Genomic DNA, 57,671 nt, shown 5'->3' with positions numbered 1-57,671 from the left:
CAAACAGGTATGGGGTTATTTCAACATACCCGAGTAAATCAGTCAAGTATAAAACCTACTAAAACACTCAGGTATATGAGTGCGCTGTGAACCAATACCCTTTCATCTTGGTGGGGTATTTAACCTTTTTCTGCCCTAAGATTCAATGCCAAAGCGGCAATTAATCGGCACACTAAAGCCGATATCGAGATCTATCGCACTATAAGAGTCAGGAAAACCGAATGCACATCCCTAACGCTCACAATATAGGCACACTGCACTGTCTATGCTGCGGCAAAAAAATACGAAACTTGAGGTTGAGGACTTGAGGTTGAGGGCACCCGCAGAGTCATTCCGTTTGGGTGCAGTCACTAAAGCTCAAACAAGGACAAATTAGATCCCCGGATCAAACTCATCGTGGGTATTCTGACGCTTCACTGCGGCGGCTTTTTCGGCATCATTAAACTCGCCCACATCCAATTCCGGCAGTTTTTCGGTACACACATCACCGCCTAAACGTTGAATAGCTTGACATAAATCCTGCACTTTCGAGTCCATCAAATGCATATGATCCAGCATTTGCCCAATGGCATTAGCCACGGGATCGGGATTATCGGGCGAAACAGCGTAGGCATCGAAACCGTATTTTTCCGCCATCGCACTGCGGCGTTCGGACTTTTCCTTTGACTGGGGTGACGGCGTTGCTACCACGCGGCCTGGAATACCAACCACGGTAGTGTCCTTAGGCACATCTTTGACCACCACAGAATTTGACCCCACACGGGCGCCATCGTGCATCGTAATAGGACCGAGGATTTTTGCCCCCGCGCCGACCACCACATTATTGGCTAAGGTCGGGTGACGTTTACCCGCCTGCCAGGTGGTTCCACCGAGTGTCACGCCGTGGTAAAGGGTGCAATCATCGCCAATTTCAGCGGTTTCACCAATCACCACTCCCATACCGTGGTCAATGAAGAATCTATGTCCTATGGTCGCCCCGGGATGGATCTCAACCCCAGTCAACCAACGGGAAAACGTCGATAGACAACGGGCACTTAAACGCCAATCACGCTTCCATAACTTATGGCTTATCCGGTGCAGCCAAATGGCATGCATCCCCGGATAGTTAATTAAGATCTCAAAGGCGCTGCGCGCCGCGGGATCACGGTGATATATAGATTCAATATCTTCTTTTAGCCTAGCTATCACACCCATCACTCAATCCTTCGCACTGATTATTGTTTGCCAGTTATAGTTTGCCAGATAAGCACTGGGCTATTTTTGTTTATTGCCGACCACTTTGTCGATGGAGGTCAATATTCCCCGAAGAATATTCATCTCCTGACTCTCAATCCGCGCGCGACTGAATAATCGACGCAGTTTTGTCATTACTTGTCCCGGGTGATTTTTAATAATAAAACCCGTCGATAACAGCGTACTTTCGAGGTGGACGAAGAAACGCTCTTGATCCGCAGCTAAGGGATATTCTGTAGGCTCAGCTATGGTTTCTGTCTGCGTTAAATGGGCAACCCGAGTCTCGTAACAGATAATTTGCACCGCTTGCGCAAGGTTAAGTGAGCTGTACTCTGGGTTTGCGGGAATCGCAACATGATAAGTACATTGCTGCAGTTCTTCATTGCTTAAGCCGTGATTCTCGCGGCCGAACACTATGGCAACGGGGCCGCTTAGGCTTTCGCTGACCAGTTTCTGCCCTGCCTCTCGCGGGTCAAGCATGGGCCAATCTAAGGTTCTGCTGCGCGCACTGGTGGCAATCACCAAGCTGCAATCGGCGATAGCTTCGGCGAGAGAATCAACTTTGACTAAGTGTTTCAAAATGTCCGAGGCACCGGCGGCTAATGCAATGGATTGACCATCAACCTCACAGCGAGGTTCGGCAAGGTACAGGGTTGATAAACCCATAGTCTTCATCGCTCTGGCGGTGGAACCTATATTGCCGGGGTGCGATGTCCCCACTAAAACCACACGAATATTACTTAGCATGAAACAACTTAATTTAATTCATAAAACACTGGGGGCGAATATTATCACAGGCGTGGGCGAATGCTTATATGAAAATCGGTATTTGATATAACAATCAAATCGAGTATAATGCCGCCCGCTATTTTAACGTTCTTTAACATCCAGGGGATTGCAATGCATCCGATGCTGACGATTGCTGTTCGCGCTGCCCGCGCGGCCGGCCAAACTATTATGCGCGCCTACACTGAACTAGACCGAGTTGAAGTCAGTGCCAAAGGTATCAATGATTTTGTTACCAGTGTAGACAAGGAAGCAGAAGCGGCTATTACGTACCAAATTCGTAAATCTTATCCAGATCATACGATTGTGGGTGAAGAGAAAGGTGAAAACCGCGGTGAAAACAAAGACTATATTTGGATAGTCGATCCTCTGGATGGCACTAACAACTTTGTTAGAGGCATTCCCCACTTCTCGGTTTCCATTGCACTGCAATACAAGGGCAAGACTGAAGTTGCCGTTGTTTACGATCCAGTCCGTGAAGAACTCTTTACCGCAATCCGTGGTAAGGGTGCAAAACTCAACGATTTTAGGATCCGCGTCACTAATGTGAATGAATTAACCCCAACCATTATCGGCACGGGTTTCCCATTTAAAGCGCGCCAACACACTGAAACCTATATGGCTATTTTTGGCGAAGTCTTCGGCCAATGTGCTGACTTACGTCGCGCGGGTTCTGCCGCATTAGATTTAGCCTATGTTGCTGCTGGCCGTTTAGACGGTTTCTTCGAAATCGGTTTAAAGCCTTGGGATATCGCCGCCGGCGATCTTATCTGCCGCGAAGCGGGCGGTACTGTGACTGACTTTACTGGCAACCATAACTATTTGGTTTCAGGTAATATCGTTGCTGGCTCACCTAAAGTGACCACAGAATTAGTGAAGATCATGCGCCCATTATTAAATGAAGGTTTAAAGCGTTAATTTCATCGCCATCTTCATTTAGTCGCCAAGATTAAAAAGGCCAGTGACTTCTTTAAGAAGTCACTGGCCTTTTGTTTAGCAATCAGACTATTAGGCACTATCCCGCGAGTCACACTATCCCGCTCTAACATCTCTGCTAAAGCACACTACCTAGCTGTAAAGCACACTATCTACCCGCTAAGGCTTGTGCTGGCGCAATTTGACTGGCCTTCCACGCTGGATATAAGGTTGCAATCAAGCTCATCATAAATGCCATGGCAATTACGAGCGCCGCATCCGAGCCATGCAATTCAGAGGGAAGAAAGTCGACAAAGTACACATCAGCAGACAGTAGCTCAATACTGAATAACCGCTCAATGGCACTGGCGATATCACTTAGGTTCAGCGCCATACTGATACCAATAATGCCGCCAAGACCACAACCGAGCAGCCCGTTTAAGGCGCCCTGCACCATAAAAATGCCCATCACAGCAACACGACTTAGGCCCATGGTCATTAAAATGGCTATTTCAGAGGCTTTATCCCGCACCGCCATCACTAAGGTCGAGACGATATTAAAGCAAGCCACACCAATCACTAACACGAGAACCAAGTACATCACTGTGCGAACCAATTGAATATCTTGATATAAATGCCCTTGAGTGCGAGTCCAGTCGCTAATATACACGGACTGTTTTTGCGCATACCCCAGTTCACGCACTTTGGCTGGCGCCTCAAACACTTTATCGACACTAATACGCACGCCCGTCACGCCGCTATGCATATTTAGGATCTGCAATGCATAGCGCATTGGAATATAGGCGGTCGTTAACTCAAGCTCTCCCCCTAGGGAATAAATGCCGGACACCACAAATCTATGGCTCTTTGCCGCGCGTAGACTCCCCGCCGCATCTGGATCTGAGTCCTGCACATAGAGTGCTACTGTATCCCCCAGTTTAAGCCCTAGCTTGTTCAATAAGCTCTTGCCAAGGACGATATGATTCGCATCCTGGCCTAAGCTCTGCCAGCTTTCATCACTCATAAATTGTGACAGGGCTGAGACCTTCATTTCTTCTTCCAGCTCAATACCCACCACGGATAAGCCTTGGAACCCACCGGGCTTTTGCACTAATCCTTGCAGGCGAATAAAAGGCGCCGCGCCGCGGATCCCCTCAATCTGCTCGGCATCTTTGACGACGTTTTGCCAATCGGCAATCGGCGCGTCCACCCCAACAATATCCGCCTGCGGTACCACGCCAAGAAATCGTTGCTCTAACTCGCGCTCAAAGCCATTCATCGCCGACAATACGACGATCAATACCGCCACGCCGAGGGCAATACCTGCGGTCGAGGCGAAGGAGATAAAGCTAATAAAACTGTTTGATTGGCGGGCACGGTAAAAACGCCAACCAATGGATAGGGCTAACGGTCCTTTCATACTTGGGTTTCCGCCGCTAATTGCAGGTAACCGTTTTTCATCATCAATTGCCGGTCCATGCGCCCAGCCAGTTTGTGATCATGGGTCACTACCACAAAGGCCGTGCCGAGTTGATTGGCTAACTCGCGGATCAGTTCATACACAGCATCGCCACTGTTGGCATCTAAGTTACCCGTAGGTTCATCGGCAAGCACCAACTTAGGCTGATTGATCAAGGCCCGCGCGATCGCCACCCGTTGACGTTCACCGCCCGAGAGTTCCGCGGGAAGATGGGTCATGCGATGACCTAACCCGACCCGCTCTAACAAAACTTGCGCATCGGCGAGTGCCTGCTTACGATCTTTACCTTGAATAAAAGCAGGCATAGCCACGTTTTCCAACGCAGTAAACTCAGGTAATAAATGGTGGAACTGGTAGATAAAACCTAAATCTTGATTACGGATCTGCGCCTGACGCGCACTGCTGACGCGGTATAAATCTTCACCCAGCAGCAACACCTTACCCGATGTAGGCTCATCTAATGTGCCCATAATATGCAGTAGCGTACTCTTGCCCGAGCCCGAACTGCCGACGATCGCCAACTGTTCACCCTTAAACACCTGTAAGTCCACATTCGATAACACTTGGGTGGTCACGGCGCCGTCGTGGTAACTCTTACTGACACTCTGCACTTGCAGTAACACGTCTTGCATTTACATTCTCTCTATCAATTCTGGGAATAGGGTTTGGCGAGTTAAACCAGATTCAATTATTCGTATCGCAGCGCCGTGGCAGGTTGCACTCTAGCCGCGCGCAGCGCCGGATAGAGGGTTGCCAACAAAGTTACCGCTAAAGTGCCTATCACAATGGCCGACAATTGTACCAACTCCAGCTTTACGGGTAACACTTGCCCTGCCCCTAAAATAGAAATACCTAAGCTCGACATAATGCCATTGAGATTAAGCGTCAGTAGGATGCCGACACCTAAGCCCAGCACTAATCCTAATACGGCATTGAGCGAGCCTTGAACGACAAAGATCCCCATCACCGAGGCCGTTGTCAGGCCCTGCGTCTTAAGTACCGCCACATCGGTGGTTTTATCGACCACCATCATCACGAGTGCAGAAACAATGTTAAAAGCAGCCACGGCCACAATTAAACTCAGCATCAGTGACATCATGTTTTTTTCCATTTTCACTGCGCTAAATAAATGCCCATAGGTGTCGCGCCAATCGCTGGTCGTCGCCTTAATCCCTTGTTTAGCGAGTATATGCTGCACTTTAGGCGCTAAGGCTGGGGCAGTGAAAGAGTCGTCTAAATAGAGTCTAAGTTGATTGATCTCATCGCTCGGTTGACGCATTAGGCGTTTCGCATCCTGATAATGGATATAGGCCACGCCCGCGTCGACCTGCGAGCCCATTTCAAAGATACCCGAGACCAAAAACTTACGTTGGCTCGGTACAGGCCCAAGCGGCGAGTAAACCACACCATCGCCACTCAATAATCTAACGGTATCCCCAGGGCTCACCTTGAGCTGACGGGCAAGCTCTGCCCCTAAGATCACCTTATATTGTCCGCTCGTCAGCTCATCAAAGGCGCCAGAATAAGTATGTAGAGCAACCGCAGACAAGGTTTGCGCAAGCTCGGGAAAGATCCCAAAGACCTGCACCGCGCGAATATTCGCGGCCGATTGCACCATAGCTTGGGTCGACACACTGGGGGTCACGCCCTTCACACTTGGTAACGTCTTCAGTGCCGTCGCTTGAACAGTCCAATCGCTTAGGGGAGCCTCAGTATAAATAGTTAACTGGGGAACGGCGCCGAGAATACGCTCCTTTAGCTGCCCCTCCAGACCATTCATCACCGAACTGACCACAATGAGCGCCGCCACGCCTAAAAAAATGCCTGACACGGCAAATATCGTAATAAAAGAAGCAAAGGCATTTGCCTTTCTGGCCCGCCAATAGCGGTAACCAACGTAGAAGGGAAATCGTAGATCCATTGAAAGAGGGCTGCGTCCTGTGTGATGAACTTGCTAAATCATAAAGATGGGCACGATAATAGGGGTTTAAGTCCTATAAATAAAGAGGCAAGCCTTGTTCACTGACTCTAATCCCTATTTTAGTGTGCCTCACCCCTTCACGGCTTACCTAAGCCCTTGGCCACAAAATCAGCCTTTACCCAGTGAAATAGCATTAAGATCAATGCAATCCCTTGGAATACAACTGCTAAGTGAAGTCAAGGAGCTAGAGGCCAGTTGTCTGCTGCAACTGCGCCATTTAGATAATGAGGCTAAGGTCGTGGTGGACTTTTTAAAGTTACAATCCCGCAAAGTGGACTTAGTGTTGCAGCATGTGCTCGAGAAAGAAGTGCAAGATGGAGATAAATTGCTTGGCTGCCAATTTGGTGGCAGTGGCATAAGGCTTATCAGCCCGACCCCACTTCCCCTTGGGGAGCATTTTAAAACCACGCTCTTTATTCACGATGAATTGATCGCCATTTTATGTTTTGTAAAGGTCTTGGCAAATCATCTGGATACCACTCATCAACCCGCAGATCCCTCAGCACCCGAGCAATATTTTATTGACCTCGAATTTAGCAAGATCCTCGACGCCGATGTCGAGCAACTGGTTAAAGCCAGCCTTACCGTGCAACAAAAGCAGCTAAAACTTCGCAAATTAGCGAGGGATGGGCGCGAATAAGCACAGACTTTTCACTGGCACCTCGGCCTTTAAGTCACTACAATGTCTGCAACTTTTTGTGAATGAATCGTTTATCCCACACCCATGACTCACATTTCAGCCTTAACGCCACCCGTCGTCAAAAAGAGTACTCAAGTGCAAACCCTGTCCTGCATCGCGGGGGTTTGCCAAGCCGTGACACTGGGCAGTGTTGTTCGCCAACATAAAGGCACGACGCTTGTCGTTAGCAGTGATACGCCCAGTGCCTTGAGCCTAGAATTAGAACTCAACTATTTACTGAGCGCCGATGGCATTAAGGTACGTTTATTCCCCGATAGGGAAACCCTGCCCTACGATAGTTTTTCGCCCCATCAGGATCTGATCTCCCAGCGTTTAGAGACACTCTCACAGATCTCTCAGGCCGAACACAGTGTAGTCATAGTGCCAGTCAGCACCTTGATGATGCGATTGCCGCCCAAATCCTTTTTGAGTGCTAACGTGTTTGTGCTGAAAAAAGGCGATAAATATCAATTACAAGATGTACGACAACACTTAACCGATACTGGCTATCATTTAGTCGAGCAAGTGTACGAGCACGGTGAGTTTGCGATTCGCGGGTCAATTTTAGATATCTTTCCGACGGGCGTGAATATGCCGCTGCGTATCGAGCTGTTCGATGATGAAGTGGAAACGATTCGCCATTTCGACCCCGAAACCCAGCGCTCCTTACACCCAGTCGATGCCATTCGTTTATTGCCTGCGAAGGAATTCCCCACCGACAGCGCCGCCATCGAAGGTTTTAGACAGAGATACCGCCGCCGTTTCGAAGTGATAGTCAAAGAGCCAGAGTCCGTTTACCAATTGGTGAGTCGTAATCTGATGCCGGCGGGGATTGAAAACTATCTGCCGCTATTTTTTGATGACATTGCGACCCTGTTCGATTACCTCCCCAAGGACACCCAGCTGGTCACCTTAGGCGATATTGAAAAGTCGGCTCGCGCCCATTTGCAAGAAGTCGAACATCGCTACCAAGATAGACGCGTCGATCCACTGCGGCCATTACTGGCGCCTAAAGAACTGTATTTACTGATAGAAGAGTTATTTGCGGCCTTTAAACCCCTGCCCCGATATCAGTTTATTGCACCCAGTTTGGGAGCTAACGACGATAAGGACTCAGTGATCGATGCCCAGTTATTACCCGATATCAGTGCCAATCACAAATTAAAACAACCCCTATTGGCATTGCAGGATTACGCTCAAAGTGCCCCGCGCATCCTATTCAGTGCTGAATCCGAAGGGCGACGTGAGGCCCTGTTCGAACTCTTAGGTAAAATCCAGCTTAAACCCACGTTATTTAGCCATTTTAATGAATTTATTCAAAGCGATGCTAAATTGGGGCTCATAGTTTCGCCGCTATCACGGGGCTGTTTACTTAAGCTCGGTCCAAAGGATGCGGTCAGCATTATTTGTGAAACCGAACTTTTTGGACACCGTATCTCCCAGCAGCGCCGCCGGGAAAAACAGCGCCAGATCAGCAATGATGCCCTGATTAAAAACCTTGCCGAACTCAAAGTGGGCCAACCCATAGTGCACCTAGAGCACGGAGTGGCATTATATCAAGGGCTTATCACCTTAGATACGGGCGGTCTGGTAGCGGAATACCTGCAATTGGAATACGCAGGGGGCGATAAACTCTATGTGCCAGTCTCGAATCTGCACCTTATTAGTCGCTACAGCATGGGGGCCGATGGCGATGCGCACCTAAATAAACTCGGCAACGAGACTTGGGCCAAGGCAAAAAATAAAGCCATTGAAAAAATCCGTGATGTGGCAGCTGAGTTGCTCGACGTTTATGCCCGTCGTCAGGCTCGTCCAGGTGAAAGCTGCGCAATTGACGAAGAGGAATACGCCCAGTTTGCCCAAGGGTTCCCCTTCGAAGAGACGGTCGATCAAGAGAGTGCCATTCATGCGGTATTAGCGGATATGCAATCGCCAACCGCCATGGACAGATTAGTTTGCGGCGATGTGGGCTTTGGTAAAACCGAAGTGGCCATGCGCGCCGCCTTTGTGGCCGTCAACGCAGGTAAGCAAGTGGTTGTCCTAGTGCCGACCACACTGCTTGCCCAGCAACATTATGAAAACTTTAAGGACAGATTCGCCGACTGGCCAGTCGTCACCGAAGTCATGTCTCGTTTTCGAACGGCTAAAGAGCAAGACCAAGTGCTTAAGCAACTTGAAGAAGGCAAAGTCGATATCGTTATTGGTACGCATAAGTTACTGCAATCCCAAGTGAAATTTGAAAACTTAGGCTTACTTATCATAGATGAAGAACACAGATTCGGTGTGCGCCAAAAGGAAAAAATCAAAGCGCTGCGGGCCAATGTGGATATTTTAACCCTGACGGCAACGCCTATCCCGCGCACCTTAAATATGGCCATGTCGGGTATGCGCGATTTATCGATTATCGCCACGCCCCCCGCCAAACGCTTAGCCGTCAAAACCTTTGTGCGTGAATTCGATCTCGCCACAGTGCGCGAGGCCATACTGCGGGAAATCCTCCGCGGTGGCCAAGTGTATTATCTGCACAATAATGTTGAAAGTATTGAGAAATGTGCCCAGGACATTATCGATTTATTGCCTGAAGCACGGGTCGTCGTGGCCCACGGGCAAATGCGAGAGCGGGATCTTGAGCGGGTGATGTCGGATTTTTATCATCAAAGGTTCAACGTCTTAGTCTGTACCACTATTATCGAAACCGGTATTGATGTGCCCAGTGCCAATACCATTATTATCGAGCGTGCCGATACCTTTGGTCTGGCGCAATTGCACCAACTGCGTGGCCGTGTCGGTCGCTCGCACCATCAGGCCTATGCCTATTTAATGACGCCGCACCCTAAACGTATGACCAGTGATGCGCGTAAACGCTTAGAAGCCATTGATGCCCTCGAAGATCTTGGGGCAGGTTTTATGCTCGCCACCCAAGATTTAGAGATCCGCGGCGCCGGTGAACTCTTAGGCGATGAGCAGAGCGGCCATATCTCAAAAATTGGCTTTAGCTTATATATGGAAATGCTTGAATCTGCGGTCAAAGCTCTTAAACAAGGCAAAGAGCCGTCGCTCGCGCAAATGCTGAATCAGCAATGTGAAATTGAACTGAGGATCCCAGCGCTACTCCCAGAGGCGTATGTGGGCGATGTCAATATTCGTCTATCCTTGTATAAACGGATTGCGGGCTGCGAAACTGAGGCGGCGCTCGACGAATTAAAAGTCGAATTGATCGACCGTTTTGGCTTGTTACCCGAGGCCACTAAAAACCTGATGGAAATGACACTCTATAAACATCAGGCGACTCGCCTAGGCGCAACTAAAATTGAAGTGCATGCCACGGGGGGCAGTATCGAATTTAGCAATGACCATGTGATCGACCCAGGCTTTATTATTGGATTACTCCAAAGCCAGCCACAAATCTATCGAATGGAAGGGCCGAATAAGTTAAAGTTCAGCCTTCCCGCTGAAACGGCGAAGGATAGGCTCGCTTTAGTCAAACTCTTGCTCGAACAACTATCTCAACATCAATCGCAACATCGTCTTGGAGATGAATAGTGTTACGTCAACTCGCGGTCTCTATCGCTACACTCATTGCACTCTCACACAGCCAGCTTGCCCGTGCCGAAGCTTGGTTCGAGGTGGAAGTCTATGTGTTTGAACGCCAAAGCCAAACAACCGAGCAGTGGCCAGATGCCCCCATTGCCACCAACACCCATAGCGCCATCGACTTTATTTCTCCCCTTGTTGCCCAAGTTGTCACCCCTGTGGGCTCTGCGGCAACACCCTGCACGCTAGTGTTTGATGCCGATGCCAATAGCCACTGCGCAGAGCAACTCAATGCCGACGGCACGACTGTCGATAGCTTCAGCAGCGATGGCACATCGGCTCCTGCTGCAATAAACACAGCTGCCACCGAATACCGCTATCCATCGTCTATCCCATCTGAAATCGGTAACAACAATACCGCTAATGCTTCGTCCGGTGGTGATGCCCTATTACTCCCCAGCAGCCGAGGGAAATTTGCCAGTATCATCAGTAGTTTATCGAGGGAGCGTGGTAATCGCAGCCTATTGCATATGACATGGCAGCAACCGATGCGCAGTAAAAGTAGCGCAGTGCCTATCCGCTTATTTGCGGGTAAAGACTTCTCTGGCACCTACCATTTCGATGGCCGTAAAATTGCGGCACAAGCATTAAACGAACCCATGTTAAATGCCGATGGTACCCCAATGCCCATACCGACAGTATCACCCGTTTGGGAACTAGATGGCACGCTCAATATTTATTTAAACCATTATTTATATATCGAAACGGCCTTAAATCTGCGCAAGGAAGGCAGAAAATTAATGGCCGTTGAAAATACCGATTTGACGACGGCCGCCACTCCACAGCCTAAGGTGATGACACCTTATTTAATGGCGATTCCACTCGAGCAAAATCGCCGTGTAAAGAGTGAGGAGATCCATTACTTAGATCATCCAGAAATGGGCATGGTGATCCAAATTCGTAAGATGGCACAACCTAGCAACCCCGTTGGACAGGACGCTGGAGTGGCACAAACCGTCCAGTATTAATTATGTAAGTGTGGGATAGCCAATGGCAGTCAAGGTTGTTAACTGGCTATCCCTGTTCACATTTTCCACTGTGTATTTAGCAATAAAACGGGCTAATACAACAAGCTAATCCAATGGGCTAATACAACAAGCTAAGATTGCACAATCGAAAAGTCGAGGTAAATATCATCGGCTTTATCTTCCCCCACAGTCACTGTGAGTCCGTCGGTGCAGGGCACACTCACTTCGCACCAGGCAATCAAGTTATTCACGGCAATATCACTGCCTTGGGCTAACACTTCAACACTGCCATCGCTACAGTTGGTCACATAACCTGTCACACCTAAGGCTCTCGCCTTTGTCAGTATCGCATGCCGACATCCCACACCTTGTACTTTACCAGTCAAACGAATTAATACTCGCTTCATTTCACGCCCCTTTACACACATCTAATTATTGGATTAAGCATAGCCGCAATTATCCAAAGGCTAAGTGTTAACCTCTAGATCTGTAGAGCAAAAAACAAATAGAGATTATTTTTAGGCAAAAAAAAACAGCTAACAAGACTGCTGTTAGCTGTGTCGGGCGACATACGCAAAGGGATATCCAATTACTGGACAAAGATAGCATCAACTTTGTAGCATTTTGTTACAAAATGACAAGGGTCGCTACTTTACACAATAAATAATTATTTTCAAGAGTTTGAAAAATAAACCTATCCAGACCTAATCAATATAATGCTTTTTGCTGAGAATCAGCTTGCAACCAGCTAGATGATTCAGGACGAATCATTCGCAAGGATAAATGTGGCTTCATTTGTGAAAGTAGTGACAAGTTACTGACAAGACTCAATATCCCCATGATAACGGGCTCAAGCTCATCACCGAGTTTGGCAAGCTATTATGGCCCAGTGGGTACGTTGCAACAACTCACCGATTACAGCGAACACTTAGAAAAGCGGCGACGACATCTGCTTTACACCGAAGTGTAAATGCCGCGTTCACAGGGTCAATGATGTTCCCGACATCATAGACATTTCCCATATCCCTATGGGTCAGACGTGAAAGAGCGGCCATGTAACCAACGGTCACGGTTGCAACAATGCCAATCTTCACGACCCCTCTGGCAGTTCGTTCAGCTAAAAAACTATTGCCCCATTCCTCGTTAGCAAAGTGACATCTAGCTAACTCCAACATCAGAACATTGACCCAATTTTAGTAATGCTACAAAGTTCTGGCTTTTTCCGTTATCCAACCGCAATTACGTTAGCCAATGAGAAAATGTGGTAAGGGTGTTACTACGAATACGGGGCCAGAATGCTGTCAATCAAGGTCAACAATCTGTCTGACGTGAGAATTAAAGAATGAGAAAGCTAAAACGATATCAATCAACTACCCATCAATCTGTATAAAAAAAACGCTACCGCAAAAAAGCAAATTCCTATAGCATCATCTATATCCCTTTACACGGATGTGGCAGCTGCCAAGTCCAACAAGCGATTTATGCCCTGCAAACAGCGCAGCGCATAAATACTAAGACGTTATAAGTCAAATCATCAAATTAGGAAGTTTTAATATGGCTGAAGAGAAAAAGAAGGGATATCCAAAAATTGCTCAAGCTAACTGGTTTGGTTTGAGAGACAAGCTGAAGCAAAGAGTGCCTAATGAAATAAGTGCTTCATACGTAGCAAGTGCGATGGGAATGGCTGAAGGCTCTGCCAGGGCCAATGTTATCTCGCCCTTAAAACTACTGGGAATAATAAGTGAAGAGTCAAAGCCTACCGAGCTGGCTTACGACTGGCGAGACGACTCTAAATATCCAGAGGTCTGTGAAAAAATAATTGAATCTATATACCCTCAGGAACTACAAGATCTTTTCCACACTGCTGACGCACAACCTGCTGATGTCACATCTTGGTTTATGAGAGATGCAAAAGTCGGAGAGCCTGCTGCAAAAATGTTTGCTTCGACTTATCTAATGCTACTTCAGAAAAGTCCAGATAGTGTGAAAGAGCCAACGAAAGCCAAAGTAGCTAAACCAAAACTCGAAAAAGTAAAATCTGAAAAAAAGGCATTGCCAGAAAAGAATAATAAGGCAAACGTCGAAGAAAAATCTGAGCAGAGTTCAGCTGAGAACAATAGTTCACCTGGCTTTTCACCACGGCTACATATTGATGTTCAAGTTCATATATCACCTGAAAGCTCACCAGAGCAAATAGATAAAATTTTTGAATCTATGGCTAAACATTTGAAAGGTTTTAAGAGCTGATGTTAAACGAAAATGCGTTGCTAACTCTGTCAAAGATTAAAGCTCTTAGTGATGAGTTAAGGGCGAAAAATCCCCCCCCGGAAGATACGGGACATAGCATAGAGCAACCGATAATCTATTTGTCATTGGTAAAAGGGACTCGGGGATATATAGAAAAGCTATCACATCAGATAAATGGAACTTATGAAAATGGCTGGTATGATAGTTGTGCAGTAATGATCAGGCGCCTGATTGAAACTCTTATTATTGAATGCTTTGAATCAAAAGGTATTGCCAACAAAATACAAAATAGTGACGGCGATTTCCTATATTTAAGCGATTTGATTTCAGCAGCTTTATCAGAAAGTTCATGGAATATTGGTCGTAACGCTAAAAAATCACTTAAAGCACTTAAAGATATTGGTGATAAATCAGCCCATAGCAGAAGATTTATTGCTCAGAGGCGGGATATCGACAATGTAATGGCAGATATAAGAAATGTCGTGCAAGAGTTGATTTTTCTGGCATCTCTCAAATGACTTATAACAATAAAATTTTATCGCCAGCAAAAAACGCTGGCTGCTAAAAAAGCAGAAAAAGCAAGGACAGCCACATAAAAAGCAAGGACAGCCACATCTTTTTGTGTTTTTCAGCCCCCTCAACTAGGCTTTAAATTATCCTGATTTTGTCTGTGTGGAGTTTGTGATGACCTCGGCCAGAAGACAGTTAATTGATGCCAGTGCGACGCCTTTCTATCATGTGATAAATCGCTGTGTTCGTAGGGCTTTCTTGTGTGGTGAGGATAAACTCACGGGCCGCAGTTACGAGCATAGACGTGGCTGGATTGTGGGTAAAATCAAGGCATTATCTGCGATTTTTTGCATTGATATTTGCGCCTATGCGGTGATGAGCAACCACTATCATTTAGTGCTTAAAATTGATGTCGACAAGGCAAAATCGTTAACACAAAAAGACATTATCAGCCGCTGGTGTCAAATCACTAAAGGCCATGCCGTCGCCACTAAGTATATGAATGGTGATGCTTTAATCGACGGTGAAGTCATGTTGCTTGATGGCTTACTCGCTGAGTGGCATGAGCGTTTATCCAGCATATCTTGGTTTATGCGCTGTTTAAATGAAGAAATTGCCCGTAAGGCCAATCGTGAAGATGAGTGTAAAGGCGCTTTCTGGGAAGGTCGGTTTAAATCGCAAGCGCTGTTAGATGAGCAAGCTTTGCTGGCATGCATGATGTATGTGGATTTAAATCCAATCAGGGCAGGAATTGCTGACTCTTTGCAATCCTCTGATTTTACATCGATTCAAGAAAGAATTAGCTCGCTAGACCCGCAAGATGACGCTTTTCCCTCACTTAACACACTGGTTCAATCCGCCAATAAACGACCGCAAACAACACACCCATCCCTCGCCAAATTTGATGGTTCAACACATCTAAGTCAACAATCTGGCATTCCATTTCATTTTGCCGATTATCTGGAACTGATAGATTGGACAGGCAGAGCGATTCGCCAAGATAAAAAAGGTTATATCGATAATCAACGACCCAAACTGCTTAATGAATTAGGCATTGCGCCCGATGCTTGGCTCACTTCAGCTAAAGAATTTCGCCGTCAATACAGTGGTATAAGTGGTCGATGGGATGCGATGTGCGAGTTTAAAAAGCAGCACAACAGCGGGAAATGGTGTAAAGGCAAAGCATCAAGCCAAGCGTTACATCCTTAAGCTCTTCATGTTTTTGGTCTTAACAAAACGGCTTTTCTAAGGCATTTATAACTAAATTTTATAAAAAGTTAGTGTTAGATCTAGTCTTTAGAACCTACAGGTTACGCGTGCGCTCGAAAGGCGTGCCATGGTGATTAGCGAGACGACCGTCCGCCCCATGGACGGGGCGGTCGAGCATCCAAGGATGGACTGGCTGCGAGTCGGTGAGTGAATGCCATGACAAGCCTAAATGCGTGGATACCAGTCAACGCTAAACCTCTAAAACCCAAGTTGCCTATCCCCCGCACTGGTTACCAACAAATTTCTATCCAAAACTAACATAGTCAATTTTATAATCTAGAGCCCTCAACGTGCTCTACTTAAAAATATTCCCAATAGCCACAGTCATATTCAAAGTCGCAATGTCCGCCACATGAAGTACAAAATCCAAAACCATAAGGCGGAATAGCCGATGAGATAAACCCACTCCCCTCTTAGATATAAAGAAAGGAGTGATGTGTTTATTCCAAAATATGAATCACGCCAACTTAAACGCTTTTATTTTGGGAAGATGTGCAGCGAGTTGGGGGAATTTATGGGGCTGAACTTCATCCCATTCAATCGAATAATAGGGCTTTAACTCGCTAGCGAGTTGCTGATTATCGAACACCCCATCACTGACAGAAAAAATACACATGGCTCTTTGGGTGTTTTTAAGTCGAAATTGCGATACACATTTATTCGCAATATCGGCATATTCTTCAGGGCGGTCAATCTTGCCCTGCATATTCTCTTCAGGGTGCAAGTTGGGGTTAATTAACACTGATTTTAGGCCGTTTAAAAAGCCAATTCGCTCGGCCCAATATCCCCCGAGCCCAACGCCAACCATCAAAGGCGCTGGGTCGTCGGTATATTGCATCTGCTTAGCCACTTCCTTGAGCAGATGCTGCATATCGTGCCTAGGGTGTAGCGTGCTGTAACTTAATAAACGCACATCGGGGTCAATAAACTGCAACTGCCGCATTTTCTCATGATTACCAGGGCTAGTAGCATCAAATCCGTGAAGATAGAAAATCATATCAAGGCCTTTTAATTGTGTGAGATAACGCGGGTTGTTAACGAGTGACACCCTTTACCCTAGCAAAAGTTTACGCAAGAACCTTGCGTTGCATCAAACTTTTGCCTGTTGTGCCAAACAAATTTGCTCCGCCAACTGTTTTGCATTTTCCCAGCGGGCACTATTCTCCAGCGCCAACGCCGTTTGAGCCGCATTAGGCTTGAGCAAACTGGCGGGATATTGGGGTGCCGCCGCGGGCCAAACAAAGCCCTCTAACAGTGACATCACACCCGGATTATCATTACAGACTAAAATCATGTCACAGCCCGCATCCAATGCAGCCTGTGCACGGCCAAGGTAATCACCAGCAAATGAGGCGCCCTTCATGCCTAAATCATCGGAAAAAATCACCCCTTTAAAGCCCAGTTCCTCACGTAACACCCGTTGCAGCCAATAAGGTGAAAAACCTGCAGGATTAGGATCAATCTTAGGGTAAATAACATGGGCCGGCATGATCCCCGATAATTGTCCTTTCGCTATCAATGCCTTAAAGGGCAAAATATCTTTATTAAAGATAGCTTCGGCTTCGCGATCATCTATGGGTTGGGCGATATGTGAGTCGGCGGCAACACTACCATGGCCGGGGAAATGTTTGCCCACAGCGCCCATACCAGCCTCGGCCATCCCCTCGATAAAACGCTCTGCTAGCGCGATGACCTCAGCGGGATCCGCACTAAAGCTACGCTTACCAATCACTTGGCTTATACCATTCAGATCCAACACTGGCGCAAAACTTAAATCGATATCGCAGGCTAATAACTCAATGGCCATCAAAAAACCCAGCTCACAGGCCCAACGTTTTGCCAGTGCCATATCGCCTTTAGCGGCAGGTAAAATGTCCCCCATCGCCGGAATTAGCGTAAAACCATCCCGAAAACGTTGCACCCGGCCACCTTCATGGTCAACGGCGATCAGAATATCGGGGCGAATTTGGCGGATCTGTTGTACTAAGGAGATCAGCTGCGCGCGGCTCGAAAAATTGCGGGAAAATAGAATTAAGCCACCCACCTGTGGATGGCTAAGCATTGCAGCTTCAGCCTCACTGACATCCACCGAGAGCAAATCCAACATTAAATAACTCATACTTCTCCCTAAAAATATTCATTCATACTCAAAAAATAACCACAATAGCTAAAGTCAGTGTGTGTCACACAAATCACCAAAAAAGCGAACTATTCACTATTACAGCCCTTTTAAAACCGACAATCTTACCCTCTGGCAGGGTAAACCGATATGGCGAGTTAAGCTCAACTTATCCGAAGCCTTTCAAATCAAAAAAACTAATGTGAATTGTCACACGGTTCTATGTGATACTGATAGCAAGAGTATCACACAAGCAGATCCCGTCGAAAAGCTGCCTGCAGTTTGCCAGAGTTTACGTCAACAAGGCTAGCCTGCTTTATACCGGACGGCGAGCAATCCCGTGGGCTCAGACTAGAATAAAAAGTAAGACACAACAGGACTTCAACCATGATTAGCGTATTTGATATGTTCAAGATCGGCATTGGCCCTTCGAGTTCACATACTGTCGGCCCAATGAAAGCGGGCAAAATTTTTATGCAGCACCTCGCCGACGGCGATCTTATTTCCCAAGTGGATGAACTAAGAGCCGAACTCTTTGGCTCCCTCGGACAAACAGGTAAAGGCCACGGTACAGGTAAAGCCGTCATTTTAGGTCTGATGGGTGAAGATCCTGAAACCGTCGATACCGACAGCATAGATGGCATCCTTGAGCATGTATCTAAGAGTGAAACCCTAACACTCAGCACCGGGAAAATCGTTAAATTTACCCGTGAAGACGGCATTACCTACCACAGACGTAAAACCCTGCCAGCCCACGCCAATGCGATGACCTTATACGCCTACAGCAAGGATAAATGCATTTTCGAACGCACTTACTATTCTGTCGGCGGCGGCTTTATCTTAGATGAAGATGAAATCAGCCAGCGTAATGCATCGCCAGCCTCACAAATTGAATCGGCACCTTTTGATTTTGTGAGTGCGGCTCACTTACTGGAATTATGCGGAGAACAAGGTCTCAGCATTTCTTCTTTAATGATGGCGAACGAACTGAGTTTAGCCAGCGAAGAGGAAGTCAAAGCCAAGCTGTGGAATATTTGGCAGACCATGAAAACCTGTATCGAGCGCGGTTATCAGAAGGAAGGTATTTTACCCGGCGGCTTAAAACTGCGTCGCCGCGCCCCTGCACTGTACCGCCGCCTGAAAGCCGAAGGCCGTAACAATGTCGATCCATTAACGGCTATGGATTGGGTTGATTTATTCGCCCTGTCGGTCAACGAGCAAAATGCCGCCGGCGATCGCGTTGTCACAGCACCAACTAACGGTGCAGCCGGGATTATTCCTGCGGTTTTATGCTATTACGACACCTTCGTACAAGAAGTGGATATCGATGTCTGCGCCCGTTATTTATTAACTGCCGCCGCGATTGGTATTTTGTACAAGAAAAATGCTTCGATTTCGGGCGCCGAAGTCGGCTGCCAAGGTGAAGTGGGCGTGGCCTGCTCTATGGCCGCTGGCGCTCTGACTGAGATCATGGGCGGCACGGTTGAGCACGTTGAAAACGCGGCTGAAATCGGCATGGAACATAACTTAGGTCTAACCTGCGATCCTGTGGGCGGCCTAGTGCAAGTGCCTTGTATCGAACGTAATGCCATGGGCGCGATCAAAGCGATCAACGCCTCGCGTATGGCCCTACGCGGTGACGGTAACCATAAGGTTTCACTGGATAAAGTGATCAAAACCATGATGGACACCGGCAAAGATATGCGCAGCAAATACAAAGAAACCGCCAAAGGCGGCCTAGCGGTCAACATTGTTGAGTGTTGAGTACTTAGTACTGAGTGATGAGTGTTGAGTGTTAGTTCACTCTTGCTAACCGCTTCAATCGCACCATAAAAAATGCCGCAACTCAGTGAGTTGCGGCATTTTTATTTAGCTACTTTACGGCTGAATCGGCTATTTACGGCTTAAAGTACAAGCTATGAAACTTCAGGTGCTCTTCAATAAAGCTCGCGATAAAGTAGTAGCTGTGATCGTACCCCGGCTGCATCCGCACATCTAAGGGATAACCCTTAGCATGGGCGATATCCACCAGGGATTGTGGCATCAATTGGGTGTCTAAAAAGCTGTCGGCCTCACCTTGGTCAATCAGTACTGGCACTTCACTAATCGCGAGCTTAAGCAACTCACAGGCATCATACTGGCGCCAATGTTCACGATTTTCACCCAAATACTCGCTAAAGGCTTTAATGCCCCAAGGCGCATTACTTGGATTCGAAATCGGGCTAAAGGCCGAAATGGAGCTGTATCTGTGCGGATTACTCAGGCCAATCACCAAAGCCCCATGACCGCCCATAGAATGGCCGGATATAGCGCGCTGGGTAGTGACGGGAAAATGCGCTTCAATCAAGGTAGGTAGCTCATGGACTATGTAATCGTACATTTTGTAATGACGATTCCACGGCGCCTTAGTCGCATTGAGGTAAAAGCCCGCACCTAAGCCTAAATCGTAGGCTTTATCCGCCGCATCGGGCACATCATCACCGCGAGGACTGGTATCGGGGGCGACAATCGCCATCCCAAGTGCTGCCGCCATACGCTGGGCGCCCGCTTTCTGCATAAAGTTTTCATCGGTGCAGGTTAAACCCGAGAGCCAATACAGCACAGGCACAGGTCTATTCACCGCTTCTGGTGGCAGATAAATGGCAAAGCGCATCTCGCAATTAAGCGCCTGAGATTGATGGCGATATTGCTTATGCCAACCGCCGAAACTCTTGTTACAACTGATATTTTCTATGGTCATACAAGTCCTTTTAAGCTCAATCTGTTAGCGTTTGTCTTAACGTTTTTCTTAACGCTTGTCTTAAGCATTAGTCATGGCGCTGATCGTCTGAACCTTAGCAACACAGCAGACAGATTTGCACCTGTCTGCCCGTTAGTCACAGCAAGCTGAAGCATCAACTTAGCGTGCAAAATCGCTTATTTATCAAAATGGATCACGCTGCGGATGCTCTTACCTTGGTGCATCAACTCGAACGCTTCATTGATTTGCTCAAGTCCCATAGTATGGGTGATAAAATCGTCGAGCTTAAACTCACCCGCTAAGTAACGCTCAACAATGTGTGGCAGTTCTGAGCGCCCTTTCACGCCACCAAAGGCGGAGCCGCGCCAAACGCGGCCAGTCACCAATTGGAATGGACGGGTTGAAATCTCTTGGCCAGCACCGGCAACACCGATTATCACCGACTCGCCCCAGCCCTTATGGCAACACTCAAGCGCGCTACGCATCACGTTGACGTTGCCGATACACTCGAAGGAGTAATCCACGCCGCCGTCGGTCATCTCAACGATCACCTCTTGAATTGGCTTATCGAAATTCTTTGGATTAATACAATCGGTCGCACCGAGTTTTTTGGCTAACTCAAACTTTGACTCGTTGATATCAATCGCAATAATGCGGCTGGCTTTCGCCATCGTTGCCCCAATGACTGCCGATAAACCGATCCCGCCGAGGCCGAAAATCGCCACGGTCGCACCTTCTTCCACTTTGGCCGTGTTCATCACAGCGCCCATACCTGTGGTTACGCCGCAGCCCAGCAGACAAATTTCCTCTAATGGCGCGCTCTTATTGACTTTAGCCAATGAGATTTCAGGTAAAACGGTATATTCAGAGAAGGTCGAGCAGCCCATGTAATGGAAAATAGGCTTGCCATCGAGATAGAAACGCGTGGTGCCATCGGGCATTAAGCCTTTACCTTGGGTCGCACGAATTTTTTGGCACAGGTTCGTCTTGCCCGATAGGCAGAACTTACACTCGCCGCATTCTGGAGTATAAAGTGGGATCACATGATCGCCCACTTGCACGCTGGTCACGCCCTCGCCCACTTGCTCAACAATACCGCCGCCTTCGTGGCCTAAAATCGCCGGGAATACCCCTTCAGGATCATCACCGCTCAAGGTAAAGGCATCCGTGTGGCACACGCCCGTGGCGACAATGCGCACTAAGACTTCGCCCGCTTTAGGTAACATCACATCCACTTCTTCAATCTTAAGGGGTTGGCCCGGCCCCCAGGCAACGGCGGCCTTTGATTTAATAAACTGTGGTGCTTGATTTGACATGTTAATTCCTTCCTCTGGTATGCAGTGACTCGTATCCCCAAAAACGACTGGGGCTATGGATAAACCTGATTGTATTTATTTCCTAATGATTGATAATCTAGCATTCTTGCAATTCATTTTTACTGAGTAACAACAATGTATCTCTGGGATGGTATTTCTGAGTTTGTCGCCGTGGCCGAGACTGAAAGCTTTACCTTGGCCTCACAGCGTCTCAATATTTCTATCGCCCACGTAAGTCGCCAAATCGCGGCATTGGAAAATCGCCTCGGCACAAAGCTGTTTTACCGCACCACCCGCAAAGTCTCGCTCACCGAAGAAGGCACGATTTATTATCGCCATTGCCGCCAATTACAAACGGGGTTAGAAGAAGCCGAGCGCGCCATCTCCAACCTAAAGGACTCACCCCAAGGCTTAGTCAAGCTCACGGCGCCAGTGGCCTATGGCGAGAAATTTATCATGCCGTTACTCAATGATTTTATGGTGCAATATCCAAGTATTGAATTTAGCGTTGACCTCACCAATCGCACCTTGGACTTGATTGAAGGCGGTTATGATCTGGCTATTCGCCTCGGAAAACTCGCCGATTCAAGCCTGATGGCCAAACCGCTCAGCAGCCGCACTCACTATGTCGCCGCCTCACCAAGCTATGTAGAAAAATACGGCCAGCCCCATACCTTATCCGAACTCAGCCAGCACAATTGTTTGATCGGGAATCATAATTACTGGCGCTTTGTGGAAAATGGCCGCGAGCGTAATATTAAAGTGCGCGGCAATCTCAACTGTAATAGCGGCTACGCATTAAGGGATGCGGCGCTTAAGGGCATTGGAATAGTGCAACTACCTGATTATTATATTGAAGAAGATATTCAAGCCGGACGTTTACTCTCTTTCCTTGACAGTCACCGCGAAGCCAAAGAAGGCATTTGGGCACTCTATCCGCAAAACCGCCACCTGTCGGCCAAGGTCCGCGTGTTAGTCGATTATCTTGCCGAAAAACTCATCGAACAAAATTAAGTGATGTTTGAGCAAATTGATTGGTAGCAGGCAAAACGGCGCAAACTAACGCCAATTTTCCCGCATGGTGTAATACAACATGCCTAAGGCAAGCGCTTGATTGCCAAACCATTCATTTAACGGGATGCGGATATGGCGCATGGCGGCAAACAGGTCAAACTCACGCAGTTGTCCATCCATCGCATTGGCCATGATCTCGGCCATAATGTGCGATGTCGCTACTCCGTGCCCAGAATAGCCTTGGCAATAGAATACATTAGGCGACACTTTACCGAGCTGCGGGATGCGGTTAATCACAATTCCCGCCATTCCGGCCCAAGCAAATTCGATATCAACGCCCTTTAATTGCGGAAAGGTGCGCTCAATCGCGGGCCGCAGTTCCGCAGCCACATTTTTAGGATCGCGGCCGCTGTAGTTAGTGCCGCCGCCGAACATCAGCCGTTTATCCGCGGTCAGGCGATAGTAATCCAGTACAAAGCGGCAATCGTACACGGCTAAATCCTGCGGATTGATTTGCAAAGCGATATCATCGGGCAAAATTGCCGTGGCACAATTGCCCAAAGAGGCAGGGAACAACATGCCGCGCAGTTTTGGACGGGCGAGTTTATGGTAGGCATTCCCCGCGATCAGCACACTGTTGGCGCGCACTTTTCCCTTGGCGGTGATAACAGTCGCCACATCGCCCTCCTCAATATCGAGCACGGGCGAGTGTTCAAAGATGAGAGCCCCCAGATCTGCTGCGGCGCGAGCTTCACCTAGGCACAGATTTACTGAGTGCAAATGCATATTGCGCCGATTGACTAAGCCGCCGTGATACAAGGGTGAGCCTAAATAGGCGGGCATTTCATCGGCGGATACCAGCGTCATAAATTCACCCATGCCGCGGCACTGCGCCTCGTCATGCATCGCCCTAAGCTCCTGCATGTGCTTTGGCTGGTAAGCGGTTTGGATATGACCAAACTTTAAATCACAGTCTATGCCGTACTTGGCTACCCGATTTTTAATAATGTCGTGGCCGCGCCAACGCATATTCCACACATAATCTTCAGCCTCATGGCCGATTTGGCGGCGCAGCTGTTTTGTCATCGCAACATCGCCGGACAAACTGCCCGTCACCTGCCCACCGTTGCGTCCGGTCGCGCCCCACGCAACTTTATTGGCCTCAATAAGCGCGACTTTATAGCCCTTCTCGGATAACTCCAGCGCCGTTGCCACACCGGTAAAACCACCACCGACAATGGCTACATCGACTCGAATGTCGCCTTCAAGCGCAGGATAATCTGACTCTTGGTCAATGGTGGCATTGTAATAGGAGGCACAGCGTTCTGCGGGCATAACATTCCTTTGGCAATAATTAATGGCAATAGTGGCTTAAGTCTTGATAGTGGCAGCCGGTCAAAAACCAGTATCCGAGGATGGCAAGCGTTAATTTGTTTTATATTTTTTACACTTGTTCAATATTGCGAGTATAACTAAGTTCAAAATGCCGTCAAGCTGGGATATCGAGGCTTACCCTTTCCCCGAGCTTAGGTTAGGCTATTAGCTTAGGTTATGAGGCGATACCGACACTCTCCACTCTTCATACTCCCACTCTTAACCTGGCCAGTTGGAGTCAATAGAGATCGCTAACTTATGCGGCAACACTCGCAGCAATACACACGGCAACACTCGCAGCAACAAAAGATAGTTAGATTTTAATAAATAAACCAATAGGTTACAAAGCATACTATGTTAACACTGCCCTTTTCCCAAGCCTGTGAAAACAACAAAGCGCCCATTCTAGCCCTGTTAACACAGGCCTTTTCCCAAAGCCAACATGTGCTCGAAATTGGCAGTGGCACGGCGCAACATGCCGTCTATTTTGCGGCGAATCTGCCCCATCTGATTTGGCAAACCAGCGATCAGCCTGAGTATCTTGCGGCAATCAAAGCCAGATGCGAGCAGGAAGCCCTGTTGCCAAACCCCGCATCGAATATACGCTTACCGCTATGCCTTGATGTCACTCAGCCATGGCCAACCCATAGTCTCACGCCCGATATTGATGCGGTATTTACCGCTAATACCTTGCATATTATGAGTAAAGAGATGGTGGAAGCCTTTTTTAGCGGCCTAGGCGCCAATCTGCCGCAGCTAAACACCCTGTGCATTTATGGTCCCTTTAACTATCAAGGCCAATTTACCAGTGACAGCAATCGCCAGTTTGATGCATTTTTGAGGCAGCGTGACCCCGCAAGTGGGATCCGGGATATTGAATGGATCTGTAAGCTAGCCAATGCACATGGTTTTTCACTCAAACAGGATTTTGCCATGCCGGCCAATAATCGTTTGCTGCATTTTAGTCGCTAAGCCAAAGCGCCCTAGGGATATGCTGCGTTAAAATTCACCACTCGATCACTGTCCTATGCCACAGCCCTTGCGCTGATGGGGATAAGAAAACTAAGATGGCAACGGCTATGTTATAGGATGCAGGATAAGCGTTCACTACCCGCTCCGATTTTGCTCACTTGAGGAATCCCAATGTCTAAGATCAATCTACTTTTGCTGTGCGGCGGTGGAAGTGCGGAACACGATATTTCCCTAATGTCGGCTAATTATTTTGAAACCTCATTGGCAAAATCCGATCAGTTTTCCGTCCTACGCGTTGAGCTGGATAAATTTGGCCAGTACCGCACCGCGGCGGGTGACGATTGTGAACTCACAAATAACCGTGAGATCCGCTTTCGTGATGAAACTAAAGCCCCTTGGCCAGTGGATTATGTTATCCCTTGCATCCACGGTTATCCCGGGGAAACCGGCGATATTCAATCCTATTTTAATTTGATCCAATTGCCCTATTTTGGCTGTGAATCCGAAGCCAGCAGTAATTGTTTCAACAAAATTACCGCCAAAATGTGGTTCTCGGCCTTAGGGATCCCCAACACGCCCTATATTTTCCTCCATCAATACGATGAGGATGCCATTGCCCAAACCCAAACGGCATTAGCCCAGTGGGGTTCCATCTTCATTAAGGCCGCTTCTCAGGGGTCATCCGTTGGTTGTTACAAAGTCGACACTAGCCACAATGTCGCCGCAGTCCTTAAGGATGCCTTTGGTTACGCCCCCTATGTTGTGGTTGAAAAAACCATTAATGCAAGGGAGTTAGAAGTCGCGGTATACGAATACAAGGGTGAAATTGTGGCAACCCTGCCGGGTGAAATCATCTGCGACAGCAATACGTTTTACACCTTCGATGAAAAATACGCTAAGAACAGCAAGGCCCGCACCGACGTGGTCGCGCAAAATGTGCCTATTGAGATCAGCGATCAAATTCGTGCCTATGCCATTAAAGCCTTTACCGGCATGAAGCTGCGACACCTATCGCGCATCGATTTTTTCTTAACCGCTGACAATGAAATTTTACTAAATGAAATCAATACCTTCCCAGGTTTAACTCCGATTTCAATGTTCCCTAAAATGCTGCAAAATCACGGTCACGATTTCACTGACTATTTAAGTGTGGTGATCAACAGCCAAGTGACGCCTAAAGCCTAATACACTAAGTTGCAGATTTAAAAACGAAGCTGTGGGCTTTAAAATATAAGCTTCTGTTTTTAAAAAATAATCTACTGTTTTAAAGCATAAAGAGCGCCCTTAGGCGCTCTTTCTTTTAATAGAACAAATTCAGATGAAGGGAAAACCCTTTCTAGGCTTGCTTAGCTAGCAACTCAAAAAAAGCCGCCTTAGTCATAGGTTTATGGAAGAGATAACCTTGGATCTCTTGAATATGATTGGCGACCACAAACCTAAGCTGCGATTCATTCTCCACCCCTTCCGCCGTGACACTGAGGTTTAGCGCATGGCTCAAACGCACTATTGCCTCCACTAACGCCTCATGGCGCTCACCTTCCTCTAGTCGGTCGATAAAGCTTTTATCAATCTTAATCTGATCAATTGGAAAGTTGGCTAAATAGGATAAAGAGGAGTAGCCAGTACCAAAATCATCTAAAGCAATTTTTACGCCTCTGCCACGTAACTCATTTAATACTTTGATTAAATGCATATGTTGCTTCATCAACAGCGATTCAGTGATCTCCAGCGTAATCAACTGGTAGGGAAAATCCACTCGGCCCAAATCATCAATGATATCGGCGAAGGAGTCACAAAACTCATCCTGCAACTCATGGGACCAAAACTCAAAGGTAGAGACGTTAATGGCTAAACTGATGGGCCAGCCATGGGCCTGCATCTCTAAAATGGTTTCCATCACACTTCGGCGGACATTACGGCCAATATCCACGATTAAACCGCTATTCTCGGCGATGGGGATAAACTCATCGGGGGGGATAAATTGGCCCTCATGTTGCCAACGCAATAACACTTCGGCCCGCACAATTAAGCCAGTGCTTGCATTTACAATAGGTTGGAAATAAAGCTCGAATGCCTTTTGATCTAAGGCTTGCTTAAGCAAAGTGTGTAAATTGGCGACTCGCTCCGCATTTTGCTGCATTTGCTCGGTAAAAAAATGATAACGATTGCGCCCATTTGCCTTAGAAATATACATGGCCTGATCGGCGCAGTTTAACAATTGCTCTAAATCGAGCGCATCCTCCGGAAAACGTGCGATCCCGATACTGACAGAGCTATAAACGCCTTTGTCCTTAGATAATTCATAGCGGCGATAAACATGCTTATTAATGGTCTCAGCAAGCTGTGAAAGCTCTTTTTGGGTCACCACGCCCGGTAATAACAACGCAAACTCATCTCCCCCAAGGCGAGAAAACACTATGCTGTCATTCAAGCAAGCCTTAATTTGTTCGACAACTTGGATCAATAACATGTCGCCTTTGTCGTGCCCATAGGTATCGTTAACTTGCTTAAAATTATCTAAGTCCATCAACATAAAGCTAAAACCTGGGGTTAAACTGTCGGCGGTAATCAGCTCTTGGATTTGCCGGAATAAGGCATTCCGGTTGGCAAGCCCCGTGAGGGAGTCATTATTGGCTTGGTATTTAATCAACTGCGCCGCTTTCTTACGCTCGCTGATATCCGAAAATAGCCAAGCAAAGCCATTTTGAGTGCTGTGGGGTTCACGAAATACGGTAACGGTAAGATCGAGATGAAAATGTTCACCATTGCCCCGCAGGCCAATTAACTCGCCCTGCCACATTTTTCCTTCGCCAAGATGCTGAAACAGCATATCGACTTCATGGGGCTCTGAGGGTGAGAGGAATAAAGCGGGATTAAACTCACGGGAAACAAGTGTTTGAGGTTGGACGATTTGGCTAAATGCCCGGTTGGCATATAACACATTATTAGACGCATTGGTGATCACTAAGGCCAAAGGGAGGCGATCAAATATTTTCACGGCTAATCGCTGAAACTCCATCGAACGGCTACGTTCTATGGCAAGGCTGGCTAATCTTGCGGCCTCGGCAATTAAGGTTAAATCCTGTGGTGTCGGGGATTTAACTTCGTCATAGTACATGGCAAAGGTCCCCAGCACTTTGCCATGACTATCTTTGATAGGTTCAGACCAACAGGACTTAAGGCCCGCACTCAGTGGAATCGCTTTATACTTTTCCCAAAAGGGATGCTTAGCGATATCTTCAACAATCACCCTTTCACCCGTAAAAGCGGCGGTGCCGCAGGAGCCAACATCAGGGCCTATCTCAACCCCATGAATAGCTTGATTATAATTATCGGGTAAATGGGGAGCCGCGCCAAAGAGCAAGCGTTTGCCATCATCGCTGAGCAACAGAACAGATGCACGAGTACCAATACGCTGGGCTTCAATTTTAAGCACAAGCGCGTGGAGAATTTCACCGAGGGGAGCGCCGTTAAGCAACATAGAGAGAATGCCGCTATAACATTCGAGACTCACATCATGGTCGAGAGTGAGTGGGATCCCGTCGAGTTTCACTGAGACATTAATGCCTTCGTCCATACATCCCTTAAAAGTTTAGCGGGCAGATAAACTGTTACTAAGGTCAGCAACCTTTGTAAACTAAGGGTGAATTTTAGGCACTAAGGCGCCCCAAAGCAACCTTTTAACTCAGGGAGTACGGGCTTTAGGGCGAAGGTGATTACTCTTGAATGCGTTCCAATTTTGCTAGATAAAAACCATCAAAGCCAGTATCCGCGGGGCTAATCGTTTCATCTTCAATTAAGCGAAAGTTTGGATTCTCAGCCAAAAATGCGTCTATTTGACCACGATTTTCACAGGGGAAGATTGAACAGGTGGCATAAACCACTATCCCACCCACTTTAACCATTCGGCTGTAGCTATTGAGAATGTGTTTTTGCAGGTCCATCAGTACCGGTAAACGCTCGGCAGTATCGCGCCATTTTGCATCGGGATTACGTTTCAGCACGCCTAATCCGGAGCATGGCACATCGAGCAGAACCCGATCTGCGGTCAATTTTAACCGTTTGATGGTCTTGCTACTGGCGATAAGGCGCGTCTCGACATTGTGGGCGCCATTGCGACGGGCACGTTCTTTGAGTTTATCGAGCTTCCATTGCTCCACATCCATGGCCAGCAAACGCCCTTTGCCCTGCATTTGCGCGGCAATATGTAAGGTTTTACCGCCGGCGCCGGCGCAGGCATCGATGACTCTCATGCCCGGTTTGGCATCTAGCGCTGCCGCAACCCGCTGTGAGCCCGCATCTTGCTGCTCAAACAAACCCTCTTTAAAACTGTTGGTACGGAACAACGCCGAGTCAGAGGTAACCTCGAGCGCAGAATCCACTTCAGGTACCACCAGCGTACTCACATATTCTGCGGCAAGTTTTTGGGCTAATTCTTCACGGGTCACTTTTAGGCCGTTAACCCGTAAAAAACGCTTTGGCGCCATGCTTAAAGCCGCCCGTTCCCTTTGCCATCCATCACCTAACTGCTCATGACCCATAGTATCGAGCCACTCGGGACAACCGTCCCACAGCACAGGTTTGCCTTTAGCTTGTTCGATACGCTCGGCAAGGCGGCTACTATCCACAGGCAATGAATACTGCATTTTAGGTAAATCAAGATTGTGAAATAAATGCCAAGCGTTCAGTAATTTAGAACCGAATCGCTCCATTTCATCTGGGCTAATTTCCGCGAGGAAACAGTAAAGATTCAAGCGGCGCAGAATATCTCCGGTCACCAGGGCGATCCGCGCCTGTTCGGCGGGCACGAGTTGCAACCCAGAAAAATGCTGAGAATAAGCCCGATCTAGGGGTTTTCCTTGGCTCAACACCATAGTTAAGATACTGATCACTAATTCGTTCGAGCTGGCAGAAAGCGGAGAATTCAACATTTAAAGGTCACCGTGAATGATAAAACCGGAGGATCATAGGAGGTCAAGCCCCAATACGCAAGCATACTGGCGCCTCGTTAAGGATAAAGCCATAAAAAAAGCGATCCTATGGATCGCTTTTTAGGTCAGGCCGTTTAACTCTCTACATTTTTGAGCCTTTGGCACCGTAGAACAAAATAAAACCGTAGCAGATCACTGGCAAAATAAAGGCCAGTTGAATACCCAAATTATCGGCCAGCACACCTTGAAGTAATGGCACAACCGCGCCGCCAACAATGGCCAAACACAAAATACCGCTCCCCTGTGACGTATGGGGCCCCAAATCCCGCAGCGCGAGACTAAAGATGGTTGGGAACATAATAGAGTTAAATAAGCCAACCCCCAAAATCGCCCACATGGCCACACTGCCACTGGTGGTCATAGCAATAACGACAAGTAACGCCGCCATGAGGGCATTAAAAGCGAGCACGGTTCCCGCCGGAATTTTTTGCATCACAGCCGAGCCAATAAACCGCCCTACCATAGCGCCGCCCCAATAATAGGCAATATAATGAGCCGCTTGTTCCTCTGGCATAGCGGCAATATGCGACTCACCTAAGAAGTTAACGAGGAAACTGCCGATCGACACTTCCGCCCCGACATAAACGAAGATGCCTACGGCACCCAGTACCAGGTGCGTACTCTGCAGTGCGCTCGTCTTGCCTAAGTGAGTCTGAGTTTCCCCCAACGCACCCTCGGTATGTTCACGAATAGTGGGTAAATTTAACTTAGCAAAAATGATGGCTAAAACCGCTAACGCCGCAGAGAGCAGCAAGTAAGGTAATTTCACCACTTCCGCTTCAGCATTGGCTTGGGCTAAATCCGCCGAAACCGATGCCGCAACGGATAAAATCAATATTGACCCAAAGAATGGCGCAACCGTCGTCCCCAAAGAGTTAAATGCTTGGGTTAAATTCAAACGACTCGAGGCGGTCTCGCTGCTCCCCAGCGCATTAACATAGGGGTTCGCCGCCACTTGGAGTATGGTGATCCCAGATGCGAGCACAAATAAGGCCGCAAGGAATAAACCGTAAGTCGCCAGTGTTGCCGCGGGATAAAACAGCGCACAACCTATACTGGCAATCACTAAACCTGTGACAATTCCCTTCTGGTAACCCAGCTTTTTCACTAAATTCCCCGCGGGGATAGACACCAGAAAATAAGCACCGAAGAAGCAAAACTGGATCAACATCGCCTGGGTATAGTTCAATGAAAATACCGCTTTAAGATGCGGGATCAGGATATCGTTTAAACAGGTGATAAAACCCCACATAAAAAACAGTGAAGTCAATGACACGAGTGCGAAACGATAGTTACCGTTTCCGGCATCGCTCACGCTGCTCGTGGGGCTACTAGTGTTAATTGATGACGCCATAATAGTACTCTCTATAATGTTTTTATTATCTATGGGGATAAATCGGCACTGCTTCCCATGCCCATTGGGCGTTTGTCGTACAAGGATAGGAGGTAAAGATCCCGTATCTATACCACCCCACCCAACTTAAGTTGAAACTTTTTTACTTTAACACCGCGTAATAGCAGGCAAATGCGGCAAACTTCAACATTTCTCCGGCTAATTGCGCGGTTTTCAACCCGTGCCCCGTGAGTTCCTGTTGTATCTCAAGCCCCGCCAGACTGAGCGTGGTATCTGCCGCCATAAGGTTAAAGCAGACCAACACGCGCTGTTGTCCTAAGCTGCGCACAAAAACCAATAACGGCTCGGGTGCATCGATAAATTGAATATCCCCCTCGATAAGCACAGGCTGGGATTTACGCCACGCAAGGAAGCGACGATAACCATTGAGCGTGGAATCTGGATTGGCTTCTTGCACATCTACGGCGAATTCTCGGTGGGCTGCGGCCACGGGCAACCAAGGCGATACCTGGCTAAAGCCACCGAAATCTTCATGCTGTTGCCAAGGCATAGGAGTACGGCAACCATCTCGCCCCTTAAACATTGGCCAGAAGGTTTTGCCGAAGGGGTCCTGCAGCTCATGGTATTCTATGGGCGCTTCGGTTAATCCCAGCTCTTCACCTTGGTAGCTACACACACTGCCACGCAGGGAACTGAGCATAGCATTGAGCATTTTGACGCAATCCGAATCGGGGATACCCTGCCCCCAACGGCTCGCCACCCGTTGCACATCATGGTTGCCTATTGCCCAGCAGGGCCAACCATCGCCGATACTGGCCTCTAATGCTTCGACCGTTTGGCGAATATAGGCAGCGCTATAATCCTCGGTTAACAGCTCAAAACTGTAGGCCATATGCAAACGATCTTCGCCCTTAGTGTAGGCGGCCATTACGGCGAGCGAGTCTTCGGCGGACACTTCACCTAAGGTAACGGCACCGGGATAGCGGTTGATAAGCTTACGCAGATCTTCAATAAACTGAATAGTTTGTGGTCGGTCATTATTGTAATAATGATATTGATAGGCGTAAGGATTATCTTCACTAAAACCTCGGCCCTGACGTTTATCCTTAGGCTTGGCAGGATTATCCCTGAGCTGCTCATCGTGATAACAGAAGGTAATCGCATCTAAGCGGAAACCATCGACGCCCTTTTTAAGCCAGAACTCGACATTATCCAGCACAGCTTGGCGCACCTGCGGGTTATGGAAATTAATATCGGGTTGGCTACGCAGGAAGTTATGTAAATAGTATTGTTGTCTGCGCGGCTCCCACTCCCAGGCACAGCCACCGAAAATGGCTAACCAGTTGTTAGGGGCGGTACCGTCGTCCTTAGGATCGGCCCATACATACCAGTCTGCCTTGGGATTGCTCCGGCTTTCTCTACTCTCGATAAACCAAGCATGCTGATCTGAGGTGTGGCTTAGCACTTGATCGATAATGACCTTAATCCCACGTTGATGCGCTTTTTCAATCAGTTCATCAAAATCCTGCATCGAACCAAAGAGCGGATCCACTTCGCGATAATCACTGATATCGTAACCAAAGTCCGCCATCGGCGATTTAAAGAAAGGCGAAATCCAAATGGCATCGACATTCAGGCTAGCAATGTAATCTAACTTAGTAATAATACCGCGCAAATCGCCGACACCATCGCCATTGGTATCCAAAAGGCTGCGTGGGTAGATTTGATAGATCACGGCTCCACGCCACCAAGTTAACTCACTCATTGTTGCCCCTTTATCATTATTCTTCAGCGAGCTAACCCAGAAAGACTCATATCAACAGTTACGGCATTGTTACTGTAGAGTAAAGGCGCTGCGACTTTATTTTGTGACACCGAGCATACGTGAAGAGGGAAATAAGGTTCAATACACCTGCATACGTATGCAATGCCGAGCACCGAAAAGCCCACAAAACCCATATAAATTTAGCCTATAATTAACAATGATTTATGTGATAAATTTTTCTATTCCACCAGCGCATTTATTGCCCTAAAGCGGCCGTTTACGGAGCCGAAGGCGGATTGAATACGTATGCACAATATTGTGACAGCGAGAAACTCGGGAGTAGTATCTTCACCGTTGCATAACAATTTGGTCATAAACGCAGCACTTATGCAGTCAATTAAGCGCCGAGATACCAAAAAAGGCCGCATAGATAACGCGGTGATAACGATAAAACGCTCTATAAAAGCGATAAAAGCGATAAAAGCGACTTCAAGGGGAAGAAAGATATGATGCGATTTAAACCCAGTTTGCTGACCTTAGCGCTCGTCGCTGCAGGTGCTAGCATGCATTCCTACGCCGCAGATGCAGTGGCAGATAAAGAGGCTAAGGCAAAAGAAGCTGAAATTGAAGTAATTGAAGTTAAAGGCTTTAGAACCAGTGTTATCAAATCGCTCAATGATAAACGATTTGGTGATACTGTCTCGGAATCTATCTCAGCCGATGATCTTGGTGCACTACCCGATCAATCCATCGCCGATGCTCTAACGCGCTTACCCGGTGTGACTGCGGTGAGAACAGGCGGTCAAGCCAGTGGTCTGAATATTCGTGGCCTAGATGGTGATTTTGTATTCGCAACTCTCAATGGACATGAACAAGTCACAACGGGTGGCAAACGCGCCATTGAGTTTGATCAATACCCATCTGAATTAATTAGCCAAGCTGCCGTCTATAAAACACCAAAAGCATCACTCATTGAAGGTGGCGTTGCTGGTACTGTGGAATTAAAAACTGCAGACCCTCTTAAAAGTGATAAAGACCAATCATTTAACATCAATGCCCGCGGTAGTTTCAATGACAGAGCCGATGAAATTTCCGACGCCGAGCAATATGGCAATCGCCTAAGTTTTGCTTATCAAGGTAAGTTTCTGGAAGACACGCTTGGGGTCGCTCTCGGCTATGCGCACTTGTATCAACCTTATGTCGCTAGCCAATTCATCGGCTTACGTTTTAATGATGATAAAAAAGATGTCGACGGTGATGGCACCACTGAATCAATCAGTGAAGGTTTTGAAATGCAGCAAAAAGGGGGGGATGATACCCGTGATGGCTACATGGCTGCGATCCATTGGCAGCCTGTCGATAGTCTGAGCGTCAAGGGCGATCTATTCCATTCAAAGTTCACTTCTGAAAACTTTGCCCGTGGTTTCCGTGTTAAGTCATTGAAGAATGGCACTATCAGTGATGCCGTTGTCGAAAATGGATCAATGACAGGTGGTACTGTTTCTGTAGCTACCGATAGTACTGATGATTTTTCTATTTTCGTTATCAACGATAACGACTCTAAGTATTCCGAACTCACATCGGGTTCAGTCAATGTCGAGTGGAACAATGGCGGTGCACTAACCGTCGCTGCTGATGTGAGCTATTCAAAAGCCGATGGCGAGTTTGTCAACGGCGGCACCCGCGCCATATTGTACGATGACATTGGTAATGAAGTTCGTTCGGCAGAATCCGTTACGTATCAACTCAATGGCTTAAGTCCTGCGGATGTCAGCTTTACCAACGACTATACCGATACCGCCACTCTGGGTCTAAAACAAGTGGGTATGTGGCCCTATAATCAGCAAAATGATCTTGTCGCCTATAAATTAGACTTTAACTATGTTTTAGACACCAGCTTTATTTCTTCAGTTGATTTTGGTGTGCGCTATGCTGAGCGCGAGTTTAACGCTCAACGCTCACAAGCAGGCTACGGTTTTGAATATGATCCAAATCCAAGTAACCAACCAGCTCTAACGCTCAACAGCGATATGGCTAAAGTGGTTGATTTTGGTGGAGAGCTCTCTGGCTACCCTAGTTTCCTTGCAATTGACTTTGATAAAGCGCTTGAACTTGTTAACGCACAATTGGCAGCAACGGGTCAATCACCCTTTACCCCAACGGCAAATTGGGATAACAACTGGACAATGATCCAAAGTGGTTCGGTGAATGAAGACGTACTAGCGGGTTATGTTCAAGGTAATCTTGATTTTGACTTAGGCGATATTAAAGTCACAGGTAACCTGGGTGTGCGTGTTGTTCACACAGACCAAAGCAGTAAAGGTCTACAACAAGTTGGCTATGGTCTAGGCGAAGCGATTACCGATGAGTTGGGTGTCGTGAGCACGGATTATATCCGCAATGAAGTTGGTCAAACCTATACCGATTATCTGCCATCACTCAACTTAACCTTCCACCTGACTGAAAACGATCAACTGCGTTTTGCTGCAGCATCAGTGATGTCACGTCCTCCGATTAACAAATTAAAGTCTGGTATGGGGTCTTGGTACGATAATGCCTCCACAGAAGGATATAAAAAGTACAATGCGTGGGGTAATACCAGTCCGCTATTAGATCCTTTCTATGCGGATCAATATGACTTGTCCTACGAGCACTACTTTGAAGAATCTGAAGGTGCGGTCGTTGTAGCCTTGTTCTACAAAGATATTAAATCTTTCATTAACGACTTTACTATTCAACCTTATGACTTTGAAGGTAATGGATTTATTGTTCCCGATACTATTGTTGATAATGGCGTAGAATTCCCTGTTGTGAAGGATGAAGGTCAATATCAAACTGCGATCAACAACGACAATGGCGGTTATATTCGTGGTATCGAATTGGGTTATACCCAAGTGTTTGATTTCCTTCCATCACCATTGAGTGGTCTTGGTTTTACTGGTAGTTACTCCTATTCAGACAGTGAAGTGGAATTTACTACCGACTTAAGTGGATCAAACTTAACCATTCCATTGCCAGGTCTATCAGAAGATGTATTGAATACAACCTTATTTTATACATTGGACGGATTCGATACCCGCGTGAGCATGAGATATCGCAGTGGTTATGTATCGGAGCAAGTTGCAGTTGAGTCACAACTCGCCTTCTTCGATGCTGAAACAATTGTGGATTATCAAGCATCATATGCACTGGAAAATGGGCTTAAGTTTTTATTCCAAATTAATAACTTAACCGATGAGCCAAGCAAAACCTATTTTGGTGAAGAACACCAAACAGGCACTATTCAATACTTCGGTAGACAGTATTTCCTAGGTTTTAGTTATTCTCTGTAAGTCATTATGAATAAAGCCTGCTTCAATTTAGAAGCAGGCTTTTGCTTATTTAGATTTCAGCTATTTTAAAATTCATCATGCCAGCGAATTTTACATACCTATCTTTAAAAGGCTTACATTATGATCCGTCAATATTGGCTAATAGCGTTTTACTTCTGTTTGGTTTGCTCTTCATTTAATACGGCCTATGCAAACACCTTAGAGCCGAATATATCATCGAATGTAAAACTTGAACCCGCTTTCTGGTGGGCGGGGATGCAAAATCCTGTGTTGCAATTGATGCTCTATAGCCGCGATTTACCAAGCTCACCCCAGCAGCTTAGGGTGGATATCCAAGGGAAAGGTATTACGCTAAAAAGCCTTGAACACACTGATAATCCTCACTATCTCTTTATCAATTTAGATCTGAGCCAAGCTGAGCCACAAACCTTTGAGTTGCTGATTTCCAACACCCAATCCGGCGCAACAAATCCAAAAACTCTCTATCGCCTACCCTATACCCTGCAAGCTCGGGCACCTGGCAGCCGTGAGCGCCAAGGATTTAGCAATAAGGATGTGATTTACCTTATCACCCCAGATAGATTCGCCAATGGTAATCCCACTAACGATAATCAAGCGAATATGCTGGAGCGCACCGCGCCCGATAACGCCGATGGCCGCCATGGTGGTGACATTGCAGGGATAAACCAGCACTTAGATTATCTGGCAAAACTTGGGGTGACTCAGTTATGGATAAACCCATTACTTGAAAATAATCAGGCGCAATATTCCTACCACGGTTACTCGATTACCGATTTATACCACGTCGATCCCCGCTTTGGGAGCAACGAGGATTATCAAGCCCTGGTCGCTAAGGCCAAAAAACTTGGCATTGGCGTGATTATGGACGTTGTAGTCAACCATATTGGCTCAAACCATTGGTGGCTTAAGGATTTACCCAGTAAAGATTGGTTAAACAATCCTGCAATTGAGAATACGCCCCGCTATACCAGCCATAGACGCACCACAGTGCAAGATCCCTACGCCGCTGCGCAGGATAAGGCCGACTTTGTCGACGGCTGGTTTACCGACACTATGCCGGATCTGAATCAAGGTAATCCCAAACTTGCCACCTATCTTATTCAAAACAGTCTTTGGTGGGTGGAGTACGCAGGGCTGTCGGGGATCCGCGAAGATACTTATTCCTACGCCGACAAAGACTTTTTGGCTAAATGGTCTAAGGCCGTGATGGAGGAATACCCGAATTTTAATATTGTCGGCGAGGAATGGACCGCCAATCCCATTACCGTGTCCTACTGGCAGAAGGGAAAAATCAATCCCGATGGTTATACCTCAGACTTACCCAGTTTGATGGATTTCCCGCTGTATGAAAAATTGATCGCCAGCCTCAATGAACCAGAGGGCTGGGATACAGGTTTTATCAAGCTTTACAAGATGTTAGCCAACGATGTGGTTTATCCGTCACCCAGTAGGCTAGTGCTATTTGAAGGCAATCACGACACCAATCGGCTCTTTAGTTTAGTGAACGAAAATATCGACTTGTACAAGATGGCACTCACCTATGTGCTTACGGCCAAACGTATTCCACAGTTGTTTTATGGCACCGAAGTGTTAATGACTAGTCCGAAAGAAGGCCGTCACGACGGTGTGGTGCGTAGCGACTTCCCCGGCGGATTTGCCAACAGCAAAGTGAGTGGTTTTAGCGGCCAAGGCTTAACGCTTGCACAATCACAGGCGCAGGAATTTGTTCGTACCTTACTCAACTACCGTAAACACTCCCCTGCGCTGCAATCGGGTGATTTACTGCATTTTGTACCGCAGGATGGCGTATATGTACAATTTAGATGCCTTGCGAATAACGCCGCCCCAACAAAACAGCATGCCTGTCACCAAGCGGATGCGGATAAAGTGATGGTGATCTACCACAAGAATGATCAGCCGCAGCAGCTTGATTTATCACGCTTTAAAAGCGTACTCGGTAACAGTGCCGCGGCAATGTCGATATTAACTGGCGATAAGGTCAAGCTTAATCAACCGCTTAATCTGCCTCATGCTGGAATAATGCTGCTCGAGATTAATAACGACTAATTAAGACTTAAGAGTGCACTGTTAATGATGAACTTGGCTGCTATGCAATAGTTTAGCAGCCTGATTTGACAGCAAATCGTATACAAGGATCTCACATTGAATTTTCCATTATCGCGGATCACACGCCGCAGTTATCTTTGGTCGCAAGCTTTAACCCTGTTGGCCTTAACGGGCTTTGCAAACAATTGTGTTGCGGCCAGTAGTGTTGCGGCCAGTGCTTTTGAGGCCAACAGTTTTATCAGCAATAGCTTTGCAAGCAATAATAGCCCCGCCTCGCTTGATACCGCTCAAACAACATCGTCAAAGCTTGCAGCAAAAGCCAATGATGGGGCCGTTCAAGAAGCCAACGCCTTGAAACCTGTGGTTTATCAGATTTTTACCCGCCTCTATGGCAATAAGAATCAAACCAATAAACCTTGGGGTACCATTAGCGAAAACGGTGTGGGGAAATTTAATGACATTGACGATATCGCACTTAATAGTATCAAAGAGTTAGGCGTCACCCATGTGTGGTATACGGGGGTGCCCCACCATGCTCTGATTGGGGATTACAGTGCCATCGGAGTTAGTGCGGACGATCCCGATGTGGTCAAAGGCCGCGCGGGCTCGCCCTATGCGGTAAAGGATTATTACAACGTCAATCCCGATCTGGCCGTGGATCCCGCTAAGCGTTTAGAGGAGTTTCAAGCGCTGATTAAGCGTACCCATCAGCAAGGGTTAAAGGTGATTATCGATATAGTGCCCAACCATGTGGCCCGTCATTATCACTCGGTCAGCAAACCCGAGGGAGTCCGTGATTTTGGCGTGGATGATAATCAAACACTTGAATATGCAAAACATAATAACTTTTACTATGTGATAGAAAACCATCAGTCTCAGAAGCATCAGCCTCAAAACCATCAGGCCCATGGCTTTCAAGTGCCTGACTTACCGGAAAACCTAAAACCCTTAGGGGGCGAACATCATCCCTTAAGCGATGGCCAATTTAAGGAATTCCCCGCGAAATGGACGGGCAATGGCTCACGCCTCGCTAAACCCGATATTAATGATTGGTATGAGACAGTTAAAATCAATTACGGTGTGCGTCCCGATGGCACACAGGATTTTCCGAGTCTGCCGCCACGCTATGCCAAACTCGGCGCCGAGCAGCACTATGCTTTTTGGCAGCAACAAACGAGTGAATTACCCAACTCTTGGATCAAGTTCAATCAAATTGCCCAATATTGGCTGGCTTTAGGGGTGGATGGTTTTCGCTACGATATGGCCGAAATGGTGCCAGTCGAATTTTGGAGCTATTTAAATAGTCATATAAAACATAGCCATCCCGAAGCCTTTATTCTGGCCGAAGTCTATAACCCAGCGCTATACCGCGATTATATTCAGCTTGGCAAAATGGATTATCTGTACGACAAAGTGGATCTTTACGACACCCTTAAAGCTGTGATGGCGGGTAAAAAAAGCACAGCAAATATTGCCGCTGATCAGGCCAAGGTTGAAGATATTGAATCCCACATGCTGCACTTTTTAGAAAACCATGATGAGCAACGTATTGGTAATGCAGCATTTTTAGGTTCACTCAACGCCAATACGCCAGTGAATACTGAGGCAGTAGATCCCCATTACGCTCTGCCCGCCATGGTGGTATCAGCCACGATTGGCACATCACCGACCTTAGTGTATTTCGGCCAGGAAGTCGGCGAAGCCGCAAGCCAAGATCTCGGTTTTGGCCGCGCCTCCCGTAGCAGTATCTTTGATTATGCTGGCGTACCCGCTCACCAACGCTGGATGAATGAAGGCAAGTTTGATGGCGGCCAATCAACGGCGCAGGAAAAATCCCTGCGGACGTACTATCAAAAACTGCTTAACTTAAGCACGGGCCGAACGGCGCCGGCACTTTTAGGTCAGTACTACTCGCTCGATGCCGCGAATCGTAGCCCTACTGAACCCGCAACGGGTTATGATGACAGCACCTTCGCCTTTGTGCGCTTTGAGGCAAATACTGCCGATAAATCGAGCCAAAAGCTGATTATTGTCAGTAACTTTAGCCAAACCGACGCAAAACCATTATCCCTTAAACTGCCAAGACAACTTATTGCACAATGGCAGTTAACGGACGCTGCCTATTCACTTAAGGATTTGCTTGAAGATCATTCGGCACAGTTGGTCATCAAACAAGGTGAAGGGCAAGTTCAACTGCAACTCGCGCCGCTGTCTTCGGCCATATTTGAGCTAAAAGATTAAACGAGCGAGCAAATTAGACGAGCTAAAAAAGTGAAATCGACCGATAGCGTCACACTAAGCTGTGACGCGCTCTTTTTCTAAGCGTTATACTCTCAAACCCATTTAAAAAGCATGTCAAAGCCATTTAAAAACCATAGAGGAAAGCGATGTTACTCGGCATTCACCATGCTGCGATTATTTGCAGTGACTATGAAAAATCGAAATATTTTTATGTGACCATTCTCGGACTTACCGTACTGGCAGAGCATTATCGTGAAGCGCGCCAGTCCTACAAACTCGATTTGCAACTACCCGATAAGAGCCAAATTGAGTTGTTTTCATTCGACAATCCACCCAAACGACCTAGCTATCCCGAAGCCTGCGGCCTTAGGCATCTCGCCTTTCGCGTCGCATCTATTGAAACTTCGATTAAGCACCTAACTGCCCATCATATCGCCGTCGAGCCCGTCCGCATTGACGAATACACAGGTAAAAAATTCACCTTCTTTAGCGATCCCGACGGCTTACCCTTAGAGTTATATGAGCTATAGCACGAGTGAAATAAGGCAACATCGCAGCGAATAAGATAAATAAAGCTTAATTACGCCATGGGATATTTAGCAGTAGACTCAACCAAGCGACACTGCCGCTTAACCAATAGTTTACAATCGATTGACCAATTTGACGCTGTGATAAGGTCAGCGCTTATCAAGGTTAACCACTGAGGAACTCAAGATGTTTGATAATCCAGCATTATTAGTATGGAGTTTAGTCTTTAGCCTCTTTGGTCTTGGCTTTTTCACCTACGGCAAACGCCAAGCCGCCCCCATCCCTCTGGTCGTCGGCCTCACCCTGATGATTTACCCTTATTTTGTCACCAATCTCGCGCTACTTATCGCCATCGGCATCGCCCTTATCGCACTCCCTTATTTTGTTAGAATATGATTTTAATACATGAAGCTCTAAAAACTAGGAATACGTTGAGATAAGAAAAGATAAAATTTTTGAGTGACGGGCAAACATGCTGTTCCTACGAATTAGTAAGCCATGGCATTTACTCGACGACCCGCAGCGAGTCCATCCTTGGATGCTCGACCGCCCCGTCCGTGGGGCGGACGGTCGTCTCGCTAATCACCATGGCTCACCTGTTTAGCAGCAGCGTAATCTGTATGTTTTAAAGAAAATATGTGTCTCGCTTTGGGATATTTTCGAGTTAAAGCATTAACTCTAACTCGTCAGTTTCGGATAAAATTTTCTATGGGGTAACGTCGTGTTAAGGGTGGGGAATAATGCTACCATCCAACCTAACCCATTGCGTCACATACACTAAAACTGAATCAAATCCTAAATACCAAGCGTTGAGGTTCCCACTTAAACGTCTTGTTAACCTTGTACTCACGTGAGCTACAATTCACCTGATTCTTTTAATTTTTCTATGCCGTCTCGCAAGCTCTTTGCTGACAAATGAATTGCGTGTTTGGAAATATTTGCGCATCGATTCTTCAATTGAGCAGCCTCACTTTCGGATGACTGCTCTACAACTTCTTGAATAATGATATAGTCCAATACCTTCTTAGCTCCCCATTTTGACCAAGACATGCTTTCTTCTAATTCCTGTACAGATTTGGATAATGAATAATAGGAAGCCATGTACGAATCATCATCCATGTTAGATTTATCATAAAACATGCAAAAAGTAGCATTTCGATAATACGAGATAGATTCTTTAAACAGGTTTTCGACATCATTAGCAAATGTTAACTGACTAAAAGACAACCCCACAACCAATATTACTTTTTTCATTCTTACCTTCTAAATATATGGTGGTATTTCGTTGAATCTAGCCATATGAAGAAAAGACTATGGCATCCAAGCCCAACATGTTGGATTATTAAATGTGTTTGTTAATGACCCTTACCCGAAATGAGTCGGCTTAACCTGTCTGTAACGGCCTCGCTAATTTTAGCTATAGCTTCAGACGGTATATGAAGAGCTGGCTCTTCACTGGACTCTGTTGCTGTAGCACTTCTCAATAAAGTACCTCTAACAGTCTCTGGCAGTTCTGAGTTTTGTGCAGCACGAATTTTAGTTAGAGATATAAGCTCTTGCTGATGCAAAGAAATTTCTTTCAAGTGAAATCTTAACTGCCCAAAATAAACAAGAAGCCTCGCGACACACATCGCAATGACCATAAACCCTAAGTTACTGCTATTGGCAGGAGACGACATTGAGGTTGGAGCGGAGTCCATCGTTTTAATTCCAGCGCTAGCAGCGTACTTCATTATGTCTGCAAGGTTTTTAACTTGCGTATCAAGCATTGAGTAGATGAATAGAAACAAAATTGCAGCAAGCATAATCAATAACCACATAGCCCAATTGATTTGGCTAACTCTTTTTTGATGGTATTTGATCGAGTCTTTAATTTCTTTAATCGAATCCTGCATAGAACCTTCCATAGGTAATTAACGCTAGCATTTACGACTGGTTTGAAGCACAGCGGAAAACCAGTACAACAACATGCGCTTGTTAAACTTTTTGACCCTGCCATCGCTTTGGCCAGCCTCTCCAATCAAATGAATCATCGTAGCCAACCAACGCCATAACCATATCCTCAATCATTTTTTCAATATCACTCATTACACTGCCGCCGACCGTCACATTAACTATTGTTCCGCCAGTTCCTGGGCCATGAGGTTCTGCAATAGTCCTATGCCACTGAAACCTTGAGGAAATGATCTCAGAAAAGTATTGTTGCGGCGATAACTCACCGAATTGTTCTGGAGAATAGTAGTTTGAAAGAGTAACCAATACGCCAGTTAAGCTATCAATATAATCATAATTGGCCTGTACTATCGTCGCAGTTACACCAGTGTCCCATTTGTGCTGTGCTTGAGATAGCAACGCCACCTTAAAACTAGGCAAAGAGTTTATATAATCCATTGGTGGATCTTTTAACTCAGTAGGTGGATGCACCTTAAAAGTGCTCTTTTCTACTTGTTGGCTTATGCTCACATCTCCAACTTGTCTGCTTACAGCCATTTCATCAGCAATTTTTCTTCTTTCAGAGACCCTTTCAATCCATTCGTCGCGGTATTTTATTACTAAAGGAGCATTTAGCTTTCTGCCGAAGCCACCTTTTAGCTGCGTATCATTGTGGCACTCAAGACAAAGCACAGACAAATTTTCGAATAAATTATTGCTAGGGTCTTCATCAATATGATGAATTTGAACAGCCTTGCCTCGCTCTCTGCATACACAGCAAGTTCGATCCGATGAAAACATTACATCGGCGGTAATATCATTAGAAATTGGCACTCGGATCTTAGTCATGACTACCTTGAACATTTAACTGTTTATTAGTACGCATGCGCGTTTATCTAGTTTAGTTGCATCAGAGAATAGCGCACAGTTAACTATCTGTATGTAAAGAACTTATCAGCTTTACTTCAAATATACCATCTAGAAAAACGCCCATGCATGTTTTCCAAACCTATTATCTAACCGTTACAACTTATAGATACCTTACTGATTTTAAATGACTTTAAATCATGTATATGGGATTTCGCGCACAGATATTGTTCTCAACGCCCTCAAAAACAAGCGTTTTCAGATATGATTGTATACCTATCTAGATTGGGACTGTTATGCGAAGCGCTTAAAGTGGGGGCTAATAGATGAGATTTTGTAGGGTAACTCGTTCGTGAACTCCAAATGAACAAAGGAGCGCTAGCAAGCTCTGGGGCAAAAGCTTTTCGCGGGATTAACCGTGTGGTTAGTTAAGATTGCCATCATTACAGCAGTGCTCTTAACGGCATAAATATCGTCCTAACTAACCTTCTCTATCTCACCTTCCCTATCTCAGTAAATAGGCCCAAACCAATCAACTCAACTCAACTATTCCCGACAGATAGTTAAACGGCGAATTGCAAATATCCCCAGTAGCGAAAGGATTAATAGGGATAAGCTACCACCGCTATAACCTTGTTTATGTTCTATGGTGGCCACCTGCTCTTCTTTAACCCGAGTTTTAAAGCGGGCGAGCTCATCATCTAAATTGACTATCATATCGTTCACAGCAAGATCAAAGCCCTCATAGGATTTCTCCCTTAGGGTTGTTGTCACGCCAACAGCGGTTGAGCGTTCTGTTAACTGATTAATGCCCGGGGCCCTAAAGAGCATCTTTTGGCTACGCATATCAAATACTGCCGTATCGACAAAGGTTTGAATGGCATTTTCATTACCTGGGATCACATACATACCCACAATAGTCCAATAAAGGATGGCGGATTTATTTTCGTGGCTTTGCATCAACTGATCGTAAGAGACCAGCGCCATTACATCGACATCGTGTAAACGGGCGACTTGCTGCAGGGTGTCAAAACCTTTGCCATTTTTAAGATAGGTGCTAGGGATGATTTCGATGCGATCTATGTAGTCGTATTTGATAAAGGATTGTTTGACCTTGTCGAGCAAGGCGATTTGCGCGCGACTATCGATGGCATCGGCTTGCCAATGGGATGAAGGTAAAAAAGCGAGCCCGACAGTAATAGGCAAACGTAGCACAGGTAGGGATGGCTGCTGAGCTTGGCGACTCTTCTCATCGGGGTAGAGATACTCGACTAAGCTACTTGATACCGCATTTTTCTCTGTGGTATTGCCGTTAAAAAATGCGCTACAGCCGCTAAGCGCTAACATCAAACTGACTAATATTATTAGCTTAAATTTCATCTGTTTCCCTACCGTATCCATACACTGACTCTGATTTTTAGCCACGAAAAGCTGGCACAATGTCGCTACCTTATCCACTCATAGGTGTAAAAACAAGCCGTTGTTCTCACATATCAAAGGGATAGTTAACAGACTCAAAAGCACAAATACACAAAAGCCGCATCAAGGTGCGGCTTTTGCGAACAAAATTGACTTCTGCTAAAAAGTTAAGCGTATTTACGCACTTTTTTAAGGGCAATTTGTTGTTTTAACATGGATAAATGTTCGATAAACACTTTACCGTGTAAATGATCGATTTCATGCTGCAATACTATGGCTAAAAACTCATCGGTTTCGATTTCAATCGCTTTGCCAGTCCTGTCTAAGGCGGTGACTTTGACCTTTTCAAACCGGGTCACTTTAGCGCGATAACCAGGGATCGACAGACAACCTTCTTCACCGATAAACTCGCCTGACTTTTCGACGATTTCTGGATTAATCAGTACTAAAGGTTGGTCACGATCGTCAGATAAATCGATCACGATAATCGCATCCGTACTGCCGACTTGCGTTGCCGCTAAACCGATACCATCGTCCGTGTGGTACATGGTTTCGATTAAGTCATCGATAAATCCCTGAACGGCATCAATATCTTTTACTGGTTGCGCTTTACGTTTAAGACGCTCATCGGGGATTGTCAAAATATTGAGTACGGCCATGCTGATTATCTTCTCTCATCGAGTCAAAAAAATTGGCGCTATTATGGACTATTTCAGCCTTTACACAATATTTTCGCCATAAATAGTTTAATAATTACGATCACAATCGAGTATACAGATAACAATATCATCATCCATACACGGGCTTTCGCAATTTTTTCGTTTAACGTTAAACTGGCAAACCTAAAGACGAGCGAATAGACATACGCACAAGAGCCCTTATTTATGCCATCGTTTCCAAAAGATAAATCACCACTATATGCCTATTTAACACAAGACGAAGCCGCCTTAGAAGCTCAAACTGCGAAGGCAGAGCCCTTATCGCCTATGGCCAAAATTTGGCATATTGTTGCCATGATCCCGCAGGGACGTGTTAGCAGTTATGGTAAAGTTGCCGATTTAGCCGGGCTACCAGGCAGAGCCAGATATGTCTCTAAGGCACTCAAATCGGCCCCCGAACATTTGTCACTTCCATGGCATAGGGTGCTTAACAGTCAGGGCCAAATTTCCTTTGAAAAAAATTCAACCGCGTTTCAGGAACAGATGGAATTATTGCGAATCGAAGGTGTAATAGTGAACCGCGGCAAAGTAAAATTGTCTGAATTTGAGTGGCGGCCTGATATGGCAACCTTAGTTATGGCCATGCCATTTTAGATTAATTTACTGATCTACAACCTATTTACACGTTAGGCAGCCTCAGCTATAACCTAGCGATGGGCATAATCGTTAGCGAATGAAAGCGGTGTAAGTAATATGCAATTCAACCCATTTTTATTCCGTTCGGCGCCCTGTCGCGCCGCGAAACAAGGTGAAAACCTAGGATACAAGGAGCATTATTTGCGCACTATTTCCACGTTATTATTGATTTTATCCGCGCTCAGCCACAGCCTTTTTGCCATGGCAGCCCCCACACCATTAACACCACAAACGGCTGAATACCAAGTAAATTACGGTGATATTGAATTAGGTAAGGCCAAATATAATCTGCCGCAGATGGAAGATGGTGTATTCAAATATCGTTTCGATAGCGATCTAAGCCTGTTACTGCTCACCGACGTTCGCCATATATTGAGTGAATTCAGCCAAGATGGCGAGCAGCTGCTACCGCTGCGATACTTGCATCAACGTCAGGGTGTTGGCCCCAATTTCACAGAGCAAACGGCTTTTGCCAAGGCCCAGGGTTTTATCCATACCCGCTATAAGGACGAGAAAGGCAAGTTCCCATTCGAAGGGGATATATTTGATCCTCTGATGGTGCAGCTACAATTTAGGCTCGACATTAGCGCGGGTAAGGATGTGCTCGATTACAAGATGGTGAAAGACAATGAAGTCGATGAATATAAGTTTCATGTTATCGGCAAGGAACGTATGACCATAGAAAGTGGCAGTTACGACACGGTCAAAATTGAAGTGGTTAGAGATAATAAGAAACGCCAAACCTTCTTTTGGATGGCGCCGGATTTAGCCTACCTGCCCGTGCGCCTCACGCACTTCGAAAAAGGCAGTAAGCAGCTCGATATTAAACTGCTTAAATATCATTTCGATGAGAAAGTATCAGCCGAACCCGCCTCGACTGCCACGCACGAATCGCACAAGGCGCCAAAACTGCTAGGCACGGATGAGAATTAACCCAAGCAGCAACCAATAAGCAATTAATCCTAGGCTGGCTAATAAACCCGTGTGGCAGATGGCGCTATTTTATACGCGACTCTGCCATCACCGCGTTGCTTGGCACATGGAGCACAAAGGCCAAAGGTCACAGTCAAAGCCGGGATAACCAAGGTTAGACTCAGCAATCGATTAGCGGCTCACCCAAGCGGAATAATTTCCAATTACCTGGCTGCATGACATGCCAGTTTTCATTCTCAGTTAATGGCCGAGTGGCGATCACTGTCACTACATCGTGGGGAGTTGTTTCCTTATCAAAATCAATCACTACATCCGTGTCGATCAGTTTTGCTTTGCCAAAAGGCGCGCGGCGAGTGATGTAACATAAGTTGTTACTGCAATAACTCATCAAGTGCTCGCCATCGCTTAAGATCATATTAAACACCCCAAGGGCGCGAATTTGCTCGGCAAGTGATGCGACAAATCGAAATACCGCCAGCATATCCTCGGGGCGACGGTCGCCAAACTTGGCCGCAACTTGCTCGAGTATCCAGCAAAAAGCGAGTTCACTGTCGGTGTCGCCTACGCTCTGATAACGCGAGACCTGAAACTTGGTCTGATAGTCCGTCAACTGGCCATTATGGGCATAGGTCCAATAACGGCCCCATAACTCGCGGGTGAAAGGGTGAGTGTTTTCCAGCGATACACAACCGCGATTAGCTTGACGAATATGGCTTATCACTACCTCACTCTTAATGGGGTAGGATTGGATCAATTTGGCAATATGGGATTCACTGCTCGGGCAAGCATCTTTAAAAGTACGGCTACCTTTACCCTCATAAAAAGTGATCCCCCAACCGTCAACATGGGGCCCCGTGACCCCACCACGTTGCGCTAATCCCGTAAAACTAAACACAATATCGGTCGGCACATTGGCACTCATCGCCAGTAATTCACACATATCTCTCGCCTATTTTCTCTCAACGCTCTACGGTTTTGCATTGTAACTAGTTGATGACATTTGTGGAATGATCAAAATCGACAAAAAATTTAAACAATTGTTTGAAAAATGCTTGTATTAAAATTGCCTTAGGTTTAACTTTTATGCGACACAGGTCTGACCACAAACTATAATTGTGATCGCAATCAACAAAACTCGCTATGACCTGTGGTTGGCACTCGGTCATACTTAAGGAGAATTACAGTGACTACCCTACTTTGGATCATCGCCATGATCTTAGTGCTAGGAGCCCTAGCTTACCTTCGGGTATCTTTGCTCACTGCCACTATTGCAGCCGCTGTTGTGATGACAGCAGGATGGACACTCGATGTTGTCGGCCCTATCTCTTGGATCATTTTCCTCGTGATCGCGCTGCCACTGAACATCAGTGCATTTAGACAAAATGTGATCAGTCGCCCACTGATGAAGGTATACCGTGGCATTATGCCGGAAATGTCTTCAACCGAAAAAGAAGCGATTGAAGCCGGCACCACTTGGTGGGAAGCAGATCTGTTTGCGGGTAACCCTAACTGGAAAAAACTCCATAACTACCCAGTTGCGCGTTTAAGTGCAGATGAACAAGCCTTCCTCGATGGCCCAGTTGAAGAAGTGTGCCGCATGGTGAACCAGCACCAAGTATCACACCAACTCGCTGATTTGCCTGCTGAAGTATGGCAATACCTCAAAGATCACGGTTTCTTCGCCATGATCATTAAGAAAAAGTACGGCGGTTTAGAATATTCAGCTTATGCCCAATCCCGCGTGTTACAAAAGCTGGCGGGCTTAAGCAGCGAATTGGCTTCAACTGTTGGCGTACCTAACTCTTTAGGCCCTGGCGAATTGCTGCAACACTATGGCACGCCTGAACAACAAAACTACTATTTACCCCGTTTAGCCAAAGGGTTAGAAGTGCCCTGTTTCGCCCTGACCAGCCCTGAGGCCGGTAGCGATGCGGGTTCTATCCCTGACTTTGGTATCGTGTGTAAAGGCAAGTGGGAAGGTGAAGAAGTTCTGGGGATGAAACTGACCTGGAACAAGCGTTATATCACCCTCGCCCCTGTCGCGACCGTATTAGGTTTAGCGTTTAAACTGCGCGATCCTGATCATCTACTCGGTGATAAAGAAGAACTCGGCATTACCTGTGCGCTGATCCCAACCGATGTTGAAGGCGTTGAAACTGGTCGTCGTCACTTCCCGCTGAACTGTATGTTCCAAAACGGTCCAACCCGCGGCAACGAAGTGTTCGTCCCATTAAGCTTTATTATTGGCGGCCCGAAAATGGCAGGCCAAGGCTGGCGCATGCTGGTGGAATGTTTATCTGTGGGTCGTGGTATTACTCTGCCATCAAACTCTGCCGGTGGCGTGAAAACCGCAGCCTTAGCAACCGGTGCCTATGCGCGTATTCGTCGCCAATTCAAACTCCCTATTGGTAAGTTAGAAGGGATTGAAGAGCCAATGGCACGCATCGGTGGTAACGCCTACCTGATGGACGCGGTAACGTCATTAACCACTACAGGTATCGACTTAGGTGAAAAACCTTCGGTTATCTCGGCTATCGTGAAATATCACCTGACAGATCGTATGCAGAAATGCGTAATCGATGCCATGGATATCCACGGCGGTAAAGGTGTGTGTTTAGGCCCTAACAACTACTTAGGCCGTGGCTATCAAGCCGCGCCCATTGCGATTACTGTTGAAGGCGCAAATATCCTGACTCGTTCGATGATCATCTACGGCCAAGGCGCTATCCGTTGCCATCCGTACGTGCTCGCAGAAATGGAGTCCGCGTTTGATAATGAATCTGGCCAAGGCTTAGCTAACTTCGATGCGGCAATTTTCGGTCACATTGGTTTTGCGACCAGTAACTTTGTCCGTAGCTTCTGGTTAGGATTAACCTCAAGCCGCTTCTCTAATGCGCCTTACTCTGATAAAACCAAGCGTTATTATCAACATATGAACCGTTTCAGTGCCAACCTTGCCCTGCTTTCTGACTTAGCTATGGCAACTTTGGGTGGTAACTTAAAACGTAAAGAACGTATCTCAGCCCGTTTAGGTGATCTATTAAGCCAGCTATATCTTGCATCGGCGACGCTCAAGCGTTACCAAGATGAAGGCCGTCAAACCGACGACTTGCCATTGGTACAATGGGCGGTTGAAGATGCTCTGTACAAGTTACAGGCTTCATTAGACGACTTATTGGATAACTTCCCTATGGGCCTTGGCGGCGTATTACGCGCAGTGATGTTCCCATTCGGCCGTCCACTGAAACGTCCAAGCGATGTGCTAGATCATAAAGTGGCTAAGATCATGCAAACGCCCTGTGAGAGCCGTGATCGTTTAGGTAAGGGCCAGTTCTGGACTAACTCTGAGCACAATGCTGTGGGTATTCAAGAACAAACGCTCAAAGATATCCTCGCCTCAGAGCCTTTATTCGATAAGGTATGCAAGGCCAGCGGTAAACGTCTGCCATTTATGTGGTTAGATAAAGTCGCCGCAGAGGGTAAAGCCCTAGGGGTATTGAGCGATGCCGAAGTGCAATTACTTGAAAGAGCAGAAATTGGTCGTATGAAGTCTATCAATGTGGATGACTTTGACCCAGCCGAACTGCGCCCTGAAGTGGTTGCCACCGTTTCACAGGAACGCGCTGCGTAATCCACTCAGTAAGATCCAAAACTACAAAAAGGAGGCTAATTAGCCTCCTTTTTTTATAGTAAGTGTCCCGTTCCGGATCCGCCGCTCAAGATGATACGAACCCAATCAGAGAAAACTTCACAGCTACATGACTAAAGCTATTTTGCATTAACATAGCTTACCCTTTACCCTTCAAACGAGGCATAGTCAGCAGTGTCTTATCAAGCTTCAAGGCAACACCAACACTGCGCCCCGCGAGATTAGGAACAGAATAATGAGCAGCACTGCCGAGGAGAATCGCACATTCTGGCAGCGTCAAGCCATAATCTTGTTGTAACCATTGAATAAGCCCTGTCGTCGCCGAGCGTAATGCCTCATCTAATGATCCCGCCTGACCTAAGACCATAAGCTGATCCGGTGATTCAACACGCGGCATCGCTATCGATTTAGCTTTGATCACATCAACCGTGAATTCTACATCCATAGAGGTTTCTAAAGCATACTGCGAGGTTTCACCATCTCCCTGCAACGCATGAGCATCGCCAAGATAGAGTAAAGCACCGGGTTGTTGCACGGGTAAATAAACAATATTGCCTTCAATCACTTCGTTAAAGTCCATGTTACCGCCAAAACGTCCGGTATCACCCGTAGATATCGGCGCAGAGCCAAAACCAGGTGCAACCGCAAGCCCGCCTAGCATAGGCCGCACTTTAACTGTGTAGTCTTTTAAATGTTCAGTTGGCGTTTCCAAGCTTGCAATTCCGCGCTCTCTGTCCAATTTCCAGCGCACAGGCTTGCCAAGTTCATCCGCTTGAGTCGCAAAACGAGCCCCCAATGCTCGCCCAACAATCGCATCCAAACTATCAGCATAATCTCGATTCAATCTAAGGCGATTTATCCGTATTACCAGCGTATCCCCTGGCGCTGCTGTGGCAATAAAGAAAGGGCCAGTTTGCGGATTTCCAAATAGAGCCTTAGTCTCACCATGCTCATCGACCCCACCCGAGTCAATCGTTTTTGTTTGTACTGTATCACCTGGCCAAATCGTAAGGACGGGGGTGCGATGAGGATCAAATAGATTGGAATAGTTCGTTGGCATGAATTCATAAAGCCGCGGTTGGCCTTCTGGACGGGTGGCTATTTTCCGTGCCGAGAAGGCATGTTTCACTCGAACACTCGGATTATTGGTATCCGGAAAATCGGCAATACCATCGATGGTATTGTCTTGCATCTTACCCTCATAGTTATAGACAGTGCCATCCATATTAATGCTTTCAAATATGAGACTTGCGCCTTGGCGATGTCCGCTCAGCTTGTCACCATCTATATCACCACTGAGATTGTCACCGTTGAGTGTTAAAGTCAGTGTGCCATATACAGGATTACCCCAGAGATCCGTTGTTAGTAGCCATTGGTCAGCAGCTTGCACCTGCCCGAACACAAGACTCAAGTACATGAGTGTGGAATATTTCAACATTGGTATTCTCCAGTTTAACTTGCGAATATAAGGGTGAGCTTGTCGTATTAACAAGATAAAACATGGCAGTGATACCCTATTACATGCTCAAGCTAACTCTTTATCACGTTATCTGCCACCCCTTGTCTGCTTCGTCACTAATTATAGTGTTAGCATCTGTTTTTTAAGTCTTAATTACTCAGTAACCTCCTCCGCTTTAGTTTTAGCAAGTGCCGCTTCTTCCGCCACTTTGGCCTGCGCCACAATCGCTTCTTGCTCCGCAATCGCCTGTTGGATTTTGGCTTCTTCAAGGGCTTCAACTGGCAATAGGCTGATTAACTCGATGCCACTAGGGAATTGGGTATCATTGCCAGAAACTATGGTCACTTTGCCTTCTTTGGTTAAATACACTAAGGGCAAAGCAGTTTCACCATAACGCTTACGGAAATGCTCAAAGGTAAAGTTTTCGGTTAAGTTTGTAACTTTAAGCTGCGCCCCTTTCGCCATTTGGCTGGCGATTTTGGCGTAGGAAACCGCATCACCAAAGAGGCATAACCGCTGTTTATAGGACTCAGATAACTGATGCCGTGCACTGCCCTGCTCAGCATTGTTAAGACCAAAAACCTTCTTTAAGCCTAATAGGTCTTGAAAATAAAAGGTCACCAGCGGGTTTAACTGTTTGTAGGGCGACATGATCAGCACTCGGCCAATCCCAGTTAAATCCATATAGGTTTCAGCATGTTCCGAGGCAGGATTACCAAAATACACCGGAATATTATCCATCCGCGCGAGGCGAATGTTATCCCAGTTGCTGTCGGCCAGCAGCACTTTCACATCCTTCGCCTTTAGGATTTTTGCCAACTCGCGGGAAAACTTAGAGGCACCGAAAATTAATAAGCCTTGAGCCGAACCCGATGTTACCCCAAGGTATTTCGCCCAGCGGCCCGCGGTTAAACTTTGAATAACCACAGTGCCGATAATGATTAAAAATACTAAAGGCACAATAGCATCGGCGCCCTGCACATTATTGGCTTCTAATTTAATCGCAAATAATGACGACACCGCCGCGGCAACAATCCCCCGCGGCGCAATCCAACATAAAAACCACTTATCCGCTTTTGATAGTGACGTTCCAATGCCAGACACCCAAATACTCAATGGCCTTGCGATTAGCATAGTGACCGCGAGGACCCCAACACCGCCCCAACCTAAATCCATCATGGCGTTGGAATCTAAGCGCGCCGCCAATAAAATAAACAAGGCAGAAATCAGCAGTACAGTTAAGGTCTCTTTAAATTCAAGAATTTCTGCAATATCCACCCCTCGCATATTGGCGAGCCAAATGCCCATGACTGTCACCGTCAGTAATCCCGATTCTTCCTGTAAGAGATTTGATGCCACAAAAATCCCTAACATCAGAGTTAACACCGCAGTGTTACGCAAATAATGGGGTAAAAGGTTATGGCGCAATACTTGGCCAACGAGATAACCAGATATCGCCCCCAGCCCGAGGCCAAGTGACAGCATAGAACCTAAAGCAAAAAGCACATGGGTGGTGGGGTCGCCAGATACCGTAATATATTCAAACACTAATACAGCTAACAATGCACCTATGGGATCAATCACTATCCCCTCCCAGCGCAGAATACTGGCAAGCTGCGACTTAGGTCGCACACTTCTAAGCATAGGCACAATCACAGTTGGGCCAGTTACAACCACCAATGCACCAAACAATAGGGCGATATCCAAACTAAAATCGAGTAGATAAAAAGTGGCGCCGCTGATACAGGCCCAAGTGATGAAAGTACCAATGGTCACAAGATGAGTTACCATACGGCCATGATCTTTGATTTCTTTAAAATTGAGGGTTAATGCACCTTCAAACAGAATCACCGCAACCCCAAGGGAAATAATGGGAAACAGCAAATCGCCAAATATCGCATCGGGATTGAGCACCCCAAATCCGGGTCCGAGAGTCAGCCCACAGAGCAGCAGAGGTAAAATGGCAGGTAGCCTTAACTTCCAACCAATCCATTGACAGAAAAGTGATAGCACGCCAATCAGTGCTAACATCCCAGTAATTTGTTCAACCATATAACATCCTTTAGGTGAAAAGCTCAATACCAAAGAGTTGAGCTATAACAATGAAGACGACTTTAGTGAACTCAACACTGAATTTATCGAGTAGATATACAATAACAGTAAAAATCTAAACACCCGACACTATAAAACAGGTACTCCAATGAGTTTGAGTATTTAGGACACAAGCAAATTTAGTTAAATGCCCAACGCATTAAAATTAATACAAATTATTTACTGATTGATAAAATTGCTGTTAAAAAGAGATATGAACAAAATTAGCCAGTTAACTATAGCTAAAGTGCCATCTCAATTACATAACTAACAAAGTGGGTGCGCCATCGCACGGAATAAAAATTTTAAAGCTGCAAGAGTAAGTATCCTGCCCCATAAAGCAATTCTGCGACTAGGGCATCTATTTGAGGTACCTATGCAAACACCCATAGACACAACTAAAACCACTACAGATACTAAATCAAAGGGCTTAAACAATGCTATTGATGATGCTTTGGCTGAGGCACACCCAGCCATTGACCACTTAAGTGCTAAAGCCCATGATACTGTTGATAAACTTACCAGTGCAGCCAGTCAAGGCGTTGAGAATTTTGACATGCGCTCTGAGCAGCTAAATGCAACAGGGATCCGTTTAGGCAATGCTGTGCGCGGTCAAATACAACGCCGTCCAATCACAGTGCTGAGTGCAGCCCTCCTCACTGGGTTTGCTCTTAGCTGGTTGCTGAAATCCCGTGCCGACTAAAATACCAACTGCCAAGGTGCCTACACAAACCGAGACGATAGCAGAGTCCTTACCCAACAATAACACTAGCCTTAGCGGACTGCTTACTCAGTTTATCCAGCAAGTCCGCATTCAGTGTAGGCAACAATTACAATTGCTTACTCTTGAAATTCAGCGTGCTGCAGAAAGCCTAGTTGCAATGTGCATCCTTGGCTTTTTTATAGCTTTATTGCTGTTAAGCACTTGGGTGTTATCCTTGCAATTGCTGTGGTTAGGCCTTCAAGCCATTGGACTTTTGCCCTGGCAAGGTATACTGCTGCTATGGTTGCTACAACTATTGGCTATTTTTGTTTGCGTAAGGTTGATCCGTTATCACAGTCGTTTTCTGCGGTTTCCAGCCACCATTGAAAGTCTATCGGTGACAAAGGTAGAGACGGCTACATCGTCCCCCCAAGAGCCAAGGAGCAGTAATGATGTCTAAACAGGATAATCTCAGCAATAACATTCAACAATGTCTGGATCATTTACAACATACCGGCACCAAGCGCCAACAACTGCAAACGCAAATGGCCACAAAACTGAAGTCATCAGTCATTCAAGGGGGAGTGTTACTGGGTGTAGGATTAATATGGTGCTACACAGCAAACCACAGCAAGCAACCGTTACATCAAGTCCGTACAAGTCTGTTTCTATGGCTAGCACCACTTCGCAGTTATTCATTCTGGTTACTTTGGGGATTACGCTGGATCAAACCTTTGTTGTTAGCTCGCATACAGCCAACCATGGCTGCAACGCTAAGCAAACCAACTCCTAGATAAAATGCGTTTGGACGACGACCTAGCAGTTACAATCAACTCGTTCATATTTTCTATCAATGATTGAATGAAAAAAGCAGGAGAGAAATCCCTGCTTTTTATTATAAAATTATTCGTGCTGACTACCATAATAATTATGCAGATTTTTTTCCCATTCAACATCTGCCATATTTGGCCAATGACCTTTGTCAAAACCTGGTGCCGTTTTTAATCTTTCTAATGATAAGTCCATCACGAAACATTTTTCCACAGGATTAAGTGTCAGCATCTTCCAAGGCACAGCAAAAAGCTTTTCTCCAAAGCCAAAATAAGTACTGAATGAGAGTACCGCATAACCGACACGGCCAGTTCCTACTTCAAGCATAATTTCTTTGATGTCCCCTAAGATCTCATCAGCATGGTTAACAACACTGTTGCCGATCAGAGTTTCAGCCCCCATCAGATATGGACCAGGTCCCTGCGTCGATAATGGCTCAGCGAACTGTGGGTTATTATAAATACCGTATATATCGCGATCATGATAATTCATTTTGTTGACCTCTGTGGTGCTGCTCATGGATCTGAGCAACAAGGTAAGTGAAGCTCCAAACGTTGGGCTCTATATAAAACATGTCCGTCACCAGACATTGGCCAAAGTATGCCTTCTTGCAATCACGATCTCTGTTCGACATGCCACTTATTGGATTAACGAATTAAATAACTAAAACACTTCAACTCACACCTCTTGTGCGTGCGCCAGCGTACCGACATACGGTTTATTAGGGTGCAAACTCAATGTTACCCGGTGCAAAAGTTGTTCCGGCATCAGGAATACTCGCCATGTCTATTGCTACTATATTATTGATTATTTTAATTTTGTTATTCCTTGGCATGCTCCCCACCTGGCCTCATAGCCGAAACTGGGGTTATCGCCCCGGTGGCATTATAGGCATCGTGGTACTGGTGCTGGTTATATTGCTGTTAACTGGCCGCA

At 46.5% G+C, this 57,671-nt stretch carries 48 protein-coding genes and 1 pseudogene (1 of these 49 only partly in view); 25 read left to right on the top strand and 24 right to left on the bottom strand.

Annotated features, from left to right (window positions below; translation table 11 throughout):
- Positions 1-372: 372 nt before the first annotated feature.
- Both cysE and trmJ read right to left on the bottom strand, forming a co-directional pair.
- Positions 373-1,194 carry a serine O-acetyltransferase gene (gene cysE, locus JFT56_RS08920; protein ID WP_198783273.1) on the bottom strand — a complete coding sequence of 274 codons (822 nt, stop codon included), beginning with the start codon at positions 1,192-1,194 and terminating at the stop codon, positions 373-375.
- Positions 1,195-1,254: 60 nt separating this feature from the next.
- Complete coding sequence (trmJ, locus tag JFT56_RS08915) at positions 1,255-1,980, bottom strand: tRNA (cytosine(32)/uridine(32)-2'-O)-methyltransferase TrmJ (protein WP_198783272.1); 726 nt, start codon at positions 1,978-1,980, stop codon at positions 1,255-1,257.
- 153 nt (positions 1,981-2,133) lie between these two features.
- Here trmJ and suhB point away from each other — a divergent pair, with 153 nt between their 5' ends.
- On the top strand, positions 2,134-2,937 hold the full coding sequence (gene suhB / locus JFT56_RS08910) for an inositol-1-monophosphatase (RefSeq protein ID WP_198783271.1): 804 nt from the start codon (positions 2,134-2,136) through the stop codon (positions 2,935-2,937).
- Positions 2,938-3,103: 166 nt separating this feature from the next.
- Here suhB and lolE read toward each other — a convergent pair whose 3' ends face one another.
- On the bottom strand, positions 3,104-4,354 hold the full coding sequence (gene lolE, locus JFT56_RS08905) for a lipoprotein-releasing ABC transporter permease subunit LolE (protein WP_198783270.1): 1,251 nt from the start codon (positions 4,352-4,354) through the stop codon (positions 3,104-3,106).
- Complete coding sequence (gene lolD, locus JFT56_RS08900) at positions 4,351-5,046, bottom strand: lipoprotein-releasing ABC transporter ATP-binding protein LolD (protein ID WP_198783269.1); 696 nt, start codon at positions 5,044-5,046, stop codon at positions 4,351-4,353. Before lolD ends, lolE begins: the two co-directional genes overlap by 4 nt.
- Here lolD and JFT56_RS20105 point away from each other — a divergent pair.
- Positions 5,012-5,140: a hypothetical protein gene (locus JFT56_RS20105; RefSeq protein WP_420136023.1), complete on the top strand. Its 129-nt coding sequence runs from the start codon at positions 5,012-5,014 to the stop codon at positions 5,138-5,140. The genes lolD and JFT56_RS20105 overlap by 35 nt on opposite strands.
- On the opposite strand, the gene JFT56_RS08895 is transcribed toward JFT56_RS20105, so the two are convergent.
- Positions 5,103-6,335: a lipoprotein-releasing ABC transporter permease subunit gene (locus tag JFT56_RS08895; RefSeq protein WP_198783268.1), complete on the bottom strand. Its 1,233-nt coding sequence runs from the start codon at positions 6,333-6,335 to the stop codon at positions 5,103-5,105. The genes JFT56_RS20105 and JFT56_RS08895 overlap by 38 nt on opposite strands.
- Positions 6,336-6,429: 94 nt before the next feature.
- Here JFT56_RS08895 and JFT56_RS08890 point away from each other — a divergent pair, with 94 nt between their 5' ends.
- From JFT56_RS08890 to JFT56_RS08880, 3 genes are all read left to right on the top strand, one after another.
- Positions 6,430-7,035: a hypothetical protein gene (locus tag JFT56_RS08890; protein ID WP_198783267.1), complete on the top strand. Its 606-nt coding sequence runs from the start codon at positions 6,430-6,432 to the stop codon at positions 7,033-7,035.
- Between the two features lie 84 nt (positions 7,036-7,119).
- Positions 7,120-10,617: a transcription-repair coupling factor gene (gene mfd / locus JFT56_RS08885; RefSeq protein ID WP_198783266.1), complete on the top strand. Its 3,498-nt coding sequence runs from the start codon at positions 7,120-7,122 to the stop codon at positions 10,615-10,617.
- Entirely contained in the window at positions 10,617-11,636 is a 1,020-nt protein-coding gene (locus tag JFT56_RS08880; protein WP_198783265.1) for a peptidoglycan binding protein CsiV, read from the top strand. Before mfd ends, JFT56_RS08880 begins: the two co-directional genes overlap by 1 nt.
- Positions 11,637-11,767: 131 nt before the next feature.
- Here JFT56_RS08880 and JFT56_RS08875 read toward each other — a convergent pair whose 3' ends face one another.
- Positions 11,768-12,043 carry an acylphosphatase gene (locus tag JFT56_RS08875; protein ID WP_198783264.1) on the bottom strand — a complete coding sequence of 92 codons (276 nt, stop codon included), beginning with the start codon at positions 12,041-12,043 and terminating at the stop codon, positions 11,768-11,770.
- 341 nt (positions 12,044-12,384) lie between these two features.
- Between JFT56_RS08875 and JFT56_RS19925 the strand changes: the two are divergent.
- The 4 genes and pseudogenes from JFT56_RS19925 to JFT56_RS08860 form a co-directional block, all read left to right on the top strand.
- A pseudogene (locus tag JFT56_RS19925) lies at positions 12,385-12,606 on the top strand (transposase); the annotation flags it as partial.
- 584 nt (positions 12,607-13,190) lie between these two features.
- Positions 13,191-13,883 (top strand): DUF5343 domain-containing protein, encoded by a 693-nt coding sequence (locus JFT56_RS08870; protein ID WP_198783263.1) that lies wholly within the window; start codon positions 13,191-13,193, stop codon positions 13,881-13,883.
- On the top strand, positions 13,883-14,401 hold the full coding sequence (locus JFT56_RS08865; protein ID WP_198783262.1) for a DUF4145 domain-containing protein: 519 nt from the start codon (positions 13,883-13,885) through the stop codon (positions 14,399-14,401). The genes JFT56_RS08870 and JFT56_RS08865 overlap by 1 nt, the downstream gene beginning before the upstream one ends.
- 166 nt (positions 14,402-14,567) lie before the next feature.
- Positions 14,568-15,602, top strand: coding sequence for a transposase (locus JFT56_RS08860; protein ID WP_198783261.1), 1,035 nt, complete (start codon positions 14,568-14,570; stop codon positions 15,600-15,602).
- A 517-nt stretch (positions 15,603-16,119) separates the two neighbouring features.
- Here the strand turns inward: JFT56_RS08860 and ycfP are convergent.
- The gene (ycfP, locus tag JFT56_RS08855; RefSeq protein ID WP_198783260.1) at positions 16,120-16,659 is read right to left on the bottom strand and encodes an alpha/beta hydrolase YcfP; all 540 of its coding nucleotides are present in this window, start codon (positions 16,657-16,659) and stop codon (positions 16,120-16,122) included.
- A gap of 93 nt (positions 16,660-16,752) precedes the next feature.
- A complete protein-coding gene (nagZ, locus tag JFT56_RS08850; RefSeq protein WP_198783259.1) occupies positions 16,753-17,781 on the bottom strand; it encodes a beta-N-acetylhexosaminidase in 1,029 nt (342 codons plus the stop codon).
- Between the two features lie 387 nt (positions 17,782-18,168).
- On the opposite strand from nagZ, the gene JFT56_RS08845 reads away from it, so the two are divergent.
- Positions 18,169-19,545: an L-serine ammonia-lyase gene (locus JFT56_RS08845; RefSeq protein ID WP_198783258.1), complete on the top strand. Its 1,377-nt coding sequence runs from the start codon at positions 18,169-18,171 to the stop codon at positions 19,543-19,545.
- Positions 19,546-19,678: 133 nt separating this feature from the next.
- Here JFT56_RS08845 and fghA read toward each other — a convergent pair whose 3' ends face one another.
- On the bottom strand, positions 19,679-20,521 hold the full coding sequence (gene fghA / locus JFT56_RS08840) for an S-formylglutathione hydrolase (protein ID WP_198783257.1): 843 nt from the start codon (positions 20,519-20,521) through the stop codon (positions 19,679-19,681).
- A gap of 176 nt (positions 20,522-20,697) precedes the next feature.
- Positions 20,698-21,837 (bottom strand): S-(hydroxymethyl)glutathione dehydrogenase/class III alcohol dehydrogenase, encoded by a 1,140-nt coding sequence (locus JFT56_RS08835; RefSeq protein WP_198783256.1) that lies wholly within the window; start codon positions 21,835-21,837, stop codon positions 20,698-20,700.
- 135 nt (positions 21,838-21,972) lie between these two features.
- Here JFT56_RS08835 and JFT56_RS08830 point away from each other — a divergent pair, with 135 nt between their 5' ends.
- On the top strand, positions 21,973-22,851 hold the full coding sequence (locus tag JFT56_RS08830; RefSeq protein ID WP_198783255.1) for a LysR family transcriptional regulator: 879 nt from the start codon (positions 21,973-21,975) through the stop codon (positions 22,849-22,851).
- A 45-nt stretch (positions 22,852-22,896) separates the two neighbouring features.
- Here JFT56_RS08830 and JFT56_RS08825 read toward each other — a convergent pair whose 3' ends face one another.
- Positions 22,897-24,186, bottom strand: coding sequence for an NAD(P)/FAD-dependent oxidoreductase (locus JFT56_RS08825; protein WP_198783254.1), 1,290 nt, complete (start codon positions 24,184-24,186; stop codon positions 22,897-22,899).
- Between the two features lie 393 nt (positions 24,187-24,579).
- Between JFT56_RS08825 and JFT56_RS08820 the strand changes: the two genes are divergently transcribed.
- Together JFT56_RS08820 and JFT56_RS08815 are read left to right on the top strand one after the other, a co-directional pair.
- Positions 24,580-25,197 (top strand): DUF938 domain-containing protein, encoded by a 618-nt coding sequence (locus JFT56_RS08820; RefSeq protein WP_198783253.1) that lies wholly within the window; start codon positions 24,580-24,582, stop codon positions 25,195-25,197.
- Between the two features lie 171 nt (positions 25,198-25,368).
- The gene (locus JFT56_RS08815) at positions 25,369-26,382 is read left to right on the top strand and encodes a D-alanine--D-alanine ligase (RefSeq protein WP_198783252.1); all 1,014 of its coding nucleotides are present in this window, start codon (positions 25,369-25,371) and stop codon (positions 26,380-26,382) included.
- A gap of 151 nt (positions 26,383-26,533) precedes the next feature.
- Here JFT56_RS08815 and JFT56_RS08810 read toward each other — a convergent pair whose 3' ends face one another.
- From JFT56_RS08810 to JFT56_RS08795, 4 genes are all read right to left on the bottom strand, one after another.
- Complete coding sequence (locus tag JFT56_RS08810) at positions 26,534-28,774, bottom strand: EAL domain-containing protein (RefSeq protein ID WP_198783251.1); 2,241 nt, start codon at positions 28,772-28,774, stop codon at positions 26,534-26,536.
- A 139-nt stretch (positions 28,775-28,913) separates the two neighbouring features.
- Positions 28,914-30,128, bottom strand: a complete 1,215-nt coding sequence (locus JFT56_RS08805) for an RsmB/NOP family class I SAM-dependent RNA methyltransferase (protein WP_198783250.1) — start codon at positions 30,126-30,128, stop codon at positions 28,914-28,916.
- 142 nt (positions 30,129-30,270) lie between these two features.
- Positions 30,271-31,542 (bottom strand): sugar MFS transporter, encoded by a 1,272-nt coding sequence (locus tag JFT56_RS08800; protein ID WP_198783249.1) that lies wholly within the window; start codon positions 31,540-31,542, stop codon positions 30,271-30,273.
- 142 nt (positions 31,543-31,684) lie between these two features.
- Positions 31,685-33,307, bottom strand: a complete 1,623-nt coding sequence (locus JFT56_RS08795; RefSeq protein WP_198783248.1) for an alpha-glucosidase — start codon at positions 33,305-33,307, stop codon at positions 31,685-31,687.
- Between the two features lie 506 nt (positions 33,308-33,813).
- On the opposite strand from JFT56_RS08795, the gene JFT56_RS08790 reads away from it, so the two are divergent.
- From JFT56_RS08790 to JFT56_RS08770, 5 genes are all read left to right on the top strand, one after another.
- Positions 33,814-36,639, top strand: coding sequence for a TonB-dependent receptor (locus tag JFT56_RS08790; protein WP_198783247.1), 2,826 nt, complete (start codon positions 33,814-33,816; stop codon positions 36,637-36,639).
- Positions 36,640-36,759: 120 nt separating this feature from the next.
- Complete coding sequence (locus JFT56_RS08785) at positions 36,760-38,727, top strand: glycoside hydrolase family 13 protein (RefSeq protein ID WP_198783246.1); 1,968 nt, start codon at positions 36,760-36,762, stop codon at positions 38,725-38,727.
- Positions 38,728-38,823: 96 nt separating this feature from the next.
- Positions 38,824-40,968 (top strand): alpha-amylase family protein, encoded by a 2,145-nt coding sequence (locus JFT56_RS08780; protein ID WP_198783245.1) that lies wholly within the window; start codon positions 38,824-38,826, stop codon positions 40,966-40,968.
- Positions 40,969-41,114: 146 nt separating this feature from the next.
- Entirely contained in the window at positions 41,115-41,498 is a 384-nt protein-coding gene (locus JFT56_RS08775) for a VOC family protein (RefSeq protein ID WP_198783244.1), read from the top strand.
- A gap of 184 nt (positions 41,499-41,682) precedes the next feature.
- A complete protein-coding gene (locus tag JFT56_RS08770; protein ID WP_198783243.1) occupies positions 41,683-41,892 on the top strand; it encodes a hypothetical protein in 210 nt (69 codons plus the stop codon).
- A 459-nt stretch (positions 41,893-42,351) separates the two neighbouring features.
- Here JFT56_RS08770 and JFT56_RS08765 read toward each other — a convergent pair whose 3' ends face one another.
- From JFT56_RS08765 to def, 5 genes are all read right to left on the bottom strand, one after another.
- Positions 42,352-42,750, bottom strand: coding sequence for a hypothetical protein (locus JFT56_RS08765; protein ID WP_115015596.1), 399 nt, complete (start codon positions 42,748-42,750; stop codon positions 42,352-42,354).
- Positions 42,751-42,851: 101 nt separating this feature from the next.
- Positions 42,852-43,391, bottom strand: coding sequence for a hypothetical protein (locus JFT56_RS08760; protein ID WP_198783242.1), 540 nt, complete (start codon positions 43,389-43,391; stop codon positions 42,852-42,854).
- 82 nt (positions 43,392-43,473) lie between these two features.
- A complete protein-coding gene (locus tag JFT56_RS08755; RefSeq protein ID WP_198783241.1) occupies positions 43,474-44,277 on the bottom strand; it encodes an HNH endonuclease signature motif containing protein in 804 nt (267 codons plus the stop codon).
- Positions 44,278-44,841: 564 nt separating this feature from the next.
- Positions 44,842-45,675, bottom strand: coding sequence for a rhombotarget lipoprotein (rhlP, locus tag JFT56_RS08750; RefSeq protein ID WP_198783240.1), 834 nt, complete (start codon positions 45,673-45,675; stop codon positions 44,842-44,844).
- A 206-nt stretch (positions 45,676-45,881) separates the two neighbouring features.
- Positions 45,882-46,373 carry a peptide deformylase gene (gene def, locus JFT56_RS08745; RefSeq protein ID WP_198783239.1) on the bottom strand — a complete coding sequence of 164 codons (492 nt, stop codon included), beginning with the start codon at positions 46,371-46,373 and terminating at the stop codon, positions 45,882-45,884.
- A 225-nt stretch (positions 46,374-46,598) separates the two neighbouring features.
- Here def and JFT56_RS08740 point away from each other — a divergent pair, with 225 nt between their 5' ends.
- Positions 46,599-47,027: an MGMT family protein gene (locus tag JFT56_RS08740; protein ID WP_198783238.1), complete on the top strand. Its 429-nt coding sequence runs from the start codon at positions 46,599-46,601 to the stop codon at positions 47,025-47,027.
- 183 nt (positions 47,028-47,210) lie between these two features.
- Positions 47,211-48,002 carry a DUF3108 domain-containing protein gene (locus JFT56_RS08735; protein ID WP_198783536.1) on the top strand — a complete coding sequence of 264 codons (792 nt, stop codon included), beginning with the start codon at positions 47,211-47,213 and terminating at the stop codon, positions 48,000-48,002.
- Positions 48,003-48,162: 160 nt separating this feature from the next.
- Here JFT56_RS08735 and JFT56_RS08730 read toward each other — a convergent pair whose 3' ends face one another.
- Positions 48,163-48,942 (bottom strand): class II glutamine amidotransferase, encoded by a 780-nt coding sequence (locus JFT56_RS08730; protein WP_198783237.1) that lies wholly within the window; start codon positions 48,940-48,942, stop codon positions 48,163-48,165.
- Positions 48,943-49,185: 243 nt separating this feature from the next.
- On the opposite strand from JFT56_RS08730, the gene fadE reads away from it, so the two are divergent.
- A complete protein-coding gene (gene fadE / locus JFT56_RS08725) occupies positions 49,186-51,633 on the top strand; it encodes an acyl-CoA dehydrogenase FadE (protein WP_198783236.1) in 2,448 nt (815 codons plus the stop codon).
- Positions 51,634-51,790: 157 nt separating this feature from the next.
- Here fadE and JFT56_RS08720 read toward each other — a convergent pair whose 3' ends face one another.
- Positions 51,791-53,089 carry an acetamidase/formamidase family protein gene (locus tag JFT56_RS08720; RefSeq protein WP_198783235.1) on the bottom strand — a complete coding sequence of 433 codons (1,299 nt, stop codon included), beginning with the start codon at positions 53,087-53,089 and terminating at the stop codon, positions 51,791-51,793.
- Positions 53,090-53,263: 174 nt separating this feature from the next.
- A complete protein-coding gene (locus tag JFT56_RS08715) occupies positions 53,264-55,162 on the bottom strand; it encodes a cation:proton antiporter (protein ID WP_198783234.1) in 1,899 nt (632 codons plus the stop codon).
- A 415-nt stretch (positions 55,163-55,577) separates the two neighbouring features.
- Between JFT56_RS08715 and JFT56_RS08710 the strand changes: the two genes are divergently transcribed.
- The 3 genes from JFT56_RS08710 to JFT56_RS08700 are packed head-to-tail and all read left to right on the top strand — an operon-like array spanning position 55,578 to position 56,701.
- Positions 55,578-55,904: a hypothetical protein gene (locus JFT56_RS08710; protein ID WP_198783233.1), complete on the top strand. Its 327-nt coding sequence runs from the start codon at positions 55,578-55,580 to the stop codon at positions 55,902-55,904.
- Positions 55,894-56,364, top strand: coding sequence for a phage holin family protein (locus JFT56_RS20100; RefSeq protein ID WP_198783232.1), 471 nt, complete (start codon positions 55,894-55,896; stop codon positions 56,362-56,364). The genes JFT56_RS08710 and JFT56_RS20100 overlap by 11 nt, the downstream gene beginning before the upstream one ends.
- Positions 56,354-56,701 (top strand): hypothetical protein, encoded by a 348-nt coding sequence (locus JFT56_RS08700; protein ID WP_198783231.1) that lies wholly within the window; start codon positions 56,354-56,356, stop codon positions 56,699-56,701. The genes JFT56_RS20100 and JFT56_RS08700 overlap by 11 nt, the downstream gene beginning before the upstream one ends.
- A 106-nt stretch (positions 56,702-56,807) precedes the next feature.
- Here JFT56_RS08700 and JFT56_RS08695 read toward each other — a convergent pair whose 3' ends face one another.
- The gene (locus JFT56_RS08695) at positions 56,808-57,227 is read right to left on the bottom strand and encodes a PRC-barrel domain-containing protein (protein WP_198783230.1); all 420 of its coding nucleotides are present in this window, start codon (positions 57,225-57,227) and stop codon (positions 56,808-56,810) included.
- Positions 57,228-57,472: 245 nt separating this feature from the next.
- Here JFT56_RS08695 and JFT56_RS08690 point away from each other — a divergent pair, with 245 nt between their 5' ends.
- Positions 57,473-57,671, top strand: the 5' portion of a protein-coding gene (locus JFT56_RS08690) for a DUF3309 family protein (protein WP_233095586.1). It continues 8 nt past the right edge of the window; the window shows 199 of its 207 coding nt (coding positions 1-199); it begins with the start codon at positions 57,473-57,475; its stop codon lies off the right edge, out of view.

Origin of the sequence: Shewanella putrefaciens, from assembly GCF_016406305.1 — a bacterium.
GTDB classification, from domain to species: Bacteria; Pseudomonadota; Gammaproteobacteria; order Enterobacterales; family Shewanellaceae; genus Shewanella; species Shewanella putrefaciens_C.
This window is presented reverse-complemented; position numbering and strand designations above follow the sequence as displayed.

Coding starts and splice junctions, on each gene's coding strand:
- cysE (WP_198783273.1), bottom strand. CDS start 1,194: ATGGGTGTGATAGCTAGGCTAAAAGAAGATATTGAATCTATATATCAC.
- trmJ (WP_198783272.1), bottom strand. CDS start 1,980: ATGCTAAGTAATATTCGTGTGGTTTTAGTGGGGACATCGCACCCCGGC.
- suhB (WP_198783271.1), top strand. CDS start 2,134: ATGCATCCGATGCTGACGATTGCTGTTCGCGCTGCCCGCGCGGCCGGC.
- lolE (WP_198783270.1), bottom strand. CDS start 4,354: ATGAAAGGACCGTTAGCCCTATCCATTGGTTGGCGTTTTTACCGTGCC.
- lolD (WP_198783269.1), bottom strand. CDS start 5,046: ATGCAAGACGTGTTACTGCAAGTGCAGAGTGTCAGTAAGAGTTACCAC.
- JFT56_RS08895 (WP_198783268.1), bottom strand. CDS start 6,335: ATGGATCTACGATTTCCCTTCTACGTTGGTTACCGCTATTGGCGGGCC.
- mfd (WP_198783266.1), top strand. CDS start 7,120: ATGACTCACATTTCAGCCTTAACGCCACCCGTCGTCAAAAAGAGTACT.
- JFT56_RS08875 (WP_198783264.1), bottom strand. CDS start 12,043: ATGAAGCGAGTATTAATTCGTTTGACTGGTAAAGTACAAGGTGTGGGA.
- JFT56_RS08870 (WP_198783263.1), top strand. CDS start 13,191: ATGGCTGAAGAGAAAAAGAAGGGATATCCAAAAATTGCTCAAGCTAAC.
- JFT56_RS08865 (WP_198783262.1), top strand. CDS start 13,883: ATGTTAAACGAAAATGCGTTGCTAACTCTGTCAAAGATTAAAGCTCTT.
- JFT56_RS08860 (WP_198783261.1), top strand. CDS start 14,568: ATGACCTCGGCCAGAAGACAGTTAATTGATGCCAGTGCGACGCCTTTC.
- ycfP (WP_198783260.1), bottom strand. CDS start 16,659: ATGATTTTCTATCTTCACGGATTTGATGCTACTAGCCCTGGTAATCAT.
- nagZ (WP_198783259.1), bottom strand. CDS start 17,781: ATGAGTTATTTAATGTTGGATTTGCTCTCGGTGGATGTCAGTGAGGCT.
- JFT56_RS08845 (WP_198783258.1), top strand. CDS start 18,169: ATGATTAGCGTATTTGATATGTTCAAGATCGGCATTGGCCCTTCGAGT.
- fghA (WP_198783257.1), bottom strand. CDS start 20,521: ATGACCATAGAAAATATCAGTTGTAACAAGAGTTTCGGCGGTTGGCAT.
- JFT56_RS08835 (WP_198783256.1), bottom strand. CDS start 21,837: ATGTCAAATCAAGCACCACAGTTTATTAAATCAAAGGCCGCCGTTGCC.
- JFT56_RS08830 (WP_198783255.1), top strand. CDS start 21,973: ATGTATCTCTGGGATGGTATTTCTGAGTTTGTCGCCGTGGCCGAGACT.
- JFT56_RS08825 (WP_198783254.1), bottom strand. CDS start 24,186: ATGCCCGCAGAACGCTGTGCCTCCTATTACAATGCCACCATTGACCAA.
- JFT56_RS08820 (WP_198783253.1), top strand. CDS start 24,580: ATGTTAACACTGCCCTTTTCCCAAGCCTGTGAAAACAACAAAGCGCCC.
- JFT56_RS08815 (WP_198783252.1), top strand. CDS start 25,369: ATGTCTAAGATCAATCTACTTTTGCTGTGCGGCGGTGGAAGTGCGGAA.
- JFT56_RS08810 (WP_198783251.1), bottom strand. CDS start 28,774: ATGGACGAAGGCATTAATGTCTCAGTGAAACTCGACGGGATCCCACTC.
- JFT56_RS08805 (WP_198783250.1), bottom strand. CDS start 30,128: ATGTTGAATTCTCCGCTTTCTGCCAGCTCGAACGAATTAGTGATCAGT.
- JFT56_RS08800 (WP_198783249.1), bottom strand. CDS start 31,542: ATGGCGTCATCAATTAACACTAGTAGCCCCACGAGCAGCGTGAGCGAT.
- JFT56_RS08795 (WP_198783248.1), bottom strand. CDS start 33,307: ATGAGTGAGTTAACTTGGTGGCGTGGAGCCGTGATCTATCAAATCTAC.
- JFT56_RS08790 (WP_198783247.1), top strand. CDS start 33,814: ATGATGCGATTTAAACCCAGTTTGCTGACCTTAGCGCTCGTCGCTGCA.
- JFT56_RS08785 (WP_198783246.1), top strand. CDS start 36,760: ATGATCCGTCAATATTGGCTAATAGCGTTTTACTTCTGTTTGGTTTGC.
- JFT56_RS08775 (WP_198783244.1), top strand. CDS start 41,115: ATGTTACTCGGCATTCACCATGCTGCGATTATTTGCAGTGACTATGAA.
- JFT56_RS08770 (WP_198783243.1), top strand. CDS start 41,683: ATGTTTGATAATCCAGCATTATTAGTATGGAGTTTAGTCTTTAGCCTC.
- JFT56_RS08765 (WP_115015596.1), bottom strand. CDS start 42,750: ATGAAAAAAGTAATATTGGTTGTGGGGTTGTCTTTTAGTCAGTTAACA.
- JFT56_RS08760 (WP_198783242.1), bottom strand. CDS start 43,391: ATGCAGGATTCGATTAAAGAAATTAAAGACTCGATCAAATACCATCAA.
- JFT56_RS08755 (WP_198783241.1), bottom strand. CDS start 44,277: ATGACTAAGATCCGAGTGCCAATTTCTAATGATATTACCGCCGATGTA.
- rhlP (WP_198783240.1), bottom strand. CDS start 45,675: ATGAAATTTAAGCTAATAATATTAGTCAGTTTGATGTTAGCGCTTAGC.
- def (WP_198783239.1), bottom strand. CDS start 46,373: ATGGCCGTACTCAATATTTTGACAATCCCCGATGAGCGTCTTAAACGT.
- JFT56_RS08740 (WP_198783238.1), top strand. CDS start 46,599: ATGCCATCGTTTCCAAAAGATAAATCACCACTATATGCCTATTTAACA.
- JFT56_RS08730 (WP_198783237.1), bottom strand. CDS start 48,942: ATGTGTGAATTACTGGCGATGAGTGCCAATGTGCCGACCGATATTGTG.
- JFT56_RS08720 (WP_198783235.1), bottom strand. CDS start 53,089: ATGTTGAAATATTCCACACTCATGTACTTGAGTCTTGTGTTCGGGCAG.
- JFT56_RS08715 (WP_198783234.1), bottom strand. CDS start 55,162: ATGGTTGAACAAATTACTGGGATGTTAGCACTGATTGGCGTGCTATCA.
- JFT56_RS08710 (WP_198783233.1), top strand. CDS start 55,578: ATGCAAACACCCATAGACACAACTAAAACCACTACAGATACTAAATCA.
- JFT56_RS08700 (WP_198783231.1), top strand. CDS start 56,354: ATGATGTCTAAACAGGATAATCTCAGCAATAACATTCAACAATGTCTG.
- JFT56_RS08695 (WP_198783230.1), bottom strand. CDS start 57,227: ATGAATTATCATGATCGCGATATATACGGTATTTATAATAACCCACAG.